Below are 55,409 nucleotides of genomic sequence, written 5' to 3' on the forward strand. Positions count from 1 at the left end.
TAACGGCGCTGGATTTCAAACCGTACCAACTGCATGACCAGAACGAACGCACGCCGATTGGCGGCAAAATCGTTTTCCAGCGTTGGCATGACAGCAAAGCCAACCGCGACCTGATGAAAATCGAGTATGTGTACCAGAGTTCGGAACAGTTGCGTAATGCCGACGCGTTAACGTTGCAGGCTCCGGCTCAACGAGTGACGCTTGAACTTACCGGCTGCCCGATAGATGCCAACGGTTTTTGCCCGATGGATAAGTTTGATAGCGTGTTGAATGAAGCGGTGAAATAACAGAAAGCTCCCCCGCGAGAAGCGGGGAATATGAGACTGATGACAAACGTGAGATTGCCTGATGCGCTACGCTTATCAGGCCTACCCGAGAATTGCACTATATCGAATTTGCACGATCGCGTAGGCCGGATAAGGCGTTCACGCCGCATCCGGCATGAACAAAGCGCACGTTGTCAACAATTTGAAAGCTCCCCCGCGAGACGCGGGGGAGTTACTGATTAAACGTTTTTACGTTCGATGGTCTGTTCGCCCCAAAAAAGCGAATCTTTATCGGTCTTAGCAAAGGCTTTGACTAACACTTCATCGCTACCTTCTTCCCAAATCTTTTCCGCCATTTTTTCGTCATACCCGGCGACTTCAAAAATGGCCTCGGCTATTTCCGGCGACGTATTGCGCAGAGATGCCCATTCACCCACGTGATGAGCTTTCGCTTCTTGAGTTGGCATGCGTATCCTCCTGTTGAAGATTAGCCGTTAAGTTTAACTGCCAGACCAGCGACATATTCCCCCTGATAACGTGCGATAGACAACTCTTCCTGGCTGGGTTGGCGTGAACCGTCACCGCCTGCAATGGTGGTTGCGCCGTACGGCGTTCCGCCGCGAACCTGCGAGACGTCAAAAAGTTCCTGCGCTGCGTAGCCAATAGGGACAATCACCATGCCGTGGTGCGCAAGTGTCGTCCAGGTGGATGTGATGGTTTGTTCCTGACCGCCGCCGGTGCCGGTAGAGCTAAAGACGCTCGCCAGTTTTCCGTACAATGCGCCAGAAGCCCACAGGCCGCCAGTCTGGTCGAGGAAGGTACGCATTTGCCCGGACATATTGCCAAAGCGGGTTGGCGTACCAAAAATAATGGCGTCGTAATCGGCCAGTTCTTGCGGAGTTGCAACGGGTGCAGTTTGCGTTTTACCGCCTGCTTTTTCGAATAATTGCGGCTGCATGGTTTCCGGTACACGCTTAACAACAACTTCTGCGCCATCGACTTTGCTTGCGCCTTCAGCGACTGCGCGCGCCATCGTTTCGATATGTCCGTACATGGAATAATAAAGCACCAGAACTTTAGCCATTTCTAACCACTCCTCGTGTTATCTCTATTCCGTAGCGATTCGCTACCACTCTTTTAAAGATAAGACGTCCTTTTCAGAGTGCAAATTTCACAACCACTTATTTGATTTATAACAACTTTCACAAGCGCGTAAAATTGTCGCAAAATGATACATTTTTATCCCATAGCGTTTTTTTAATCATAAGAGAGGCTTATGGATAATTATTGGAAATGATATCTATTCTCGCTCAGAACCTGTTGCAGGATATTACCAAAAGCGGGTCCACCCGCGTCAGTTCACTAAGCTTAGTCCCACGTAGCGAAAATATGGCACCGCCATACGCCGCGTTAATCTTATGCAATGCAATATGATGTCTACATCAAGACGGAGGTCAGTAATGGCAAACCATCGAGGCGGTTCAGGTAATTTTGCAGAAGACCGCGAAAGAGCATCAGAAGCAGGTAAAAAAGGTGGACAGCACAGCGGGGGTAATTTCAAAAATGACCCGCAGCGCGCATCTGAAGCAGGTAAAAAAGGTGGCAAGAGCAGTCACGGCAAAAGCGACAACTAGCCGGGCTAATCAATGACGAATGCATTTTTGTCTGTAACTCGTCAAAAAGCCATCACCGCCGGTTACCCGGCGGTTGATACTGATGACAAATGCACGATTGCCTGATGCTTATCAGGCCTACCAGAAGATTGCAATATATTGAATTTGCACTGTTTTGTAGGCCGGATAAGGCGTTTACGTCGCATCCGGCATGAACAATGCGTACGTTGTCAACAATCTGCACCGCCGGGTAATCCCGGCGGTTTTCTGTTTATGGCTCCTGATGAACAACTTCTGGCGGTGGAACGTCAACCAACTTTCTGCTTAACAACGCATTGAGTAAAATCGCGCCAAAAGTTGCTGTACCGATCCCTCCCAACGTAAAACCGCCCAGCGCGATGCTGATATTCGGGTTAATCCCCTGACCGTTAAAGCCCGTTGCGGCAATCACCACGCCAACAAAAGCCGCGCTGGAACCGAGATAACTGGGGACGTGTCCGCCGGTAATAAAGAAAAACAATAACGTGAAAGTCAGACGGGGCGCTGCATCCTGCATATCCTTTTCAGCCGCGTAATGGCTTGTTTGCAAAGCGGATGCCAGTTTTTAAAAATTCAATGTTATTAATGTGTTAATATTTGGTTGTTGAAAATGACTGGTAAAAAGTGGACTAAACGGTCAAAACAGTTGCACATAAAACATGCGTTCGTGCGCGATGAGAGTGCAGAAGGTCGAGGCCAGACGGGGGTTTTGCTATCCTGTTGCTAATCTACAAGAGGGGAGAGCGCATGACGCAAGGCGCAGTGAAAACAACGGGTAAACGTTCGCGTGCAGTGAGCGCGAAGAAAAAAGCGATTCTTAGCGCGGCACTGGACACTTTTTCGCAATTCGGTTTTCACGGCACAAGGCTGGAGCAAATTGCAGAGTTGGCGGGCGTTTCTAAAACCAATCTGCTGTATTACTTCCCGTCGAAAGAGGCACTGTATATTGCCGTGCTGCGGCAAATTCTCGATATCTGGTTGGCGCCGTTAAAGGCGTTTCGTGAAGATTTCGCCCCGCTGGCGGCGATCAAAGAGTACATTCGTCTGAAGCTGGAAGTCTCCCGCGATTATCCGCAGGCTTCGCGCCTGTTCTGTATGGAGATGCTGGCAGGTGCGCCGCTGTTAATGGATGAACTGACGGGCGATTTGAAGGCGTTAATTGATGAGAAATCAGCGCTGATTGCAGGCTGGGTCAAGAGTGGCAAACTCGCGCCGATTGACCCGCAGCATTTGATTTTTATGATCTGGGCTTCCACTCAACATTACGCCGATTTTGCCCCTCAGGTGGAGGCGGTGACAGGCGCGACGTTGCGCGATGAGGTATTTTTCAATCAAACGGTTGAAAACGTGCAGCGGATTATTATTGAGGGGATTCGACCACGTTAAAGATGCCGGAGGAGGTTGTAACATCCTCCGGCTACCTGTTTAACCTATAGTCATTAAGCTGGCGTTACCGCCAGCGGCAGCGGTATTCACACTCAGCGAACGTTCGATATACAGCCGTTCCAGCAGGATATTGCTTTCGCCACGGGCAAAACCCTGCACCGAAACAATTGCGCCATCCCGCGCGGCAACCGCTTCACACAATGCGCGAAGCTGATCCGAATCACCGTGGAAGATCACCGCATCAAACGGTTGAGCGGTTATATTTTCCGCTTTCGCCAGTTGAATACGTTCGCTGACTGCCGATGGCAATGCCTTCACTAACTGACGATGCAGCGCGTCATCCGGCCACAGCACCTGGCTGCCCACCGCCAGCACGGCGGCAAGCTGAGTCAGCGCATCCTGTTCATCATCCGCGATACACAATACGCGCTCACGGGGCAGCAGCGTCCAGGTGTTGCGTTCACCCGTCGGCCCTGGCAGCAATCGTTGTGTTCCTGCCTGCGCCAGCTCGCCATATTGTGTACATAACGCCTGTAATTCTGGACGATTTGCTGCCCATTCCCGCAGTGCATTCAGCGGTTGAGTCAATGCGGCTTTCAACTGCGCATCGACAGGATACTCCGCATCCTGACGGGCGAGCGTCACCGCCAGCGCGCTTTCCGGGCGATTCGCCAGCAGACGGTAGAGATAGAGCGGACCGCCAGCTTTCGGCCCGGTGCCGGACAACCCTTCGCCGCCGAACGGTTGCACCCCAACCACCGCGCCCACCATATTACGGTTAACGTACAGGTTGCCGACATGGGCCGAGCCAGTGACCTGGGCGATGGTTTCATCAATACGCGTATGGACGCCAAGCGTCAGGCCATAGCCGGAAGCGTTAATCTGCTCGATCAGTTCCGGCAGCTGGTTACGGTTATAACGCACCACATGCAGCACCGGACCAAAGACCTCTTTTTGCAATTCGGCAAAGTCATCCAGTTCGATAAGCGTCGGGGCGACAAAGGTGCCGCTTTGCCATTCTCGGGCATCTTCACTGTTTTCCCGCACCGCCTGGAACACCGGACGGCCTTTGCTACGCATGGTCTGAATATGACGCTCGATATTGGCTTTCGCTTCGCTATCAATCACCGGACCGATATCCGTGGTCAGGCGACCCGGATTACCCATTCGACACTCGGCCATTGCGCCGCGCAGCATTTTCAACGTGTGGTCGGCAATCTCATCTTGCAGGCACAGCACGCGCAGTGCCGAACAACGCTGACCCGCACTGTCGAACGCCGAGGCCAGCACATCTATTACTACTTGTTCGGTCAGGGCGGAGGAATCGACAATCATCGCGTTCATGCCGCCGGTTTCAGCGATGAGCGGAATAGGGCGCCCCTGAGCGTCCAGGCGGCTGGCGATATTGCGTTGCAGTAACGTAGCGACTTCGGTTGAACCGGTAAACATCACCCCGCGCACGCGATCATCACCCGTCAGTTGCGCGCCCACGGTTTCACCCTGACCTGGCAGCAATTGCACCACGCCTGGCGGTACACCCGCTTCCAGCAAAATGGCGATCCCTTGCGCGGCAATCAGCGGAGTTTGTTCTGCCGGTTTTGCCAGTACGCTGTTACCTGCAGCCAGTGCGGCAGCGATCTGCCCGGTGAAAATAGCCAGTGGGAAGTTCCACGGACTGATACACACCACAGGCCCTAATGGACGGTGGGTTTCGTTAGCGAAATCATCCCGCACCTGTCCGGCGTAGTAGTGGAGAAAATCGACCGCTTCGCGCACTTCGGCAATGGCGTTGCTGAAGGTTTTTCCGGCTTCACGCACCAGAATACCAACCAGTTGCTGCATCTGGCTTTCCATTAGCACGGCAGCGCGATGCAAAATCGCCGCGCGTTCAGCCGGAGGAGTGGCAAACCAGATTGGCGCGTTATTAACCGCACTTTCAAGCGCCAGTTCTACTTCACGCGGTGTGGCTTCACGCACATAGCCCACAATATCTTTCGGTTCCGCAGGGTTAATAACGGGCGACATCTCACCAGCCGTGGCCGGTTGTTCCAGCATTGGCAAGGCCTGCCATTTTTGCAGTGCACTATTGAGCAGGGCAGAAGAGAGCGAGGCCAGACGGTGTTCGTTAGCGAGATCCAGCCCTGCCGAGTTGTCGCGTCCGTGACCGTAAAGATCGCGCGGCAGGGGAATTTTCGGATGCGGTAATCCAGTTTGTCCTTCTTGTTGCGCCAGTTTTTCTACCGCAGTGACCGGATCGGCGACCAGTTCATCCAGTGGCAAAGAGGTGTCGGCAATACGGTTAACAAACGAGGTGTTAGCACCGTTTTCCAGCAGGCGGCGCACCAGATACGCCAACAGCGTTTCATGTGTGCCAACCGGAGCATAAATACGACACGGACGGTTAAGTTTGCCGTCGGCAACTTTCCCGGTGACCTGCTCATACAGTGGCTCGCCCATACCGTGCAGGCACTGGAACTCGTACTGACCCGGGTAGTAGTTTTGACCCGCCAGTTGATAAATTGCCGCCAGCGTATGGGCGTTGTGCGTCGCGAACTGCGGGTAGATTAAATTCGGCACCGCCAGCAGCTTTTTCGCACAGGCGAGATAAGAAACGTCGGTATACACCTTGCGGGTATAAACCGGATAGCCTTCAAGGCCGTCCATCTGCGCACGCTTGATTTCACTATCCCAGTACGCGCCTTTCACCAGGCGAATCATCAGACGGCGACGGCTGCGGGTTGCGAGATCAATCAGGTAATCAATCACCAGCGGGCAGCGTTTTTGATAAGCTTGAATAACAAAACCGATACCGTTCCAGCCTGCCAGTTCTGGCTCGAAACAGAGTTTTTCCAGCAGATCGAGGGAGATCTCCAGACGGTCGGCCTCTTCGGCATCGATGTTAATACCAATATCGTACTGACGCGCCAGCAGGGTGAGTGATTTCAGACGCGGGTAAAGCTCTTCCATTACGCGGTCATACTGGGCGCGGCTGTAGCGCGGATGCAGCGCCGACAGCTTGATTGAAATGCCCGGACCTTCATAGATGCCACGACCATTGGATGCTTTACCAATGGCGTGAATCGCCTGCTGATAGGAAACCATATACGCTTGCGCGTCCGCGGCAGTCAGCGCGGCTTCGCCCAGCATATCGTAAGAGTAACGGAAACCTTTCTCTTCCAGCTTGCGGGCATTGGCTAACGCTTCCGCAATAGTCTCTCCAGTGACGAACTGCTCGCCCATCAGGCGCATCGCCATATCCACACCTTTGCGGATCAGCGGTTCACCGCTTTTACCGATAATGCGATTCAGCGAGCGGGAGAGGCTGGCTTCGTTATGGGTGGAAACCAGTTTGCCAGTAAACAACAGCCCCCAGGTAGCGGCATTAACAAACAGTGACGGGCTACGACCAATGTGGGATTGCCAGTTACCGTTGCTGATTTTGTCGCGAATTAACGCATCACGGGTGGCTTTGTCGGGAATACGCAACAACGCTTCTGCCAGACACATCAGCGCCACGCCTTCCTGCGATGACAGCGAAAACTCCTGCAATAACCCCTGGACCATACCTGCGCGACCACTGGCATTTTTTTGATTACGCAGTTTATCGGCCAGCTGATACGCCAGTTTATGCGCCTGTTCGGCAACTGACTGCGGCAGGCGGGCTTGTTCCAGCAACATAGAAACCGCTTCGGTTTCCGGGCGGCGATAGGCCGCGGTGATAGCGGCGCGGGAAACCGACTGGGGCAAAATTTGCTCGGCAAAGTCGAGGAATGGCTGGTGTGGTTCCTCTGCCGGAGTCGGCGCTTCATCGCTCTCATTGGCAGCGCCAGAAAGCAGCACAGGCAGTTCCGGCAGAGTATCGCTGTTTTCCAGTTGTTCAAGATAAGAAAAAATCGCCTGCTTAATTAACCAGTGTGGCGTGCGATCGATACGTGTCGCGGCAGACTTAATACGCTCACGCGTCGCGTCGTCCAGCTTAACCCCCATGGTGGTGGTTCCCATGCCATTACTCCTGTTGTTCTGAAAGGTGCAACTTAACGTTATCGTGAAATATCCATGATGTTGCAACTTTGTGCAACCATGTTAAATGTGACCTGCGTAGCAAGCTTAAAAATGAATGAAATGTTAATAAAAGAAATCGATATGACAGGGATTAAAAAAATAACTCAGACTTTTTCTCTGCGGCAGTTAACACTTTTGAAAGGTGCAACCGCGAAAAATGTGAGGAAGTGCAACCTGATGAAAAATAGTATCGCTGGGTAACAAAATTTGATGTAAATGATGTGTTAAATCGATTGTGAATAACCAGCACTTCCGGCAGGATACGGTCGCCCTGGTAAAACATAAACTCTGTTACCCCGTTCCGGTGGCAGATATAACGGCAAGTTTCGACATTGCCGATAATAATTTTTGGAGACTTTAGATGGCTATTAGCACACCGATGTTGGTGACATTTTGTGTCTATATCTTTGGCATGATATTGATTGGATTTATCGCCTGGCGATCAACCAAAAACTTTGACGACTATATTCTGGGCGGTCGTAGCCTTGGGCCATTCGTGACGGCATTATCGGCGGGTGCGTCGGATATGAGCGGCTGGCTGTTAATGGGGTTGCCGGGCGCAGTCTTTCTTTCCGGGATTTCCGAAAGCTGGATCGCCATCGGCCTGACATTAGGCGCGTGGATCAACTGGAAGCTGGTGGCCGGGCGGTTGCGTGTTCATACCGAATACAATAATAACGCCTTAACTCTGCCGGATTATTTCACCGGGCGCTTTGAAGATAAAAGCCGCATTTTGCGCATTATCTCCGCGCTGGTTATTTTGCTGTTCTTCACCATTTATTGCGCTTCGGGCATTGTGGCAGGCGCGCGCCTGTTTGAAAGCACCTTCGGCATGAGCTACGAAACGGCTCTGTGGGCGGGAGCTGTGGCGACGATCCTTTACACCTTTATTGGCGGTTTCCTCGCGGTGAGCTGGACTGACACTGTACAGGCCAGCCTGATGATTTTTGCCCTGATCCTGACGCCTGTAATTGTCATTATCAGCGTTGGCGGCTTTGGCGACTCGCTGGAAGTGATCAAACAAAAGAGCATCGAAAACGTGGATATGCTCAAAGGGCTGAACTTTGTTGCCATTATCTCGCTGATGGGCTGGGGGCTGGGTTACTTCGGTCAGCCGCACATTCTGGCGCGTTTTATGGCAGCAGATTCTCACCACAGCATTGTCCATGCGCGTCGTATCAGTATGACCTGGATGATCCTCTGCCTGGCAGGGGCGGTGGCTGTTGGCTTCTTTGGGATTGCTTACTTTAACGAGCATCCGGCGTTGGCGGGTGCGGTAAATCAGAACGCCGAGCGCGTGTTTATCGAACTGGCGCAAATTCTGTTTAACCCGTGGATTGCCGGGATTTTGCTGTCAGCGATTCTGGCGGCGGTGATGTCAACCTTAAGCTGCCAGCTGCTGGTGTGCTCCAGTGCAATTACCGAAGATTTATACAAAGCGTTTCTGCGTAAACATGCCAGCCAGAAAGAGCTGGTGTGGGTAGGGCGTGTGATGGTGCTGGTGGTGGCGCTGGTGGCGATTGCGCTGGCGGCAAACCCGGAAAACCGCGTACTGGGCTTAGTGAGCTACGCGTGGGCAGGCTTTGGCGCGGCGTTTGGTCCGGTGGTGCTGTTCTCGGTGATGTGGTCACGCATGACGCGCAACGGTGCGCTGGCGGGGATGATCATCGGTGCGCTGACGGTTATCGTCTGGAAACAGTTCGGCTGGCTGGGTCTGTACGAAATTATTCCGGGCTTTATCTTTGGTAGCATTGGAATTGTGGTGTTCAGTTTGCTGGGTAAAGCGCCGTCAGCGGCGATGCAAAAACGCTTTGCCGAGGCCGATGCGCACTATCATTCAGCGCCGCCGTCACGGTTGCAGGAAAGCTAAGGGACTTAGCCTGCGGCGGTTTTGTTTGGCTTCAGCAGCGTGTTGCGCAGCATTAAAATAGTTGTGTGGTTCTTGCCGGATAAGGCGCTTACACGGCATCTGGCAAGAACACATGGCTCGTTGTAAACAATCCCATCTTTCTACCCTGGAATAATCGTTTATATCCCGGGCATTACCTCTCTTTGTTTACATTCCAACATCATTTTATAAACATTCCGCTTGTATTTTTCTTCACCGTAATGATAATCGCTATCACTGCGATTTACTTTTCTTTGCATAGATTGACTCAGAAAAACGTTTAAGGGTGGTGGCATGTTTGTTCCGTTTCTCATTATGTTGCGCGAAGGACTTGAAGCCGCGCTGATTGTCAGTTTGATTGCCAGCTATCTTAAGCGTACCCAGCGAGGCCGATGGATTGGTGTCATGTGGATTGGCGTGTTGCTTGCCGCTGCGTTGTGCCTAGGCTTGGGTATCTTCATTAACGAAACTACCGGCGAATTCCCGCAAAAAGAACAGGAACTGTTTGAAGGTATCGTGGCAGTGATCGCTGTGGTGATCCTCACCTGGATGGTTTTCTGGATGCGCAAAGTGTCGCGCAACGTCAAAGTGCAACTGGAACAGGCAGTCGATAGCGCATTGCAGCGTGGAAATCATCATGGCTGGGCGCTGGTGATGATGGTTTTTTTTGCCGTTGCAAGGGAAGGGCTGGAGTCGGTCTTTTTCCTGCTGGCGGCATTTCAACAAGATGTCGGGATTTGGCCGCCGCTGGGTGCAATGCTCGGTCTTGCTACTGCCGTGGTGCTCGGCTTCCTGCTCTACTGGGGCGGTATTCGTCTTAATCTCGGCGCATTTTTCAAATGGACCAGCCTGTTTATTCTCTTCGTCGCCGCAGGGCTGGCAGCTGGTGCCATTCGCGCATTTCATGAAGCTGGCCTGTGGAACCACTTTCAGGAAATCGCCTTCGATATGAGCGCGGTGCTCTCAACTCACTCGCTATTCGGCACGCTAATGGAAGGGATTTTTGGCTATCAGGAAGCGCCGAGCGTCAGCGAAGTCGCCGTCTGGTTTATTTATCTCATCCCGGCGCTGGTGGCATTTGCTCTGCCACCACGTGCAGGGGCGACAGCGTCTCGCTCCGCATAACGAATACGACGCAAACTCTTGCTTAGTTACAACATACTTTAAAGGGATAGTCTCGTCATGACCATTGACTTCCGCCGTAACGCATTGCAGTTGAGCGTGGCTGCGCTGTTTTCTTCTGCTTTTATGGCTAACGCCGCTGATGTGCCGCAGGTCAAAGTGACCGTGACGGATAAGCAGTGCGAACCGATGTCCATTACGGTTAACGCCGGGAAAACGCAATTTATCATTCAGAACCACAGCCAGAAGGCGCTGGAGTGGGAGATTCTTAAAGGCGTAATGGTAGTGGAAGAGCGGGAAAATATCGCCCCTGGCTTTAGCCAGAAAATGACGGCGAATTTACAGCCTGGCGAATACGATATGACCTGCGGTCTGCTCACTAACCCGAAAGGGAAGTTGATCGTCAAAGGCGAGGCAACGGCGGATGCGGCGCAAAGTGATGCGCTGTTAAGTCTTGGTGGTGCAATTACTGCATATAAAGCGTATGTCATGGCAGAAACCGCGCAGCTGGTGACCGACACTAAAGCCTTTACCGACGCCATCAAAGCAGGCGATATCGAAAAAGCGAAAGCACTGTATGCGCCGACGCGTCAGCACTATGAGCGCATCGAACCGATTGCTGAACTGTTCTCCGATCTGGATGGCAGCATTGACGCCCGTGAAGATGATTACGAGCAAAAAGCCGCCGATCCGAAATTCACCGGTTTCCACCGTCTGGAAAAAGCATTGTTTGGCGACAACACCACCAAAGGGATGGATACGTACGCTGACCAGCTTTATACCGATGTGGTCGATTTGCAAAAACGCATCAGTGAACTGGCTTTCCCACCTTCAAAAGTGGTCGGCGGCGCAGCCGGACTGATTGAGGAAGTGGCAGCCAGCAAAATTAGCGGTGAAGAAGATCGCTACAGCCACACCGATCTGTGGGACTTCCAGGCTAACGTTGAAGGCTCGCAGAAAATTGTCGATCTGCTGCGTCCACAACTGCAAAAAGCCAACCCGGAGCTGCTGGCAAAAGTCGATGCTAACTTCAAAAAGGTCGATACCATTCTGGCGAAATACCGTACCAAAGACGGTTTTGAAACCTACGACAAGCTGACCGACGCCGACCGTAACGCGCTGAAAGGGCCGATTACTGCGCTGGCGGAAGATCTGGCGCAACTTCGCGGTGTGCTGGGGCTGGACTAAGCGTTATGCAGTATGAAGATGAAAACGGCGTGAATGAACTGTCACGCCGGCGTTTATTGAAAGGGATTGGTGCGCTGGCGCTGGCGGGAAGTTGTCCGGTCGCTCATGCACAAAAAACGCAAAGTGTGCCGGGTACGCTTTCACCGGATGCACGTAATGAGAAACAGCCGTTTTACGGTGAGCATCAGGCAGGGATCCTGACGCCACAACAGGCCGCAATGATGCTGGTGGCGTTTGATGTGCTTGCCAGCGATAAAGCCGATCTTGAACGATTGTTTCGCTTGTTGACTCAGCGTTTTGCTTTTCTGACTCAGGGCGGAGCGGCACCAGAAACACCAAATCCGCGCCTGCCACCACTCGATTCCGGCATTCTTGGCGACTACATTGCGCCCGATAATCTCACCATCACGTTATCGGTGGGCCACTCATTGTTTGATGAACGGTTTGGGCTTGCGCCGCAGATGCCGAAAAAGTTGCAGAAGATGACGCGTTTCCCCAACGACTCGCTTGATGCGGCGTTATGTCATGGTGATGTGTTGCTACAAATTTGCGCCAACACCCAGGACACGGTGATCCATGCGCTGCGCGATATCATCAAACACACGCCGGATTTGCTCAGTGTGCGCTGGAAGCGGGAAGGGTTTATTTCCGATCACGCGGCGCGTAGTAAAGGCAAAGAGACGCCGATAAATTTGCTGGGCTTTAAAGACGGCACTGCCAATCCCGACAGCCAGAATGATAAGTTGATGCAAAAAGTGGTGTGGGTCACGGCAGATCAGCAGGAGCCTACGTGGGCTATCGGCGGCAGCTACCAGGCGGTGCGCTTGATTCAGTTTCGAGTGGAATTTTGGGACAGAACGCCGCTGAAAGAACAGCAGACGATTTTTGGTCGTGATAAGCGAACCGGTGCGCCGCTGGGGATGAAGCATGAGCACGATGTGCCGGATTACGCCAGCGATCCGGAAGGGAAGGTGATTGCGCTGGACAGCCATATTCGTCTGGCGAATCCCCGCACGGCGGAGAGTGAGTCCAGTCTGATGCTGCGTCGTGGCTACAGTTATTCGTTGGGCGTCACCAACTCCGGGCAACTGGATATGGGGTTATTGTTTGTCTGCTACCAACACGATCTGGAAAAGGGCTTCCTGACAGTACAAAAAAGGCTCAATGGCGAAGCGCTGGAGGAATACGTCAAACCTATCGGCGGCGGTTATTTTTATGCGTTGCCGGGGGTGAAGGACGCGAATGATTACCTGGGAAGGGCGCTATTGCAGGTTTAATGTTTTTAGGCGGATAAGGAGTTCGTCGCATCATGCCAGATGCGACGCTTGCGCGTCTTATCAGGCCTACAATCGGTGCTGGCTCGGTAGGCCGAATAAGGCGTTTACGCCGCATCCAGCAAACACAAGGTACATCTTACCAGTACTGCGAATCCTGCTGAAAGCACACAGCTTTTTTCATCACTGTCATCACTCTGTCATCTTTCCAGTAGAAAGTGATGTCACTGAAATGGTGTTTTATGGTTAGATGGAAGTAAAAATATTGTTGCAATGAATGCAAAAACTGTTGTACTTATTAAGTAACAGCGGTAGTTCCCGGCAGTGATAGTCAGTCACTATGGAGATCGCGGATGGTAACGTCCTGCACTGGACATGTTTTTGACAATCAACGCTCAACCAAACGCGGAGATTTCTCCTCCGGTAGCAACTTCGTCACTCTGTATTTTTACTCACTTCCTCCCTTTTCTCGTGTTACCGACGCCGTAAATGGTGCGCGTAGCCGTTATCGGTGTTATTTCCAAAAGCAAACTATGGCTTACAAGGAAGCCAACCCTCTGATGTTCGTGCGCATAATCGCGCTGCCAACGGCGCGTGTGATGAATACAAACAACTCAAGGTGCTCTCCATGGGAAGACAAAAAGCAGTGATCAAAGCTCGTCGCGAAGCAAAACGTGTGCTGAGACGGGATTCACGCAGCCATAAACAGCGTGAAGAAGAATCGGTCACCTCGCTTGTGCAGATGAGCGGCGTAGAAGCCATTGGTATGGCCCGCGACAGTCGCGATACTTCGCCAATCGTGGCGCGAAATGAAGCGCAATTGCACTATCTGAAGGCTATTGAGAGTAAGCAGCTGATATTCGCTACGGGCGAAGCCGGGTGCGGTAAAACCTGGATCAGTGCGGCAAAAGCGGCTGAGGCCCTGATACATAAGGATGTCGACAGGATCATCGTCACCCGTCCAGTTTTGCAAGCCGATGAAGACCTTGGCTTCTTACCTGGAGATATCGCAGAAAAGTTTGCTCCCTATTTTCGTCCGGTCTATGACGTGCTGGTCCGGCGCCTGGGGGCTTCCTTTATGCAGTATTGCCTGCGACCGGAAATAGGGAAGGTGGAAATCGCGCCGTTCGCCTATATGCGTGGACGTACCTTTGAAAATGCAGTTGTCATTCTTGACGAGGCGCAGAATGTGACTGCCGCGCAAATGAAAATGTTTTTAACCCGCCTCGGGGAAAACGTAACGGTTATCGTCAATGGTGATATCACGCAATGCGATCTGCCTCGCGGCGTGCGCTCCGGATTAAGTGATGCGCTGGAACGTTTCGAAGAAGATGAAATGGTCGGGATCGTCCGGTTCGGCAAAAATGATTGCGTACGTTCGGCACTTTGCCAACGTACGCTACATGCCTATAGTTAAGCGCATTACAAACGCAGAGCCCGGGCTAACCGGGCTTTGTTTTTGCTGTTTATGCCCGGAGTGCAAATTTATCTAAAACCACCTACAGCCGGTTTAGTTGCAATGCAGGATAGCTATTTTAAATAATAAAGTCTGTTCTCAATATATTCATTCAGTTTTGTCAGCTCTTCTGCGATTTTTTCCTTGTTCAATTCATTGTTGTCAGTCATGGTTAATAAAATCAATTCCTTTGATTTTTTTGATAAAATTCCAGGGTGGAAATTTATGCTGTTATACATTTCATGAAGAATGTTGAGCAATTCGCTATTAAAAAAGTCAATATTATCCATGTTGTCGATTTGAGGATTGTTGTCTTGAAAATTTTTTATGATTTTACATATTTTTATAATGAAATAAAACTCAATGTTTCTCTGGGTTTGTTCTTCTGGTGTGAAAATTGGAAAGTCATATTGTTCACATATTGTATCATAATCATCAAACTTATCATTTTCAATTGACCATAATTTTCTCTTTTCTATTTTATCCTTTGTTGATTTTATCTCTGAAAACATTCTTTTTATTATCAATAAAATGATGGCCGTGACAAATAAAATAATTACGCCAATATGTGTGGAGTAATAAAAAAGTAACATGATAAATGAAATTACTGGTAGTGCTAATGAAGTAATAATCAATAAATTACCGACTTTACTATATGAGTGTAGCTCAAAAATGAATTCCCTTTCGTCACTTGCGAATATGTAAAATAATGAGAAGCCTGTGTTCAGTAATGTTGATATTGCGAAACCTAACGTAGCCCACCATAGCGGAAAACTATTGGAGATATTAACAGGGGGTACACTAAAAAGCCCAATAAAAAAGGTAAAGCAGGCTCCAGTAAGAATTGAGTGAAAATATGAAAACCATTTTATACTCTCCCCTGTATGATACCCTTTTTTATATGCACGCCAGGCAATCCGCTTTGTATTATACATGGTTCTATCCTTAAATTTATTTATTATGAAAACTATACTTATTGATATTAATACATGCGCAAGATTATTATTAATATCGTATGTAATTTACTGCCTCATCGCCCGAATCAATGCCATATCAGTTTGTGCATTAGATTAGTTGATAAATAAATGATTATGAACAAAAGCATTTATCTGGTAATAGATTTAGCCTACTACCAGATAAACAATCAGTTATTGTGGCGAATAATTTGGTAAAACTCGGCAGGTATGTTGGGGCCAAAACTCAGCGCATATTGATAACAAACATCTGTCCACTGATGGTTTTTGTAAAAAGCAAGAATAACTTGTTTTACCATTTGGTATTCAATATCGAGTTCATCTTTTAAGTCGTTTTCAAATTCATACCATTTTAATTTTTCATTGTTGCTTAATTTTTCATCGTATTTTTCAAATATATCATGTGTACGATTAATGTTTTTTTCATTCCAATCCATTGAAATAGTTAATGACTCCACAGGATGATTATGGTAATCGATTATGTCACCAAGGATACTTATATGGTATTTCAATTTTTCAATTTCTTTTGAAATTTCAGTTAAGTTCATGCTTTATCCTCCATTTTAGAATTTGTAGAATTCATCGCAGATATGACATCTTGAGTCTTTATTTGTAGATCATGAACATATGCGAGTCTGGAGTGCCTGAATGCCAACCTGTTTCGTAAGAGTTAAGATTTATTTTGCTTCAACAAGAAGCAGGTGAGTATCAGCATCAGGATCTTTTGTATCAAGAGTTCCTAAAGCAATATCGGAAACTCTTTTGTCTTGTGCTCGCTTCAGAAAAGCATAGTCATGCTGTCTGTTATTAAAGGATACTCCCATCCATTTACCCGCAATAGTTAGAATTGAATCACTTTGTACATTTATATTCAGCTTTTGCCTTGGTAAATAATAAATATTATTTCGGTATTATCTAATGCAAAAATGATTTTGCAAAACAAGGTATCGCTTACCTCATCCTTTCTGAACGCAACAGGAGACTATGTTGGGAAATTCCTCGTCGCCCTGCGGGCAGCCTGCTCACTGCGTTCGCGGTCTGTCCAACTGGCTGCCGCCAGTTGTCGAACCCGGTCCGGGATTCTCATCCCCGCCAGGTTGTGCAATATGCGAAAAAAAAGCCCGTACTTTCGTACGAGCTCTTCTTTAAATATGGCGGTGAGGCGGGGATTGACTCGCTTCGCTCGCCCTGCGGGCAGCCCGCTCACTGCGTTCCGGTCTGTCCAACTGGCTGCCGCCAGTTGTCGAACCCGGTCCGGGATTCTCATCCCCGCCAGGTTGTGCAATATGCGAAAAAAAAGCCCGTACTTTCGTACGAGCTCTTCTTTAAATATGGCGGTGAGGCGGGGATTCGAACCCCGGATACGTTGCCGTATACACACTTTCCAGGCGTGCTCCTTCAGCCACTCGGACACCTCACCAAATTGTTGTTCCTGTCTTGCTGGAACGGGCGCTAATTTAGGGAAATAGTCGCCTCGGGTCAACAAACTTTTTTTAAAAAAAGTGCGTTTATTCAAACTTCAATCAATTTGCGGCTTAAATAAGCAAGTTTCGCTTTTTTTGCCACCGACAGCAGATTTGCTATTCTGATGTTCCTTGCAGATCATAACAATAAGCGCGAATAAATTCCGCTCAACTCTTTTCGGGAGCCAATATGGATATCATCTTTTATCACCCAACCTTTGACTCAAAATGGTGGATTGAGGCGCTGAGTAAAGCGATACCTCATGCCAGGGTCAGAGCCTGGAAAAACGGAGATAACCAGGGCGCGGATTATGCGTTAGTCTGGCATCCTCCAGTTGAAATGCTGGCAGGACGCGATCTTAAAGCTGTGTTTGCACTAGGCGCCGGTGTGGATTCTATATTGAGTAAACTACAGGCACACCCTGAAATGCTTAAACCCTCCATTCCGCTTTTCCGCCTGGAAGATACCGGTATGGGCGAGCAAATGCAGGAATATGCTGTCAGCCAGGTGCTACATTGGTTCCGACGTTTTGACGATTATCGAATCCAGCAAAATGCTTCACACTGGCAACCGCTGCCTGAATATCATCGGGAAGATTTTACAATTGGCATCCTGGGCGCTGGCGTGTTGGGCGGTAAAGTCGCACAAAGTCTACAAACATGGCGCTTTCCGCTGCGTTGCTGGAGTCGCAGTCGTAAATCCTGGCCAGATGTACAAAGCTTTGCTGGAGGCGAAGAGCTGAAGGCATTTCTGAGTCAATGCCGGGTACTGATTAATCTGTTGCCGAATACGCCCGAAACCGTCGGCATTATTAATCAACAATTATTCAATCAATTACCGGATGGCGCGTATCTTCTCAATCTGGCGCGTGGCGTCCATGTGGTGGAAGATGACCTGCTCGCGGCGCTGGAAAGTGGCAAGATTAAAGGAGCAATGCTGGATGTTTTTAATCGTGAACCTTTACCGCCGGAAAGCCCGCTCTGGCAACATCCACGCGTCACGATAACGCCACATGTGGCAGCTATTACTCGCCCCGTCGAAGCAGTGGAGTATATTTCACGCACCATTTCCCAGCTAGAAAGAGGTGAAGCCGTCAGCGGGCAAGTCGACCGAGTTCGAGGCTACTAATAAAGCGCCAGGATTCCTGCTATCCTTGGCAAGAATTGAATACAGGAGAGAGTTATGTATCCCGTCGACCTACATATGCATACCGTTGCCAGCACGCATGCATACAGCACATTAAGTGACTACATTGCCCAGGCTAAACAGAAGGGAATCAAGCTTTTTGCAATTACCGATCACGGCCCGGATATGGAAGATGCGCCGCATCACTGGCATTTCATTAATATGCGTATTTGGCCACGAGTGGTTGATGGGGTAGGGATCCTGCGCGGCATTGAAGCCAACATTAAAAATGTTGACGGTGAAATTGACTGTAGCGGCAAAATGTTTGAGTCGCTGGATTTAATCATTGCTGGTTTTCATGAACCGGTTTTTGCACCACATGATGAAGCGACCAATACGCAAGCGATGATCGCGACTATCGCCAGCGGCAATGTGCACATAATAAGCCATCCGGGCAATCCGAAATATTCCATTGATTTCAAAGCAGTTGCGGAAGCAGCCGCGAAACACCAGGTCGCGCTGGAAATCAATAATTCGTCCTTCCTACACTCGCGCAAAGGCAGTGAAGATAACTGCCGTGCAGTTGCCGCTGCGGTGCGCGATGCTGGCGGTTGGGTGGCATTAGGCTCGGATTCTCATACCGCGTTTACTATGGGTGATTTTGAAGAGTGTCGTAAAATTCTTGACGCGGTTGATTTTCCAGAAGAACGCATTTTGAATGTTTCACCGCGCCGTTTACTCAACTTCCTGGAATCCCGCGGTATGGCGCCGATTGCGGAATTTGCTGAACTTTAATTGCTTTTAATGGAAATAAATAAATGAACGAGTTTTCTATCCTGTGTCGTGTACTGGGGTCACTTTATTACCGCCAACCGCAGGACCCTTTACTGGTTCCGCTGTTTACCCTGATTCGTGAGGGAAAATTGGCAGCGAGCTGGCCTCTGGAGCAGGATGAGTTGCTGGCACGCTTGCAGAAAAGTTGTGATATGGCGCAAGTATCTGCCGATTACAATGCGCTGTTTATCGGCGATGAATGTGCAGTACCGCCTTACCGCAGTGCCTGGGTTGAGGGCGCGACGGAAGCGGAAGTGCGTGCTTTTCTTTCAGAACGCGGGATGCCGTTAGCAGATACGCCAGCCGATCACATCGGCACGTTACTGCTCGCGGCTTCCTGGCTGGAAGATCAGTCAACGGAAGATGAAAGCGAAGCACTGGAAACGTTGTTCAGCGAGTATCTGTTGCCGTGGTGTGGCGCATTTCTCGGTAAAATTGAGGCCCATGCAACCACGCCGTTCTGGCGCACTATGGCACCACTGACCCGCGATGCTATCGGCGCAATGTGGGATGAACTTGAGGAAGAAAAAGAAGAATAAGTGTGATCGTGGTCACTAATGAATGCAACATCAAACTCTACGTTGCATAAAATGTGTGCTCGATCTCATTCATGGCCGCGTTTTCTGCTATCATTCGCGGCATGAACATACTTCTCTCTATTGCAATCACAACAGGCATTCTCTCCGGTATCTGGGGATGGGTGGCTGTTTCCCTTGGTTTACTCAGCTGGGCGGGTTTCCTTGGCTGCACGGCCTACTTTGCCTGTCCGCAAGGCGGCCTGAAAGGGTTGGCGATCTCCGCTGCGACGCTGCTTAGCGGTGTGGTGTGGGCAATGGTCATTATTTACGGTAGTGCGCTGGCACCCCATCTGGAAATAGTTGGCTATGTCATGACTGGCATTGTCGCTTTCCTGATGTGTATTCAGGCCAAACAGCTATTGCTGTCATTTGTTCCGGGTACATTTATCGGTGCGTGTGCGACGTTTGCCGCGCAGGGAAACTGGAAACTGGTATTGCCATCTCTGGCGCTTGGGCTGGTGTTTGGTTACGCGATGAAAAACAGTGGGCTTTGGTTGGCGGCGCGCAGTGCTAAGACCGCTAACCATGAGCAACAAGTAAAAAATAAAGCGTGAGAGAATCACGCTTTATATTGAATACGTAAAGGCCGGATTAATACTCCGGCTTTTTTATGGATCAGGATTCCGGCGGTACTGACAGATGGCGGTATTTCACCAGAATGTCATTCTGCAGATCTGCTTTATTCTGCAAATCCCACAGACCGCGGTCGATACCATCATTAATCAGGAAGATAACACCGGTTTCAATCGCCGACATCAGGCATAGCATAACGGGTTCGTTTGAGGTATATCCTACTTCCCCTTCCAGTAACCGCTGGTAGTCGATAAAGCGGAAGACGCCGGCCTGGACTTCATAGGAAAGAATGGTCTTACTGGTGTTCACTGATGACAGGATTTCACCGGTGCTGACATTAACGACACGCAAGTTCACCGCGATTTGGTCAAGTTGGTACTGCGTATCGGCGCCAATACCGAAGTATCTCGCCCCGGCACCGCCCGATTTCACGTTACTTTCATAACCAATAATCGAACCTTCAACCATGATATTGGCTGCTGTCAGCGACTGTAGCGGGATCCGGTTATTGAGCGCAACGGTGCCATTTTCCTGTGCCGCACGAATAATCTTACGTTCGTTCAGTAAGTTTTGTAGGCCCTGACGCTCCAGCGGTACAAACCAACGCGAATCTTTCAATGCGGTGACCAACATAGCGGTCGCGCTTTGCGGAACTGCGGTGGAGAAGTTACTTGCCGGATAGGGTTTAAATTGTCCAGTTTCATCCTGGATGTTGTATACCGAGACAAAGATTTTGCCCGTTGGCGAAGGCAAATGGGTTAAATCTTTGTAGCTTTGAGCTCGAGGCATTAATGTCGGCTTGGCGGCTTCTTTTGGTGGTGCGGTTAAGCATCCACTCAGCAACATGACTGCAACCAAAACAAATAAGCGCTGCATATTATTTTCCTTACAAAGCTGGGGCTTAAAAATCGGTTGAGTTATTTTGTAATCCCGAAACCTGAATCGTGGACGTTTGACCCGTTTTACGATCGGTTACGTTCAGTTGCAGCTGACCATCCCGGTTGGCAATATCGACGATATATTCGTTAGTCACCATTCGTCCTGGCTGACCCGTATTAATATTTGTCAGCAGCCCACCTAATATTTGTGACTGAATGGCCTGGGTGAAGTTATCTAACGCCGAGGGTGTTTCAATACCAAAGTCATCATTATAGCTAGGGTCTTTATACGAGTTCTGTGCCTGGGCGCTGTTTAGTAAAAAAGCACCATTGTTGGGGTTGCCACCAAAATTAGGATTGCGGAACTGGAAGGTCATATTCCCGGCCCAACTTATTGGCGAAATTAGCATGAGTAGAATTACTGCATGTTTGACACGCATTGCAGCCTCCGGACAATTTAATTTAAAATTCATCAGGCGCTAAATCGCCCGTACTCAGTAAAGCCTGACTAATCTGTCGACGGTTCAGTGCTTCTTCAGTTTGTGCCAGTGCAAAGACAACAGTTTTCTCGAAGTCTCTTTTCAATGGGAATAAAAAAGTCTGGAAAATAACGTCCTGATTTACCGTTATGGTGATCCAGCTTCCCCATCGTGCACTGGGCCTTTCATTAATCGTCAAGTTCCCGGTATAGCTACTTTCCCATTTATCACTAAAGGCACGATAAAAATCATGTCCAATGGATGAAACAGTATGGTCAGTTAACAATCCCGGTACTTCTACCTCTACGGCGTGAACATTCCCCGCAGCGAAGAAAATATTCGCTGCTACAATCCAGCATAAATAACGTTTCATGGCTTTATCGCCTGAGGTTATCGTTTGCCCATGAGACTGCTTGAGTCCGGTTTTTGACTGCTATCTTCTTGAAAAGATTATAAAGATGCGTTTTAACCGTATTTTCGCTGATGAACAGCGAACGAGCAATCTCGTTATTGGAGGCGCCGATACGCAGTTTATTAAGGATCTCTTTTTCCCTATGAGTAAGGAGGGCAGATTCCGTGCTGTTATAACGATAGTTACCTGAATGTGTAATCAGATAGCTGGCAAGTTTTTGCGTAAAGTAGCATTCCCCGCGTAAGACGCCTTGCAACCCATTGATGACGCGTTCTTGATCCTCCAGGGCGTAAAAAACACCGTTGATATGAGGCCAGTTTTCAATGTCGCGGTACGGGTAATCGTCTGGAGTATTTAACAACAGTGTTTTGATGTTGTTGTGTTTTCTGCTTAATGTATCTTGCCAGTAATGGATGAGTTTTTTATCTGCTTCCATCATATCCAACAAAATAATGCAGCCAGAAGATATATCGTCCAGAGAACGTTGAATGTTATGTAGTTTTCCTGTGATTGCCAGCGATTGTTTTAAATGCTGCAATAACGCAGTCGCTTGCAAGGAAGGTTTAGTGATTAACAGTAATGTATGACCATGAATACTATGGACTTCATTAAACATGATGAAACCCCGCTCTTTTTATTAATCGCACACCTGACAGCTGCCTTTATTCAATAAAGGCACCAGAAGTACTGACAGATGTTGCACTGCTGTGTGTAGTAATAAATCAACCCTAAATGGGTAAAAAATAAAACTAATGGATTACATCTGATTTCAATCTAGCCATTACAAATCTTAAATCAAGTGTTAAACATGTAACAAAATGTAATCTGGTAATTAAATTTGTTAACATTAAGGGGTTGTTAAGTTTGGTAATGATAGAAAAGTTGTACATATGGCTTTTATTGCACAATTTTGAAAAGTCATACAAATACACGTAACTACATGATTATTTTAATAAATGTTATTTATCTCTGGTCCTTTTGTTGCGCTAAAATTGTCTGCATTTTCAGATTCTCTTCATGGACAATTTTTGGCTGCAAAAAAACGATGTTTGTGACGGCTTGTCAGGCAAACATATCGACAGAATCTTCGTGAATCATGAGGAGAGATAGTTTGTCGAATTTTCGCGGTCAAAAAACGACGGTTTAAAAGTAAACAAAATAATTTTTGCGTAAATAACAGCGTATTTACGCGAGTTTTAATACTTTGGCATGAGTAAAAAAAGAAAAATACAACGCGCGGGTGAGTTATTAAAAATATTTCCGCAGACATACTTTCCATCGTAACGCAGCGTTAACAAAAAACGGTTTGCGTTAACAACCAAGTTGAAATGATTTAAATTTCTTAAATGTACGACCAGGTCCAGGGTGACAACATGAAAAACAGATTGTTATTTATGATGTTAACAGTACTGGGTGCGCCTGGGATTGCAGCCGCGGCAGGTTATGATTTAGCTAATTCAGAGTATAACTTTGCGGTAAATGAATTGAGTAAGTCTTCATTTAATCAGGCAGCCATAATTGGTCAAGCTGGTGCTAATAATAGTGCACAGTTACGGCAGGGAGGCTCTAAACTTTTGTCGGTTGTTTCGCAAGATGGTAATAACAACCGGGCAAAGATTGACCAGACAGGAGATTATAACCTTGCGTATATTGATCAGGCGGGCAATGCCAACGATGCCAGTATTTCGCAGGGCGCATATGGTAATACTGCAATGATTATCCAGAAAGGTTCTGGTAATAAAGCAAATATTACGCAGTATGGTACTCAAAAAACGGCAATTGTAGTGCAGAGACAGTCGCAAATGGCTATTCGCGTAACACAGCGTTAATTTCCATTCGACTTTTAAATCAATCCGATGGGGGTTTTACATGAAACTTTTAAAAGTAGCAGCAATTGCAGCAATCGTATTCTCCGGTAGCGCTCTGGCAGGTTCTATTCCTCAGTACGGCGGTGGCGGCGGCAACCACGGTGGTGGCGGTAATAACAGCGGCCCGAATTCTGAACTGAATATTTACCAATACGGTGGCGGTAACTCTGCTGTTGCATTGCAGGCTGATGCCCGCAACTCTGATCTGACTATTACCCAGCACGGCGGCGGTAACGGCGCAGACGTGGGACAAGGTTCTGATGACAGCTCAATTGAACTGACCCAACGTGGCTTTGGTAACAGCGCGACACTGGATCAGTGGAACGGTAAAAACTCTGAAATGACTGTTAAACAGTTCGGTGGCGGCAACGGTGCAGCAGTTGACCAGACTGCATCTAACTCCAGCGTCAACGTAACTCAGGTTGGCTTTGGTAACAACGCGACCGCTCATCAGTACTAATATAGAATTTGTATTACAGAAACAGGGCGCAAGCCCTGTTTTTTTTCGGGAGAATAGTATGAACGCGTTATTACTTCTCGCGGCGCTTTCCAGCCAGATAACCTTTAATACAACCCAGCAAGGTGACATGTACACCATTATTCCTGAGGTTACTCTGACGCAATCATGCTTGTGCCGGGTGCAAATATTATCTCTGCGTGAAGGCAGTTCGGGACAAAGTCAGACGAAGCAAGAAAAGACCCTTTCATTACCCGCTAATCAACCCATTGCCTTGACGAAGTTGAGTTTAAATATTTCCCCGGACGATCGGGTGAAAATAGTTGTTACTGTTTCTGATGGACAGTCACTTCATTTATCACAACAATGGCCGCCCTCTTCAGGAAAGTCTTAATGTATTGATAGTTGAGCATAAAATGAGCCGGAAGAGAATGGTCTGATACGAATCGACCACCTGAAAGCATGGATAACACACCCTCAAGGATGATTAATCATTGAGGAAATAGAAGAGATGTTCAGACCGTTATTAAACTCCCTTATGCTTGGCAGCCTGGTTTTTCCTTTTTTTGCAACAGCGGAAAGCAATGTGCAAGGTGGCGTGATTCATTTTTATGGTCAAATTGTGGAACCGGCGTGTGACGTGAGCTCCCTACAAGCGCCAGTTGAAATGACCTGTATGCAAAATGGTCCTGTACAGAGCAAAACGTATTCCAGCAAAGAGCTAATGAGCGGCAAAGTTAAAAATGCGCAAATTGCCTCAGTAAAAGTGCAGTATCTTGATGAGCAGAAAAAGCTGGCTGTGATGAATATCGAATATAACTAAGTTTCTGAACCACTCACGTCGCCGACAAGAAAAATGCGATTTCTCTAAAAACCCTGCTGTACACTTAAGAAACAAGATGGTGTAAGGAGGCGTTATGAAATCGCGTATTCATGTTGTACAGGGCGATATTACCAAACTGGCTGTTGATGTGATTGTTAATGCGGCAAATCCATCGTTGATGGGGGGAGGCGGCGTCGATGGCGCTATACATCGCGCTGCCGGTCCGGCGCTGCTGGATGCCTGTTTAAAAGTCAGACAACAACAGGGCGATTGCCCTACGGGACACGCAGTAATTACCCTCGCAGGCGATCTCCCCGCCAAAGCTGTTGTACATACTGTTGGACCCGTGTGGCGCGGCGGAGAACAAAATGAAGATCAGCTATTGCAGGATGCCTATCTCAATAGTCTGCGACTGGTGGCGGCGAACAGTTATACATCGGTAGCTTTCCCTGCCATTAGTACTGGTGTTTATGGATACCCACGTGCAGCAGCAGCTGAAATAGCAGTAAAAACCGTTTGGGAATTTATTATCCGTCACGCTTTACCCGAGCAGGTATACTTTGTCTGTTATGATGAAGAAAACGCCCATCTCTACGAAAGACTCCTTACCCAACAAGGAGATGAATGATTTGCCTCGGCTGGCGAGCGCGGTGTTGCACTTGTGTTCGCAACATCCAGGACTGTGCGGCATTTTCCCCCTTGATAAAGGTCTGGATGCGTTTGCCGCACGTTATCGCCTGGCAGAAATGGCGGAACATACGCTGGATGTTCAGTATTACATCTGGCAGGACGATATGTCGGGGCGGTTACTGTTTTCCGCTCTGTTAGCCGCCGCGAAGCGTGGCGTTCGCGTTCGTTTGTTGCTTGATGACAACAATACCCCCGGACTTGATGACATTTTACGCTTGCTCGATAGCCACCCGCGGATTGAAGTTCGACTTTTCAATCCTTTCTCATTTCGCTTATTGCGTCCGCTTGGCTATATCACCGATTTTTCCCGTCTCAATCGACGTATGCACAATAAGAGTTTTACCGTCGATGGCGTGGTGACGCTGGTGGGGGGGAGAAACATTGGCGATGCATATTTTGGTGCAGGAGAAGAACCGCTTTTTTCAGATTTAGATGTGATGGCAATGGGGCCGGTTGTGGAGGACGTCGCTGATGATTTCGCCCGCTACTGGTATTGCAAATCAGTTTCACCCTTGCAGCATGTTCTGGATGTGCCAGAAGGTGAAATGGCTGATCGTATTGAACTACCCGCATCCTGGCATAATGACAGCATCACGCATCGCTATTTGCGTAAACTGGAATCAAGCCCTTTTATGAATCAAATCGTTGAGGGGGCGTTACCGCTTATTTGGGCAAAAACGCGTTTATTAAGTGATGATCCTGCGAAAGGGGAGGGCAAAGCAAAACGCCATTCCCTTCTGCCGCAGCGACTGTTCGATATCATGGGGTCACCCGGTGAGCGGATTGATATTATCTCTTCCTATTTTGTGCCGACGCGTGCAGGTGTAGCGCAACTGTTACGGATGGTAAGAAAAGGGGTAAAGATAGCAATCTTAACCAACTCACTTGCCGCCAATGATGTCGCTGTGGTGCATGCTGGCTACGCACGCTGGCGCAAAAAATTGCTCCGTTATGGCGTGGAACTCTATGAACTAAAGCCGACGCAGGAACAACCCGGTACACTGCACGACCGCGGAATAACCGGGAATTCCGGTGCCAGTCTGCATGCCAAGACCTTCAGTGTCGATGGCAAAACCGTATTTATTGGTTCATTCAATTTCGACCCGCGTTCAACATTACTCAACACTGAAATGGGCCTGGTAATAGAGAGCAAAATGCTGGCGCAACTGATCGATAAACGCTTTATTCAGAGTCAGTATGATGCGGCCTGGCAGCTGCGTCTGGATCGATGGGGGCGGATTAACTGGGTCGATCGTCGCGGGAAGGAAGAAATTATTCTCAAAAAAGAACCCGCAACCAGTTTCTGGAAGCGGGTTTTGGTCAGACTGGCGTCAATATTACCCGTTGAATGGTTATTGTAAGTGTGGCTCAGCGGGCTGGCGCTTTATCATTCTCGCGCTTAGTGGCCGGTTTTCCGGAGAACAAAAACTTCAACAACGGAATGCGTAAATGAATTTCATACAGAATTATCGCAATCCCTATCACAAATATCAGGCCGCAGAGAAAACCAAGCCAATTTGAGGTGATATGCGGGGTGATGTATGCGCCGAAAAACAGCGTTAACGGGTGGTGAACCAGGTAGATAAACAGCGATGCGTTTACAAAGTAGGTCACCCGTGCCGACTGAAAATTGAGCAAGCGGTGACCAAAGGAGAAAACCACATTCACCATCCACAAGCCGAGTACCATCGTGATCACCGACTCGGTTTCATACATCCAGGCATCACCGCTACCGTAACGTTGATTGAGCAAATATGCGACAAATGCCATTGCTGCAGCGAGTGTGCAACCACGAGAAGGTGTGGTAAACAAGGCTTTAAGATTAGGGAAAATAAAAGCTAATGCACCAAGGATAAAAAACGGCATATAAAACAGCGTCTGCATGAAAATAAAATTGAACATGCCATCGCTTAAAATAGGCGGATAAACGATAAAGAGCGTTCTTCTTATTGCCGCATAGCCGATGCCGAGGCATAAGAAGATCACCGATAGTTTAGCCATTGAGAATTTTTTATTTTTGTTATCGGAATTATCTAAATTATCTTTGATGCGCTTAAATATCCATATGCAAAGTGTCGTCATGACCACCAATACCAGTAAAAACCACAGGTGCGAAATTAATTCCCAGGCCAGTGTATTATATTTGTCATACAATGACAGGCCAGGCCAGCTTTCTGCTTTGCCTTTGACATACTGCAGCATAATGAATTGCGGCAAGGTCAGCAGGGGAATGGCCGTTAACATCGGGATCCCCACGCGTTCGACACGAACTTTCCACCATTTTTTCAATGGGTAGCGCAAAAAAAGCATGTAGGAAAAATAACCAGAAATAACGAAAAATACCTGCATGCGGAACGAGTGGATGAAATCGTTAAAAAGTGTCAGCCACCAGGACGGCTCTGCGCTATTCACATGCCAGGTGTGGCTTGAATAGATTAAAGAAATATGAAAAGGGATCCCTAACAACATCAACCAGGCGCGGATGGAGTCGAGGAAATATTCACGCTGCGCGGGTACTGGATTCATATATGGTTAACTAATCTCGGATTTTTCGTCTTATCCCTGCCGGGGAATGCCTTTAGGCTTTTGCCATAACAACATCGACCTGACCGCATCTGGCACAGGCTTCGCGGGTGTTTTTGCGCGGCATAGTCACTACCACTAACCAAAATGGAAGCGTCTGTAAGACTGTTGATAAATAAATTTGCTGGCAAACCCTACACGAACTCGCTGCTTCTGTCTTTAGGAGAAGCACGGAAAGTGAAAACGGCCGCAATCAAGTGCTTAATCCATGAGCCAGCATGCTGAATAACGCCGGGATTCTGTTGTCGTAATGGCTGGTTATCCATTAAAATAGATCGGATCGATATAAGCACACAAAGGGGGAAGTGCTTACTTATTATGAAACATAAACTACAAATGATGAAAATGCGTTGGTTGAGTGCTGCAGTAATGTTAACCCTGTATACCTCTTCAAGCTGGGCGTTCAGCATTGACGATGTTGCAAAGCAAGCTCAATCCTTAGCCGGAAAAGGCTATGAGGCGCCTAAAAGCAACTTGCCCTCCGTTTTCCGCGACATGAAATACGCGGACTATCAGCAGATCCAGTTTAATCATGACAAAGCCTACTGGAACAATCTGAAGACCCCATTCAAGCTCGAGTTCTACCATCAGGGTATGTACTTCGACACGCCGGTCAAAATCAATGAAGTTACTGCAACGGCAGTAAAAAGAATCAAATACAGTCCGGATTATTTTACATTCGGCGATGTTCAGCATGACAAAGACACGGTAAAAGACCTTGGTTTTGCCGGTTTTAAAGTGCTTTACCCGATCAACAGCAAAGATAAAAACGATGAAATCGTCAGCATGCTCGGGGCCAGCTATTTCCGCGTGATTGGTGCAGGTCAGGTTTATGGCCTTTCTGCCCGCGGCCTGGCAATTGATACCGCGTTGCCATCCGGTGAAGAATTTCCGCGCTTTAAAGAGTTTTGGATCGAGCGACCAAAACCGACTGATAAACGTTTAACCATTTATGCATTGCTTGACTCACCGCGAGCGACAGGCGCTTACAAGTTTGTGGTTATGCCAGGACGTGACACGGTTGTTGATGTGCAGTCTAAAATTTATCTGCGCGACAAAGTCGGCAAACTGGGTGTTGCGCCGCTAACCAGTATGTTCCTGTTCGGACCGAACCAGCCGTCTCCGGCGAATAACTATCGTCCGGAATTGCACGACTCAAACGGCTTGTCTATCCATGCCGGTAACGGCGAGTGGATCTGGCGTCCGCTGAATAACCCGAAACATCTGGCAGTTAGCAGCTTCTCTATGGAGAATCCGCAAGGGTTTGGTCTGTTACAGCGTGGCCGCAACTTCTCTCGTTTTGAAGATCTCGACGACCGTTACGATCTGCGTCCAAGCGCCTGGGTAACACCGAAAGGGGAGTGGGGCAAAGGTAGCGTTGAGTTGGTAGAAATCCCGACTAACGATGAAACTAACGATAACATCGTCGCTTACTGGACGCCGGACCAGCTGCCGGAACCGGGTAAAGAGATGAACTTTAAATACACCATCACCTTCAGCCGGGACGAAGACAAATTGCATGCGCCAGATAACGCCTGGGTACAGCAGACGCGTCGTTCAACGGGGGATGTGAAACAATCAAACCTGATTCGTCAACCTGACGGTACTATCGCCTTTGTGGTCGATTTTACTGGTGCAGAAATGAAAAAACTGCCAGCGGATACGCCAGTCACCGCACAAACCAGTATTGGCGATAATGGTGAGATTGTAGAGAGTACAGTGCGTTATAACCCGGTCACCAAAGGCTGGCGTCTGGTAATGCGCGTGAAAGTGAAAGATGCCAAGAAAACCACTGAAATGCGTGCTGCGCTGGTGAATGCCGATCAGACGTTGAGTGAAACCTGGAGCTACCAGTTACCTGCCAATGAATAAAACAACTGAGTACATTGACGCAATGCCCATCTCCGCCAGTGAGAAAGCGGCATTGCCGAAGACCGATATCCGCGCCGTTCATCAGGCGCTGGATGCCGAACACCGCATCTATGCGCGGGAGGATGACTCCCCACAAGGGTCGGTGAAGGCACGTCTTGAACAAGCCTGGCCGGATTCGCTGGCTGATGGGCAGTTAATTAAAGACGACGAAGGACGCGATCAGCTGCAGGCCATGCCGAAAGCAAAACGTTCCTCTATGTTTCCCGACCCGTGGCGAACTAACCCGGTAGGGCGATTCTGGGATCGTCTGCGCGGACGCGATGTGACACCGCGCTATCTGGCTCGGTTGACCAAAGAAGAACAGGAAAGCGAGCAAAAGTGGCGTACCGTCGGGACAATCCGTCGTTATATCCTGCTTATCCTGACACTGGCGCAAACCGTTGTCGCTACCTGGTACATGAAGACGATTCTGCCGTACCAGGGGTGGGCGTTTATTAATCCGGTTGATATGGTCGATCAGGATCTGTGGGTTTCCTTTATGCAGCTCCTGCCCTATATGCTGCAAACCGGCATTCTGATCCTCTTTGCTGTTCTTTTCTGCTGGGTGTCTGCCGGTTTCTGGACCGCGTTGATGGGGTTCCTGCAACTGCTCATTGGTCGCGATAAATACAGTATTTCTGCGTCGACCGTTGGCGATGAACCGCTAAATCCGGAGCATCGTACGGCATTGATCATGCCCATCTGTAATGAAGACGTGAATCGCGTCTTTGCAGGCTTGCGCGCAACGTGGGAATCGGTAAAAGCCACCGGCAATGCTAAACACTTTGATGTCTACATTCTGAGTGATAGTTACAACCCGGATATCTGCGTCGCAGAGCAAAAAGCCTGGATGGAGCTTATCGCTGAAGTCGGCGGCGAAGGGCAGATTTTCTATCGCCGCCGCCGCCGTCGTGTAAAGCGTAAAAGCGGTAATATCGATGACTTCTGCCGTCGCTGGGGCAGTCAGTACAGCTACATGGTAGTGCTGGATGCCGATTCAGTGATGACCGGTGATTGCTTGTGCGGCCTGGTGCGCCTGATGGAAGCCAACCCGAACGCCGGGATTATCCAGTCTTCGCCGAAAGCATCTGGTATGGATACGCTGTACGCGCGCTGCCAGCAGTTTGCGACCCGTGTTTATGGGCCATTGTTCACTGCCGGTCTGCACTTCTGGCAACTTGGCGAGTCGCACTATTGGGGGCATAACGCGATTATCCGCGTGAAACCCTTTATCGAGCACTGCGCGCTGGCGCCGTTGCCGGGTGAAGGCTCTTTTGCCGGTTCAATCCTGTCGCACGACTTTGTAGAAGCGGCACTGATGCGCCGTGCAGGTTGGGGAGTATGGATTGCGTACGATCTCCCGGGCTCTTATGAAGAGTTGCCACCAAACTTGCTGGACGAGCTAAAGCGTGACCGTCGCTGGTGTCACGGCAACCTGATGAACTTCCGCCTGTTCCTGGTCAAAGGGATGCACCCGGTACACCGTGCGGTGTTCCTGACGGGGGTAATGTCTTATCTCTCTGCGCCGCTGTGGTTTATGTTCCTCGCGCTCTCGACCGCATTGCAGGTAGTGCATGCGTTGACCGAACCGCAATACTTCCTGCAACCACGGCAGTTGTTTCCGGTGTGGCCGCAATGGCGTCCTGAACTGGCGATTGCACTGTTTGCCTCAACAATGGTGCTGCTGTTCCTGCCAAAATTGTTGAGTATTTTGCTCATCTGGTGCAAAGGGACTAAAGAGTATGGTGGCTTCTGGCGCGTCACCTTGTCGCTGCTACTGGAAGTGCTGTTCTCCGTACTGCTGGCGCCGGTGCGCATGCTGTTTCATACGGTATTTGTGGTCAGTGCCTTCCTCGGCTGGGAGGTAGTGTGGAATTCACCGCAACGTGATGATGACTCCACTTCCTGGGGAGAAGCGTTTAAACGTCACGGTTCGCAACTGTTACTGGGTCTTGTGTGGGCGGTTGGCATGGCATGGCTGGATCTGAGATTCCTGTTCTGGCTGGCGCCGATTGTCTTCTCGCTGATCCTGTCACCGTTTGTTTCGGTGATCTCCAGCCGTGCGACTGTGGGGCTGCGTGCTAAACGCTGGAAACTGTTCCTGATCCCGGAAGAGTATTCACCGCCGCAGGTGCTGGTAGATACCGATCGTTTCCTTGAGATGAACCGTCAACGTTCTCTCGACGATGGCTTTATGCACGCGGTATTTAACCCGTCGTTTAACGCCCTGGCAACGGCAATGGCGACCGCTCGTCACCGCGCCAGTAAGGTGCTGGAAATCGCCCGTGACCGCCACGTTGAACAGGCGCTGAACGAGACGCCAGCGAAGCTGAACCGCGATCGTCGTCTGGTGCTTTTGAGCGATCCGGTAACGATGGCACGTTTGCATTTCCGCGTATGGAACTCTCCGGAGAAATATTCTTCATGGGTGAGTTACTATGAAGGGATAAAGCTGAATCCACAGGCATTGCGTAACCCGGATGCGGCTTCGCAATAAAAACGTAGTTGCCTGATGCGCTACGCTTATCAGGCCTACATCGTTCCTGCAATATGTTGAGTTTGCAAGATTTTGTAGGTCGGATAAGGCGTTCACGCCGCATCCGGCAAAACAACGAGCCAATAAAAATACCGGCGTAATGCCGGTATTTTTTTAGGAAAGAGGTATCAAATGCGTTTCATTGTAGTAGGCATCATGGTTACCTTACTGAGTGGCTGTGGCAGCATCATTAGCCGCACTATACCGGGGCAGGGGCATGGCAACCAATATTATCCCGGGGTGCAATGGGATGTTCGTGACTCCGCATGGCGCTATGTTACGATCCTCGATCTGCCGTTCTCCCTCGTCTTTGATACCTTACTGCTGCCTATTGATATTCAACATGGGCCATATGAGTAATTAACGCTCATCCCATTCATCGGCGGCAGCGCGTCCTTCTTCAGTATCCAGGGGCGGCTCAAGCTGAAATTCGCCTTCGTCCCATTCATGCAGCGTATTTTCATCCTGCCATTCCTGGCGGATTTCAATTTCATCATAATCGCCGTCAAAGACGCTTTGTGCAGCTTCACCGCTGAACATTGGCAGACATTCACCTTCTTCGCCTTCATCAGCAAAAAACTCAACCTGCCACATAATGTCGCCATCTTGCAGAATATATTTCTGGACATTGAACTGTTGCACATTTGCTTCATCTGCATCGATTCCGGGGTTGTCAGCAAGAAATTCTTCCCGTGCGGCATCAATGGCTTCTTCAAGCGTTGCGTACATAGTCATCACGATTCTCCCTTTGATTTGATGATGTATTCAGGGAAAGAATAGCTGATTATGCGCTTTTGCAAGTATGAAAGGCGAAAAATCAGCCTGTCACTTGGGGCAATCGGCGGCGACGCAAACTGTTCCAGGAATAAACCGCGTTAAACAACACAACTCCTGCGGTGACCAGAAACACTGCGCGGAAACCATAGTTTGCCGAGATAGCCGCGCCCATCAATGGTCCCGTAACATTGCCAATATCACGAAATGACTGGTTGTAGCTGAAAATTCGTCCGGCGATTTGGTTTGTTGAGTTATAGACCAGTAGCGTTTGTACTGCGGGGAGTAACGCACCATCGGCGGCCCCGAGTAAAAAGCGTAAAACCCCCAGTTGGAATGGTGTCTGGACGTAAGACATAGGGATTAACAGCAGCACAGAAAAGAGCAGCGCCGTTATCAGGATCTTCTCTGGCCCGATACGATCCCCCAGTTTGCCAAGTCGTGGCGCGCTAAGTAGCGCAGCCACGCCGGGGACCGAGGCAATCATGCCGCTGATAAAAGCAACATTACTGACATTCCCCGCCAGTTCGCGGACATAGAGTGTCAGGATTGGCGCGATTGAACCGGTGGCGACCTGGATGATTAATGTTGTGACAAACAGGCTAAGTACCAGCTTCGGGTTTTTAAGCGATGTCACGACATCCCGCATGTGCAGCATCTCTTTTTTGCTGACTGGCTGGAATTTCTCTTTGATACAAAATAGGGTGACGAAAAAGCAGAGTATTAGCACACTGGCGGTAATAAAAAATACCGGACGTAAGCCGTAGTTATCGGCGAGCAAGCCGCCAGCCATGGGGCCGAGCAGCGCGCCGCTAACCCCACCGGTAGAGAGCGTACCCAGCGCCCAGCCGCTTTTATTGCGTGGGACCTGAGTGGCGATAAGTGCGTTGGCATTAGGGACAAATCCACCGAGCAGACCCAGCAATGCTCGCAGGATCAGAAATTGCCAGATATTTTGCACTACCCCCATCAACACCATCACGATACCCATCCCGAGGGCAGAGCGCAGGAGCATAATTTTTCGACCTTTGCGGTCAGCTAATCCTCCCCAGAACGGAGAAGCAATGGCGGAAAATAGAAAGGTAATACTGAAGACAATCCCTGACCACATATTTAGTGCTGAGTGGCCCGTAACGCCAAGTTGCTCAACGTAGAGGGGTAAGAACGGCATTACCAGACTGAAGGCGGCGCCGGTAAGAAAACAGCCAAGCCAGGCAACGAGCAGGTTTCGTTTCCAGTTTATGGGAGTGTCATTTTCACAGGGTGACATAGCAATCCGCTGTTGGTGCGCCAGGGCGCGGTGAACAAGAGAATAAAAGATAAGCACACTAATTATGCGCCTGACTTATAAGTGACGCAATGCAGAGAGCTTTTATCGCTAAATCAGGGGATTTGATGCTGATGTGCCGGATGCGATGCTGCGCATCCGGCATAAAGAAGGTTAGTAACGTGAAGGTACGCCTTCCGGGCGCGTTTTGAAGCGGCGATGCAACCACATGTATTGTTCTGGCGCCATCATGATGCATTTTTCAACCACTTTGTTCATCCATGCGGCGGTGGTTTCAGCGTTATCCAGAGGCGGTGAACACTCTGGCGGTAGCATGATCAACTGATAACCTTTGCCGTCCGGCTTACGACGAGGGACAAATGGCACCAGACATGCGCCGGACATTCGTGCCAACATCCAGGTGCCGCTAGTGGTTGCCGCCTGCTCAACAGCGAACAATGGCACAAAAACGCTCGAGCGCGGACCGTAATCGTGATCCGGCGCATACCAGACGACTTCACCTTTTTTAAGTGCTTTAATCATCCCTTTTAAATCTTTGCGATCGAGCATCGATTTATTCGAACGCAGGCGGCCCCAGGTTTGCAGCCAGTCGATCAATGGATTGTCATTCGGGCGATAAACCCCGATCCCCGGCTCCTGCATTCCAAATTGTCGTGCACCGAGTTCCAGCGTCAGAAAATGGATGCCAACTAACAGGATGCCACGCTTTTGCGCCTGCACGTCACGGACATGCTCCATGCCGATAACTTCCGTCCAGCGGGCAACCCGACTTTCTGGCCAGAACCATGCCATGCCGGTTTCCATCAGTCCCATGCCAACGGATTCAAAATTCTTAATCACCATCTGCTGGCGCTCTTGTTCGCTCATTTCCGGGAAGCACAGTTCCAGGTTGCGATGCACAATTTTGGCGCGTCGTTTCATTAAACGTAACGCCAGTCGCCCCGTCGCAATGCCAAGGCGGTAGATGATTGGGTAGGGTAACTGAACGACTAACCAAAGTACGCCAATACCCAACCAGGTTAACCAATAACGCGGATGAAGCAGTGCGGTGGAGAACTTGGGTAGATTCGTCATATCAATCCTGTCTTTCAACCTATACGGGCAATTGTATGTATTGTCGCATTTTTTCGCCCTCAACCAAAATTTGAGGCTGAAGACTGGGCGAAAATGCCGCGCATGTAAACTATTAATAATTTTTAATGCGCAAATGTAGCGTAAAATGTGTGGATGTTAATTTGCGATTATTGCTATATCATGCGCCGGATTTTACTTTCCCACCTCGCAGGAACCGTACACCATGCCAGTGTTACACAACCGAATTTCCAACGACGCACTGAAAGCCAAAATGCTGGCCGAGAGTGAACCGCGCACCACCATTTCGTTTTATAAATATTTCCATATTGCCGATCCTAAAGTGACCCGCGATGCTTTATATCAGCTATTTGCTTCGTTGAATGTTTTTGGCCGGGTCTATCTGGCACATGAGGGGATCAACGCGCAAATTAGTGTACCAGCGAGCAACGTCGAGACATTTCGTGCACAGCTTTATGCTTTTGATCCTGCGTTAGATGGTTTACGCCTGAATATCGCGTTGGATGATGATGGGAAATCCTTCTGGGTGCTGCGCATGAAGGTCCGCGAGCGGATTGTCGCCGACGGGATTGACGATCCTCAATTTGATGCCACTAATGTCGGGGAATACCTGCAAGCGGCGGAAGTGAATGCCATGCTTGATGATCCCGATACGCTGTTTATCGACATGCGCAACCACTATGAATATGAAGTCGGCCATTTCGAAAATGCGTTGGAAATTCCGGCTGATACCTTTCGTGAACAACTGCCGAAAGCGGTTGAGATGATGCAGACGCATAAAGATAAAAAAATCGTCATGTACTGCACTGGTGGCATTCGTTGCGAAAAGGCCAGTGCCTGGATGAAGCATAACGGCTTTAATAAAGTCTGGCATATTGAAGGCGGCATTATTGAATACGCCCGTAAGGCGCGTGAACAAGGCTTACCAGTGCGTTTTGTTGGCAAAAATTTCGTTTTTGACGAACGGATGGGCGAGCGCATCTCTGATGAAATTATTGCACATTGCCATCAGTGCGGCACGCCATGCGACAGCCATACCAACTGTAAAAATGATGGCTGTCACTTGCTGTTTATCCAGTGTCCGACGTGTGCTGAGAAATTCAAGGGGTGTTGTAGTGAGATTTGCTGCGAAGAGAGCGCGTTACCGCCAGAAGAACAGCGACGCCGTCGAGCCGGGCGAGAAAATGGCAATAAAATCTTCAATAAGTCGCGGGGACGCCTGAATACGACACTGGGCATACCTGATCCTGCGGAATAAACATCATTGCCGGATGCGCGTCATCCGGCAACATTTCAGCATTATTTCTGCTGTACACCTTCCACCGAAATAATCAGATCAACTTCCTGAGAGGCCGGACCTAAATCTGACTTGATATTGAAGTCTTTCAGCTTAATTTTACCTTCAGCTTCGAAGCCTGCACGTTTACCACCCCATGGGTCGTCGCCCTGACCAATCAACTTCGCTTCCAGCGTTACTGGTTTAGTTACGCCATTCAGTGTCAGATCACCTGTGATATCCAGCTCGTCACCGTCTTTTTTTACGCTAGTGGACGTAAAGGTTGCCTGCGGATATTTTGCTGTGTTGAGGAAATCCGCGCTGCGCAGATGTTTATCGCGCTCGGCATGGTTGGTATCTACGCTGGTGGTGTTAATGGTGACATTGACTTTATCGGCAGCCGGATTCTTTTCATCAAACGTAAAAGTACCGTCGAAATCTTTAAAAGTGCCGTAAACCCAGCTGTAGCCCAGATGTTGAATGCGGAAATTGACAAAGGCGTGCTGGCCTTCTTTGTCAATTTTGTAATCGGCAGCGATAGCTGAACCGGCAGAGAACAACAGGGAAGCGAAGGTTAAACCAAGCAGGCTTTTTTTCATTTTTTATACTCCATAGTCAGATGACGACTTTCCCAGAATGCGCTTCAGGGTGTCGTCTTTATCGATGAAATGATGTTTCAGCGCCATAAATCCGTGCATAACTGACAGGACGACGACACTCCAGGCAAACCAGAAATGTAGAGCGCCTGCTAAGTCAGCTTGCGTGCCTGCGTCGGCAAGCGTTGCGGGGATTTCAAACCAACCAAAGATGCTGATGGGTTTGCCATCGGCGGTCGAAATAAGGTAGCCGCTCAAGCCAATAGCAAAGAGCAAAAGATAAAGTGCCAGATGGCCTGCTTTCGCTCCGTAACGTATACCGGGGGAATAGCTTTTCAGTGGGCCAGGCGGAGGAGAAATTAAACGCCAGAGAACGCGAATAACCAGCCCCATCATTAATAGAATACCGATGCTTTTATGCAACTCTGGCGCCTTATGATACCAACCGTCGTAATAACTTAACGTTACCATCCACAAACCTAAAGCAAACATGCCATAGACAATAATTGCCGTTAGCCAATGCAAAGCGGCAGAAATAACACCATAGCGTTGAGGGGAATTTATGAATTGCATAACTGCATCCAGAACATATTCACGAGGTAATGAAAATGGCCTGTCATGAGATGAATTGCAACTTAAAAACAACAATCCGAATGATATTTATTTTTATTTCAATAATTTTGATTTAATAATGAAAGAATCTTCATAAGTTTAGTGGTTCCAGGCTGAGGGATGTCTGGTGAATGCTGTTGCGACTGGAATAAGCTTATTCAAATTTTCACGCCAAATGAAAGGGAAATTAAATTTTTGTCAGTTTGTGTCAGCGCCTGGTGATTAAAAATAAAACACATAGATCAGATCCATAATCGCCAATACCCCCCAGAGAAAAAGATAAAGCATGAGATGTTCGCGAATATTATTGATGAGATAGTTCACCAGGCGACGCATTAAAAGCTCCTGTAAAAACGGCCTCAACTTAGAGGCCGTGATGATGATTATTGGAAGCGGGAAAGCCGGAATGGCGTTAAATCAAAATCGATTTTTTTGTCTTGCGCAAAATCAGCGGCTATTTCCCCTAATACCGAAGCAAATTTAAAGCCATGCCCACTCAGGCCGGTAATCAGTAGCGTATTAGCGTGTCCTGGTAGGGTATCGATAATAAAATCTTCGTCAGGCGAATTATCATAGGTGCAAGCAGCGCCATACAGGCAGCAGCCGATACCTGGCAACACACTACGTAAGAATGGGAAAGCTTCGGAACCGTCACTGTCGATTTCCGCAAACAGAACACGTTCATCCGCTGAATGAATGACCTGACCACCGTTATGTTTCCCAATCTTCAGAGCATCGTTTTCCGCCGGAAAACCGTAGTATTGATCGCCATTGGGCAATTCACCGGTAAAGGCCGGGAATTTATTCTTCACGCTATAGCGGCCATCGGCCTGATACCAGGCGAATACTTTACGTACGGGCTGGATGGGCAGTTCTGGTAGCAGCTCTTTTACCCGGGTACCTGCACAGACGATCGCTTTCTTCGCCTGGTACTCGCCGTCCGCCGTTTCAATAGTTACGCCGTTATCGTCATGACGAATTGCGGTGACCGGACAGTTAAACAGTTGTGCGCAGCCAGCTTCATTCGCCAGTTTGATCCAGGTTTTAATCGCCAGTTCGCTGCGTAAAAAACCGGAATCGGCCTCAAATAGCCCGATATAGTTGTCAGGGACGCGTATTTCCGGCCAGCGGGCCATAATTGTCTGTGCATCCAGTTTTTCGACGTTGAGTTGCCATTGTTCCGCGCTGTGGGCGACATTGGCGAGAAACTCGGAGTCAGCAGGGCCGAGGTTGATGACGCCGGAGCGCACAAAAACGGGGTCTTCTTCGTTGTGACGGGAGAGTTCTTCCCACAGGGTTTGCGCACGGAGTACTAGCGGGACATACTTTTCGCCTTCGCCATAAGCATGGCGAATTAATCGTGTATCTCCGTGGTGGCTGCCGTGTTGATGTGGCGGCATATGGCTGTCGGTCATCAGCACTTTCAAACCGGCCTGGGTGGCATAATACCCGGCTGCAGCGCCTACGGAACCGCTGCCAATAATGATGAGATCGTATTTCATTTTTTTCTCTCTGCTCTCATGGTTTAAGCAGAGTAAATAAGTAACAAACGATATACAACCCAGAAATAGTAAAGGCACCGTTAAGGTGCCTTTTGGGTGGATGGTCATGTCATGTTAATGACGCCGATACTCATTGACATGGAAATCACCAGATTCAATTTTGGCGATTCCTGCTTCTAATATCGAAATAAATTGTCTGGCAACATCAGTAGTTAACCAGAGTGTCTGACCAACTTCAGTCCCTTCCTGCTCGGACTTATTTGGGGTCTGGTAGTGCAAACGCAACATCAGCGCATCATAGCTATCAACGGTGCTGATGTCCCACCCTACGAGCGGATGAGTCTGAATGACTTCATTGTTTTTTTCCATCATGGCCCCCTAATTCGTGTTACTAGACAACGTTATTCGAGGTTCAATGCGTTTTTATCTGAAGCAACTTCAGTATATCAATAAATATGGGTATTCACCGAAATTTTAAAGGGGTAGTGAGATATTTTTTTGCTTTTAAGATTTATATGAACAATAAAACAGCATGTCGTTCATATTTTTTTAGCATATTGTGCAATTATTTTGAGGGAGTGTAAAATTTGTACGAACAATCTTAAAATATAAAAAAGCCGGGGCGACCCGGCAAAAACAAACATCACTGCATATTATTCGCTAACAAACCAGTCATCGGCGCTTTCCCACGTTTCTTGTAGAATTTCGCTAATGCGCTGTTTATCTTCTTTTGTTGCGCCAATAACCGATAAATTATTTGCCGCAGCATATCGTACCGATACGTGACCTTCATTGTCCGGAAACGCATACTGAATACGACGAGAAAGTTCACCCGCCAGAGCGTCAATGGCCCCAGTGGGTAGTGGAGAAGTTTTCGCTATGGTGACTTCAATTCGCATAATAGCCCCCTGTTGAATATACTGGTTATTTATACAGGCAAAATAAGCTAAAGACAACAGGTGGCTACGTTTTTTATTGCTTAAAAGACCAACGTACAGTTTCCCCTGCCAGGAAAGGAACAAGCGTGTCGTCTGTCAGAGCGATGCTATCAGCAATTTGCTGTTCTTCGCGTATCAGCTCAATAAACGATTCATTGACCGGTAATCCATAGAATTTCGGCCCGTTTAAAGAACAGAATGCTTCAAAATGCTGTAGTGCATTCATCTCTTCAAATACGGTTGCATAGCTACCCAGCGCCGATGGCGCATTAAAGCAACCTGCACAGCCGCAGCTACTCTCTTTACGATGACGGGCATGTGGCGCGGAATCGGTACCCAGAAAAACGCGATCAAAACCACTGGCGACCAGCTCACGCAGCGCCTGTTGGTGAATATTGCGTTTGAGGATCGGCAGACAGTAGAGATGCGGACGCACACCGCCAACCAGCATATGGTTACGGTTAAACATCAGATGCTGGGGAGTAATGGTGGCGGCCAATAGTTCATTTCCGTCACGAACATAGTCAGCAGCATCTTTGGTGGTGATGTGCTCGAAAACGACTTTCAGCGCGGTCAGGCGCTGGCGTAGTGGCTCCATGACCGTCTCAATAAAACGCGCTTCACGGTCAAAAATGTCGATGTCAGCATGGGTCACTTCACCATGCACCAGCAGCGGCATACCGATTTTTTCCATGCGCTCAAGTACTGGCATGATTGCGTCAACCGACGTCACGCCATGGCTGGAGTTGGTGGTGGCGTTCGCGGGGTAAAGTTTTGCGGCGGTGAACACGCCTTCGTTGAATCCACGCTCCAGCTCATTGGGGTCCAGCGAGTCTGTTAAATAACAGGTCATCAGCGGGGTGAAATCGTGTCCGTCCGGTACGGCGTCAAGGATACGTTGGCGATAAGCCACAGCAGCCTCAACTGTTGTTACAGGCGGTGCCAGATTGGGCATAACGATGGCCCGACCATAGGTTTCGCTGGTATACGGCACGACAGTTTTTAACATGTCGCCATCGCGGAGGTGAAGGTGCCAGTCGTCTGGGCGGCGGATCTTTAATACCTGGGATGGTGCAGTCATTAATTTCTATGCTCCGGCTGAAGGGATGTTTTTGCCGGACACAAAGGATAAGCGGAAACGTTTTCCTTTGCACGAAAAATAAAGGGCGCAAATACGCCCTCGTAATTAATCAGTGAACGGAATGACTATTTCACCTGGTTTCACTTCAATGCCTTTTGCCAGTTTTTTAGCCATTGCTTCGCCTTTGCTGCCATCTTCGCGCAGGATGTAAGCCGGCTGCTGGTTAAAGTAATTGCGTAATGCCTGATTCAAATAGGGAAGTAACGTTTGCATCACGGTTTGCATTTTTTCCGGCTGCACGGTCGCGTCGACCACTTCCATCTCTTTCAGGAAGATGGCGCCTTTCTCTTTATCAAACACAGGCAGCGCTTTCAGCTTCAGTTTCATGGTTGCTTTTTGGCTACCGAACAGAGAGTTCATATCCAGATTGGCGTCCCCGGTTAGGGTAACCTTATTAGGTTCTTCACGACCAATTTGGCTGGTCAGGTTTGTCAGAACTATATGGGCGTCAGCCACGCCGGGCAAACCGATATCTTTTGAGAAATTATTATGTTTCGCAAGCGACTGGTTAATCTCTTGTTCGGTGATGGTGTATTGGGTGAGTTGATTACAGCCAACGAGCAGGCCACTGACGATTAATGCAGCGGCAAATAAAAACTTGTTCATGGTAGTCCTCGACATGAAATCTGCGTCAATATCCTGACACAACGCAGCATGTGTCACCAGCGATAAACTCGCCAGCAGAAAAAACTGAAAACAGCGGCAACCCGCGAATACAGGCTGCCGCGGCAGGCCAGGATTAAATCGCCATTGATGATAGCAAATTGATTTGCGTCTGTTTGGCCATGTTATCGCGGTAATCAGCGACGCGGCTTGGCCAGTTTATTCCGGCAACCAGCGTCAGATTACGCAGCAGCGGAAAAAGTTGAATGTCATCTTCCGAAAGCTCGCCATTCACGGCGTTTGGCTTGACGATGAGTTTATCCAGTGCACGTAAATCATCGCTGATATTTTTAATTAACCCATCAGAATGTGAGAGAAGCTCGGCAAAATTACCCGCGCTGACCTCTTTCTTGTCGATGAAGTATTTGCGTGCGGCGGGAGTAGAAAACTCATCAAACGCCGATTTGGCAAAACGCGGCAACAGCAGTTTATTGGCATAGCCGTTGACCTTGCGCAGCCACTCTTCAATGGCAGGGGAGCGTTTACCCGTCAGTAACGGTTTGCCGTCGAGCTTATCCACATAGTGAACAATGTCCATGCTTTCTGGCATATAGCGGCTGTCATCTTTTTGCAGAATAGGAACCTGTTTTTGACCGACCATCCGGGTGGGTGTTTCTGCATCGTCGTTGAGCAGAACGTGTAATTCGACGGGGATATTTTTCAGGCCGAAAATCATGCGGGCTTTGAGGCAGTAAGGGCAGTGATCGTAAATATATAGCTTCACGTGACTCCTCCATTTGGCTGTCAGTTCACTTTCAGTATGGAGGAGTCAGGGGGGAGTATCAAATCAGGCGTCGTGTTCCAGCAACCGACGCGCGGCACGTTTATGGCTAAATTGCCAGCCCAATGCAAGGAAGGTGATGAGGCCAATAACGCCCAACATCATCCACGGCAACTCCGGTTGTTGCGTGGATTTACCCAGGTCAAACAGCCAGCCGCCGCCGATATAGCCAATAGCGCCGCCTATCGCCAGGCCCAGCCGACTAAACCCCATATAACTGCCACGCGCTCGTGCATCCGCTAACGAGGCGCTAAGAGTTTCACGCGCAGGTTCGGCAATGATCGAGCCAATATAAAACAGACAAATCAGGGTGAAAAGTTGTTGCAGGCCACTGACCATGCCCACGGGTATCATGCTTAATGACATCACCAGTAGCCCCGCCATCAACCGGTGTTCCAGACGAAAACGCTTTTCGCTCCAGCGGGCGATAGGGTAGAGCAACGTTAACGACAGACACGCTTCGATGGCATACATCCATTTAACGGCAGAGGGCGCTCCGGCTACGTCGTTGACCATAATCGGCAGCATCAACATCACCTGCACCGCCAGCATGTAGTAGCCCGCGAGTGTCAGGACATAGGTGACAAAACGTTTATCGCGCATCACGCGGGTCATGCCTTCGCGGACTGGCGTGCGAACGGTAGAGAGTTTCCACGCAGGCAACAACCAGGCGTTAAACGCTGCACACAATACAAACAGAATTGCCCCCGTGGCGCAGACCAGGCGAAAATCGTATTGCAATAACCAACTCCCCAACAGCGCGCCAATGACCGCACCGGCACTGTCCTGCATCATCAACAGGGAGAAAAAACGGCCCCGTTGTTCCGGACGAATTAATTTCACCACCAGCGCCGAACGCGGCGGATCAAATAACGTACCGCCGAGGCCCGAGAGCAAACAAGAAAACCACAGCATCCAGGGCTCATGGGCGATGCCCATGGTGGCGAATCCGGCGGCGCGCATCAGCATACCGGTAACGATCATCGGTTTAGCGCCAAAACGGTCGGCAATAGCACCGCCGAAAATGCCTAATCCTTGCTGAATGAACTGACGCAGACCGAGGGCAATACCGACCATTACGGCGGCCCAGCCCATTTGATCAACGAAGCGGATAGAGATCAGCGGGAAGACAACAAAGAACCCCAGCACGACCAGCATATTATCGACGAGAAGGAAATATTTACCCAGGTTCCTCGCCTGCGATACGCGCGACATTTCCCCTCCCGGGAAATAAAAGATGAGCACTTTCTATTCTGCATTGCTGCTAAGATTTTTCCCATCATATCGGGGACAATATTTTTTTATCAAAACGTCGCTTTGATAGAGAGTTTTTATCAAATATGTGAATAATGCAGAAAATGGTATTTTGGACTTTTCACAGGCTCTGGTTGCGCAGGTATAGTAATACTTACAGCGTATTAAAGACGTTACGGGAAGGAGTAGGTATAGAATGTTTGGCTATCGCAGTAACGTGCCAAAAGTGCGCTTAACCACCGACCGACTGGTCGTGCGTCTGGTGCATGAACGTGATGCCTGGCGACTGGCGGATTATTACGCAGAGAATCGCCATTTCCTGAAGCCCTGGGAGCCGGTGCGCGATGAAAGCCACTGCTATCCTTCAGGCTGGCAGTCCAGGTTAAGCATGATTAACGAATTTCATAAACAGGGCTCAGCCTTTTACTTTGGATTATTTGATCCAGATGAGAAAGAGATTATTGGCGTAGCCAATTTTTCCAATGTGGTACGCGGCTCTTTTCACGCCTGTTATCTCGGTTATTCGATCGGACAAAAATGGCAGGGTAAAGGACTGATGTTTGAAGCTCTGACCGCCGCCATTCGCTATATGCAACGTACCCAACATATTCATCGCATTATGGCCAACTATATGCCGCACAATAAACGCAGCGGTGATTTGCTGGCGCGGTTGGGGTTTGAAAAAGAAGGCTATGCGAAAGATTATTTGTTGATTGATGGAAAATGGCGCGATCACGTACTGACGGCATTAACCACCCCGGACTGGACGCCCGGCCGCTAAGGAGAATTTCATGAAGTATCAACTTACCGCACTGGAAGCCCGTGTGATTGGCTGTTTGCTGGAAAAACAGGTGACGACGCCAGAGCAATACCCGCTTTCCGTGAATGGCGTGGTAACGGCCTGTAACCAGAAAACAAACCGTGAACCGGTAATGAATCTGAGCGAATCCGAGGTACAGGAGCAACTGGATAATCTGGTAAAACGCCATTATCTGCGCACGGTGAGTGGCTTTGGTAATCGAGTCACCAAATATGAACAGCGTTTCTGCAACTCTGAGTTTGGTGACCTGAAACTTAGCGCCGCGGAAGTCGCATTAATTACCACCTTGTTGTTGCGAGGCGCTCAGACGCCGGGTGAACTGCGCAGTCGCGCGGCGCGGATGTATGAATTCAGCGATATGACGGAAGTAGAAACAACGCTGGAACAACTGGCTAATCGCGAAGATGGGCCTTTTGTTGTTCGTCTGGCTCGCGAACCGGGTAAACGCGAAAGCCGCTATATGCATCTTTTCAGTGGCGAGGTGGATGATCAGCCTGTGCTTACAGAAACGTCGGACGCGGTTGGTGGTGATTTACAATCCCGCGTCGAAGCCCTGGAAATCGAGGTGGCAGAACTGAAACAGCGTCTTGATTCGTTGCTGGCCCATCTGGGAGATTAACGTGAAAAAATTACGTATCGGCGTAGTGGGTTTAGGCGGCATCGCGCAAAAAGCATGGCTGCCAGTGCTGACAGCGGCGTCTGACTGGACGCTACAGGGGGCGTGGTCGCCAACGCGTGAGAAAGCCATCTCAATTTGTGAAAGCTGGCGCACTCCTTACGCCGATTCGTTATCTAACCTTGCCGCCAGTTGCGATGCGGTATTTGTCCACTCCAGCACCGCCAGTCATTTTGAGGTGGTCAGTGCGTTATTAAATGCAGGTGTACATGTCTGTGTCGATAAACCGCTGGCGGAAAATCTGCGCGATGCCGAGCGACTGGTTGAACTTGCAGCGCGCAAAAAACTGACACTGATGGTCGGCTTTAACCGTCGTTTCGCGCCGCTGTACTGTGAGTTAAAAACGCAGCTTGCCAGCGCAGCCTCGCTAAGAATGGATAAACATCGTACCAATAGCGTCGGGCCACACGATCTTTATTTCACCTTGCTGGATGATTATCTGCATGTGGTTGATACCGCGTTGTGGTTGTCTGGCGGCAATGCAACTCTCGAAAGCGGTACGTTGCTGACCAATGAGTCTGGCGAAATGCTGTTTGCCGAGCACCATTTTTCGGCAGGTCAGTTACAAATCACCACCTGTATGCATCGTCGTGCCGGAAGTCAGCGTGAAGCGGTGCTGGCAGTGACTGAAGGGGCATTAATCGACATCACCGATATGCGTGAATGGCGTGAGGAGCGTGGGCAGGGCGTGGTGCATAAACCGATTCCTGGCTGGCAAAGTACCCTCGAGCAGCGTGGATTTGTCGGTTGTGCGCGCCATTTCATTGAATGCGTGCAAAATCAGACAGTTCCGCAAACCGCGGGTGAACAGGCGGTGCTGGCGCAGCGCATCGTTGATAAGATCTGGCGCGATGCGATGAGTGAATAAACCCTGTAACATCTGGCGGTAGCAATTCACCATAATCCAGGTAGACTATTCGCCTCTTTCAGCGCCTGCCTTGCAGGCGTTTTGCCGTGGGTCTGGATTAGAACACCGATGAATTTATTAAAATCGCTGGCCGCCGTCAGCTCGATGACCATGTTTTCGCGTGTGCTTGGCTTCGCACGCGACGCTATTGTCGCCAGAATCTTTGGCGCAGGGATGGCAACCGACGCCTTTTTTGTCGCGTTCAAACTTCCTAACTTGTTACGCCGTATCTTTGCTGAAGGGGCATTCTCCCAGGCTTTCGTGCCGATTCTGGCGGAATATAAAAGCAAGCAGGGCGAAGACGCCACGCGGGTCTTTGTCTCTTATGTCTCTGGTCTGCTGACACTGGCGCTGGCGGTTGTGACGGTCGCCGGCATGCTCGCCGCGCCGTGGGTGATCATGGTAACCGCGCCGGGCTTTGCGGATACTGCCGACAAATTCGCACTTACCAGCCAGTTATTACAGATTACTTTTCCTTATATCTTATTGATTTCACTGGCATCGCTGGTGGGGGCAATTCTGAATACCTGGAACCGTTTCTCGATTCCGGCATTTGCCCCAACATTGCTCAACATCAGCATGATTGGCTTTGCGCTGTTTGCAGCGCCGTACTTTAATCCACCCGTGCTGGCGCTGGCGTGGGCAGTTACGGTGGGCGGCATCCTGCAACTGGTTTATCAGCTACCGCATCTGAAGAAGATTGGCATGTTGGTATTGCCGCGCATTAACTTCCACGATGCCGGGGCGATGCGCGTAGTGAAACAGATGGGGCCGGCGATTCTTGGCGTCTCTGTTAGCCAGATTTCCTTAATCATCAACACTATTTTTGCCTCATTTCTTGCCTCCGGCTCGGTGTCATGGATGTATTATGCCGACCGTTTGATGGAGTTTCCGTCCGGTGTACTGGGCGTGGCGCTGGGGACCATTTTGCTGCCGTCGTTGTCGAAAAGTTTTGCCAGCGGTAATCACGATGAATACAACCGTCTGATGGACTGGGGGCTGCGTCTTTGTTTCCTGCTGGCGCTGCCAAGCGCGGTGGCGCTGGGCATCCTCTCCGGTCCGTTAACTGTTTCGCTGTTCCAGTACGGTAAATTTACCGCCTTTGATGCGTTGATGACCCAGCGGGCGTTAATTGCCTACTCGGTAGGTTTGATTGGCCTGATTGTGGTGAAAGTGCTGGCTCCGGGCTTTTATTCACGGCAGGACATTAAAACGCCGGTGAAAATTGCCATCGTCACGCTGATTTTGACGCAATTGATGAACCTTGCATTTATCGGCCCGTTGAAACATGCCGGACTGTCGCTTTCCATTGGTCTGGCGGCGTGTCTGAATGCTTCGCTGCTTTACTGGCAGTTGCGTAAGCAGAAAATCTTTACCCCACAACCCGGCTGGACTGCGTTTCTGCTGCGTTTACTCGTGGCGGTTCTGGTGATGTCTGGTGTGCTTTTAGGCATGTTGCATATTATGCCGGACTGGTCGTTGGGCACTATGCCCTGGCGTTTACTGCGTTTGATGGCGGTCGTTGTCGCGGGAATTGCAGCATACTTTGCCGCACTGGCCGTGTTGGGCTTCAAAGTAAAAGAATTTGCTCGTCGTACTGCTTAACGTAGAATTCCGGCCTGCATCGCAGGCCGGAGAAAATCTTCAAATAGAAATCTTTTTACCACCGCGCCAGGGTGTTGAGGTCTGACCGTTCGCCCCGTACAGTGTCGGCTCCTGATGCGGTTTCAGCATTTCCAGTGCCTGTTGATTGCGCTCAATCTGCCCTTCCAGTAGCCAGCCGTTATGCTGATTTAACTGGCGCAATTGCTGCGTTTTCTCGGTGATTTCCTGCCAGCATTGCGCAATATCTTCACTTATTTCTGTATCCGGTGCCTGTCGACGCAGCTGTTCCAGGTAATCCAGAGTCGCCAGCATTGAGCTTTTTTGTTCTGTAATATGTTGCAACTGGCTACCGGTGAACTGCCCCATAGAGAGATGTTGCTGCTCCTGGACCATCACTATATTAAGCTCGTTAAGCACCACAGACATCTGGTTGAGAATCTCAGCAAGACGCGGCATCTGATTATTTACTCATTAAATCTTGTTGCACTTCGTTGATCAGCGCATCGGCAATTTTGCCGACATCCATTTTTAGTTCACCATTACGAATCGCCAATTTTAATGCTTCAACGCGTTCAAGATTGATATCACTGCTGCCCGGTTGCATCAGTGTTGCCTGCGCATCGCTTAACTTGACGTTAGTACTGGCGGTAGCCGTCGTTTTTGCTGCGCGGGTATTGGCTACCGGAGCGTCACTGGTTTCACGTGGCTGAACGGTGCTTACAGGCTTCAGGGGGGAAGTGCGGTCAATACTCATGGTTTATTCCTCATTGAGGGCGCTTTATCATTTGTTGCTTATTTATCGGCAATGGACGGGCAATCTTTAATAGCTTACAGGTTTATAAGAATATTCCCATCGGCATCCACTACGCCACTGACTACTTGACCCGATATCATTCTCACGCGGGCCTTTTGCGCGACAGAAGCGTTATTCAGCGCCAGACCTTCAGCATTTGCACTGAACCCATCGCCACTGGCAATCACGTTAACACGTTGTCCTGCTTTTACCCGCCAGGCCTGACGCAGCATAGTCAGCTGTATAGGTTGTTCGGGGACCAAATCGCGCAGGCTAACCGCATCAACCAGTTGATTAGCATCCAGAACGGTACGCGGCGGTAGTGTATCCAGTCTGCCACGTTTAAGTTTTACACTGCCTGCGTCAAGCTTTCCCCCACGCACAACTGGCATTGCTGCAACAACATAATTCCCTGTCGCCTGTACATTCACTTGCACGTAATGCTTATCGTTGCCACAACGTGCCAGCACATTCACATTGCCCCACAGGCGGGCGTTATTAGTCATGGAAAGCAGCGGCTGTTCGCATGGCGGCAATAAATTGGGTGCAGTACGAATAGAAACGTGGACCTCATCACTTAGCCCTGCAAGTTGTGCAACGAAAAAGGTTTGCAATTGTGAGGGGAAATCGCCAGCCGCACTAAGTGGACTGAACAACATCGTGATGATCGCCACACAGCGCATTATTGTCAGCATTTTTGCCCCCGGCCATTTTCACAGCCTGAATTGTACCCGTACGCAATGACCATCAACGGCATAAATAGCAACCCATTTTGCTTTTATTCCGCCGATAACGCGCGCGTAAAGTCTTTAAGCTGACGGCAGAATTTTGATATCTGCGGAGGAGATATGCTCGATAAGCTCGACGCCGCCTTACGTTTTCAAAAAGAGGCACTCAATCTGCGCGCCCAGCGTCAGGAAGTGCTGGCGGCAAATATCGCCAATGCCGATACCCCTGGTTATCAGGCGCGCGATATGGATTTTGCCAGTGAACTTAAAAAAGTGATGCAGCGCGGGAGAGATGAAACCAGCGTGGTCGCGCTGACGTTGACCTCGTCGCAGCATATTCCAGCACAGGCGTTGTCACCTCCTGCCACAGAATTGCAATACCGTATTCCGGACCAGCCTTCATTGGACGGCAATACCGTGGATATGGATCGCGAACGCACCCAGTTTGCCGATAACAGCCTGCAATACCAGATGAGCCTTAGCGCGTTGAGCGGACAAATCAAAGGCATGATGAACGTATTACAAAGCGGAAATTAACGGATGGCACTGCTGAATATTTTTGACATCGCCGGATCGGCGTTAACCGCTCAGTCTCAGCGTCTGAACGTGGCTGCCAGCAACCTGGCCAACGCCGACAGCGTGACGGGGCCAGATGGTCAGCCCTATCGGGCAAAACAGGTGGTGTTCCAGGTGAACGCCGCGCCAGGGGCAGCGACGGGCGGAGTCAAAGTGGCTGACGTGATTGAAAGCCAGGCCCCGGACAAACTGGTCTATGAACCGGGTAATCCGCTGGCGGACGCGAAGGGCTACGTGAAAATGCCAAACGTCGATGTGGTAGGCGAGATGGTTAACACCATGTCGGCGTCGCGCAGCTATCAGGCCAACGTTGAAGTACTCAATACGGTGAAAAGCATGATGCTGAAAACCCTCACGCTCGGTCAATAAAGGAGAAAGTCATGTCCATTGCGGTAACCACCACCGATCCGACAAATACCGGCGTCAGCACTACCAGCAGTAGTTCGATTACGGGCAGTAACGCCGCCGATTTACAGAGCAGCTTTCTGACGTTGCTGGTGGCGCAACTGAAAAACCAGGATCCGACCAATCCAATGGAAAACAACGAGCTGACGTCACAACTGGCGCAAATCAGCACGGTCAGCGGGATTGAAAAGCTCAACACCACACTCGGTTCGATTTCCGGGCAGATTGATAACAGCCAGTCGCTACAGGCCAGCAACCTGATTGGTCACGGCGTGATGATCCCCGGCACCACCATTCTTGCCGGTACTGGCAGTGAAGAAGGGGCGGTGACCACCACCACGCCGTTTGGTGTTGAACTGCAACAGGCCGCAGACAAAGTGACCGCAACCATAACCGATAAAAATGGCGCAGTTGTGCGCACCATTGATATTGGTGAGCTCAGCGCCGGAGTCCACAGTTTCACCTGGGACGGCACGTTGACTGATGGTACGACCGCGCCGAACGGTTCTTATAACGTGGCAATTAGTGCCAGCAACGGCGGTACGCAGTTGGTTGCCCAGCCATTGCAGTTTGCGCTGGTACAGGGCGTGATTCGCGGCAATAACGGTAACACGCTGGATCTCGGCACTTACGGCACCACCACCCTCGACGAAGTACGGCAGATAATTTAAGCCTTCACATTTCAGGAGTCAGTCATGGCCTTTTCTCAAGCGGTTAGCGGATTAAACGCTGCCGCCACCAATCTCGATGTCATTGGCAACAATATCGCCAACTCCGCCACCTATGGCTTTAAATCCGGCACGGCTTCTTTTGCTGATATGTTTGCTGGTTCGAAAGTGGGACTGGGGGTAAAAGTTGCTGGCATCACTCAGGATTTTACCGATGGCACGACCACAAATACTGGCCGTGGCCTGGACGTCGCTATCAGCCAGAACGGTTTTTTCCGTCTGGTAGACAGCAACGGTTCGGTGTTTTACAGCCGTAACGGGCAATTCAAACTGGATGAAAACCGTAACCTTGTGAATATGCAAGGTTTACAGTTGACCGGGTATCCGGCAACCGGTACGCCTCCGACCATTCAGCAAGGGGCGAATCCAGGCAGTATTTCGATTCCAAATACCTTGATGGCGGCGAAGTCCACGACCACGGCGTCTATGCAGATTAACCTTAACTCCAGTGATACGCTTCCTACCGTTACGCCATTCAGCGCCAGTGATGCCGATAGCTATAACAAAAAAGGTTCGGTAACGGTGTATGACAGTCAGGGTAATGCCCATGACATGAGCGTCTACTTTGTGAAGACGCAAGATAATACCTGGGATGTCTACACCCAGGATAGTAGTGCTCCAAACAGCATTGCAACGATAGCGACAACACTGGAATTTGATGCCAATGGTGTTCTGACGTCGGATCCAACAAAGGATATTACCACTGGCGCGATTAACGGCGCGGAACCTGCGACATTCTCCCTCAGCTTCCTCAACTCTATGCAGCAAAACACCGGCGCTAACAATATTGTGGCAACCACCCAGAACGGTTACAAACCGGGCGATCTGGTGAGTTATCAAATCAACGATGACGGCACGGTAGTCGGGAACTATTCGAACGAACAAACCCAATTGCTGGGTCAGATTGTGCTGGCCAACTTTGCCAACAACGAAGGGCTGGCATCAGAGGGGGACAACGTCTGGTCTGCAACGCAATCTTCTGGTGTAGCGCTGCTGGGAATCGCCGGGACCGGCAATTTTGGCGCACTGACCAACGGCGCCCTGGAAGCGTCTAACGTCGATCTCAGCAAAGAACTGGTCAATATGATTGTCGCCCAGCGTAACTATCAGTCTAACGCCCAGACCATCAAAACTCAGGACCAGATCCTCAACACGCTGGTTAACTTACGCTAATTGCTGACGGGATAGCTCGATGGATCACGCAATCTATACCGCGATGGGCGCCGCCAGCCAGACGCTGAATCAACAGGCGGTGACCGCCAGCAATCTGGCGAATGCCTCCACTCCCGGTTTTCGCGCGCAGTTAAACGCCTTACGTGCGGTGCCGGTGGAAGGGCTTTCTCTGCCCACACGCACTCTGGTGACGGCATCTACGCCAGGTGCAGATATGACGTCCGGCAAGATGGATTACACCTCGCGTCCCCTGGATGTTGCGTTGCAGCAGGATGGCTGGCTGGCCGTGCAGACCGCTGACGGCAGCGAGGGGTATACGCGTAATGGCAGCATTCAGGTTGATCCCGGTGGACAACTGACGATTCAGGGGTATCCGGTGATTGGCGAAGCGGGGCCGATTGCCGTGCCGGAAGGGGCGGAAATTACTATCGCCGCCGATGGCACCATTTCGGCGCTCAATCCGGGCGATCCGGCAAATACCATTGCGCCAGTAGGACGGTTGAAACTGGTGAAAGCCATGGGCAGTGAAGTGCAGCGTGGTGATGATGGGATCTTTCGTTTGAGTGCGGAAAGTCAGGCCTCGCGTGGTCCGGTGTTACAGGCTGACCCAACGTTACGGGTGATGTCGGGCGTGCTGGAAGGTAGCAACGTCAATGCCATTTCGGCAATGAGCGACATGATTGCCAGTGCGCGGCGTTTTGAAATGCAGATGAAGGTAATAAGCAGCGTCGATGATAACGCTGGTCGCGCCAACCAACTGCTGTCGATGAGTTAATTGAAAGGATAAATGACAAGCATAAGTTGCCCGAAGCGCAAGCTTATCGGGCCTACGGGATAAATCGCAATTTATTGATTTTGCGAGCTCTTGTAGGCCGGATAAAGCGTTTACGCCGCATCCGGCAAGAAGACAGATGCGATTTGTCAGCAATCCACTACAGGACATTTTATGATCAGTTCATTATGGATCGCCAAAACGGGCCTCGATGCCCAGCAAACCAATATGGACGTCATTGCCAACAACCTGGCAAACGTCAGTACCAATGGTTTCAAGCGCCAGCGGGCGGTGTTTGAAGATCTGCTTTATCAAACCATTCGCCAGCCTGGCGCACAGTCTTCCGAACAAACTACCTTGCCATCCGGGTTACAAATCGGTACGGGAGTACGTCCGGTCGCCACTGAACGCTTACACAGCCAGGGCAACCTGTCGCAAACCAATAACAGCAAAGATGTGGCGATTAAAGGGCAGGGCTTTTTCCAGGTCATGCTGCCGGATGGCTCATCAGCGTATACCCGCGACGGCTCTTTCCAGGTGGATCAGAACGGGCAACTGGTGACGGCGGGCGGTTTTCAGGTGCAGCCAGCAATCACCATTCCGGCGAATGCGTTAAGCATTACCATTGGTCGTGATGGCGTGGTCAGCGTTACCCAGCAAGGACAGGCCGCTCCGGTTCAGGTTGGACAACTCAATCTGACCACGTTTATGAACGACACTGGCCTGGAGAGCATTGGCGAAAACCTCTACACCGAAACACAATCCTCCGGCGCACCGAACGAAAGCACGCCAGGTCTGAACGGCGCTGGGCTGTTGTATCAAGGATATGTTGAAACGTCTAACGTCAACGTGGCGGAGGAACTGGTCAACATGATTCAGGTACAGCGCGCCTACGAAATCAACAGTAAAGCGGTATCCACCACCGACCAGATGCTGCAAAAACTGACGCAACTCTAAAGCATACCGGTAGGGCAACTTACCGGTTTATTGATTTTTGAAGATGATAGCCATGCGAAAAAAATACGGTATTTCCACCTTGTTGGTGCTTTCACTGACCGGCTGCGCCTGGATCCCGTCTACCCCGCTGGTGCAGGGGGTGACCACGGCACAACCTGTACCCGGCCCGACGCCCGTCGCCAATGGTTCCATTTTTCAGTCTGCACAGCCGATTAATTATGGCTATCAGCCGTTATTTGAAGATCGCCGACCACGCAATATCGGCGATACGCTGACTATTGTGTTGCAGGAAAATGTCAGCGCCAGCAAGAGTTCGTCTGCTAATGCCAGCCGCGACGGAAAAACCAACTTCGGGTTTGATACTGTGCCGCGCTATTTGCAAGGGCTGTTTGGTAATGCCCGTGCCGATGTCGATGCCTCTGGCGGTAATAGCTTCAATGGTAAAGGCGGGGCGAATGCCAGCAATACCTTTAGCGGTACCTTGACCGTGACGGTTGATCAGGTGCTGGTCAACGGCAACCTGCATGTGGTGGGCGAAAAACAGATAGCCATTAATCAGGGTACGGAATTTATTCGTTTCTCCGGCGTGGTCAATCCACGCACTATCAGTGGCAGCAACACTGTACCGTCAACCCAGGTGGCAGACGCGCGTATTGAGTACGTTGGCAATGGCTACATTAACGAAGCACAAAACATGGGCTGGTTACAGCGTTTCTTCCTTAACCTGTCTCCAATGTAAGTGAGGCTGTGGTGATTAAATTTCTCTCTGTATTCATTCTTCTGCTGGTAGCGACCGTTGCACAGGCTGACCGCATCCGCGATCTCACCAGCGTACAGGGCGTACGGCAAAACTCGCTGATTGGTTATGGTCTT

Annotated in this window: 61 protein-coding genes, 1 tRNA gene and 1 pseudogene (2 of these 63 cut by a window edge); 35 read left to right on the plus strand and 28 right to left on the minus strand. The window is 49.6% G+C overall.

Features of this window, described 5'->3' with window-relative positions; all coding sequences use genetic code 11:
* Positions 1–287 carry the final stretch of a bifunctional glucose-1-phosphatase/inositol phosphatase gene (agp, locus tag FEK66_RS16255; RefSeq protein WP_138211503.1) on the plus strand. The gene continues 955 nt to the left of window position 1, outside the view, so only the last 287 of its 1,242 coding nucleotides appear in the window; the start codon falls outside the window, past its left edge; its stop codon occupies positions 285–287.
* Between the two features lie 218 nt (positions 288–505).
* Here agp and FEK66_RS16260 read toward each other — a convergent pair whose 3' ends face one another.
* Both FEK66_RS16260 and wrbA read right to left on the minus strand, forming a co-directional pair.
* Entirely contained in the window at positions 506–733 is a 228-nt protein-coding gene (locus FEK66_RS16260) for a YccJ family protein (protein ID WP_001143120.1), read from the minus strand.
* Positions 734–753: 20 nt separating this feature from the next.
* A complete protein-coding gene (gene wrbA, locus FEK66_RS16265) occupies positions 754–1,350 on the minus strand; it encodes an NAD(P)H:quinone oxidoreductase (RefSeq protein ID WP_001151442.1) in 597 nt (198 codons plus the stop codon).
* 376 nt (positions 1,351–1,726) lie between these two features.
* Here wrbA and FEK66_RS16270 point away from each other — a divergent pair, with 376 nt between their 5' ends.
* Positions 1,727–1,900 (plus strand): general stress protein, encoded by a 174-nt coding sequence (locus tag FEK66_RS16270; protein WP_001273658.1) that lies wholly within the window; start codon positions 1,727–1,729, stop codon positions 1,898–1,900.
* A gap of 250 nt (positions 1,901–2,150) precedes the next feature.
* Here the strand turns inward: FEK66_RS16270 and FEK66_RS26015 are convergent.
* Positions 2,151–2,405 (minus strand): annotated as a pseudogene (locus FEK66_RS26015) (solute carrier family 23 protein); the annotation flags it as partial.
* A 260-nt stretch (positions 2,406–2,665) separates the two neighbouring features.
* On the opposite strand from FEK66_RS26015, the gene rutR reads away from it, so the two are divergent.
* Entirely contained in the window at positions 2,666–3,304 is a 639-nt protein-coding gene (gene rutR, locus FEK66_RS16280) for an HTH-type transcriptional regulator RutR (RefSeq protein ID WP_000191701.1), read from the plus strand.
* 39 nt (positions 3,305–3,343) lie between these two features.
* Here rutR and putA read toward each other — a convergent pair whose 3' ends face one another.
* Positions 3,344–7,306: a trifunctional transcriptional regulator/proline dehydrogenase/L-glutamate gamma-semialdehyde dehydrogenase gene (gene putA, locus FEK66_RS16285; protein WP_135493708.1), complete on the minus strand. Its 3,963-nt coding sequence runs from the start codon at positions 7,304–7,306 to the stop codon at positions 3,344–3,346.
* A 54-nt stretch (positions 7,307–7,360) separates the two neighbouring features.
* Between putA and FEK66_RS16290 the strand changes: the two genes are divergently transcribed.
* The 6 genes from FEK66_RS16290 to phoH all read left to right on the plus strand — a co-directional run bounded on the left by FEK66_RS16290 (position 7,361) and on the right by phoH (position 14,255).
* Positions 7,361–7,567, plus strand: a complete 207-nt coding sequence (locus FEK66_RS16290) for a hypothetical protein (protein ID WP_135493710.1) — start codon at positions 7,361–7,363, stop codon at positions 7,565–7,567.
* A gap of 160 nt (positions 7,568–7,727) precedes the next feature.
* On the plus strand, positions 7,728–9,236 hold the full coding sequence (gene putP, locus FEK66_RS16295) for a sodium/proline symporter PutP (protein ID WP_135493712.1): 1,509 nt from the start codon (positions 7,728–7,730) through the stop codon (positions 9,234–9,236).
* Between the two features lie 312 nt (positions 9,237–9,548).
* A complete protein-coding gene (gene efeU / locus FEK66_RS16300; RefSeq protein WP_000497942.1) occupies positions 9,549–10,379 on the plus strand; it encodes an iron uptake transporter permease EfeU in 831 nt (276 codons plus the stop codon).
* Between the two features lie 57 nt (positions 10,380–10,436).
* Positions 10,437–11,564 carry an iron uptake system protein EfeO gene (efeO, locus tag FEK66_RS16305; RefSeq protein ID WP_135493714.1) on the plus strand — a complete coding sequence of 376 codons (1,128 nt, stop codon included), beginning with the start codon at positions 10,437–10,439 and terminating at the stop codon, positions 11,562–11,564.
* Between the two features lie 5 nt (positions 11,565–11,569).
* Positions 11,570–12,841, plus strand: a complete 1,272-nt coding sequence (gene efeB / locus FEK66_RS16310) for an iron uptake transporter deferrochelatase/peroxidase subunit (protein WP_135493716.1) — start codon at positions 11,570–11,572, stop codon at positions 12,839–12,841.
* A gap of 625 nt (positions 12,842–13,466) precedes the next feature.
* Complete coding sequence (gene phoH / locus FEK66_RS16315; RefSeq protein ID WP_167850467.1) at positions 13,467–14,255, plus strand: phosphate starvation-inducible protein PhoH; 789 nt, start codon at positions 13,467–13,469, stop codon at positions 14,253–14,255.
* A 113-nt stretch (positions 14,256–14,368) separates the two neighbouring features.
* Here phoH and FEK66_RS16320 read toward each other — a convergent pair whose 3' ends face one another.
* The 3 genes from FEK66_RS16320 to FEK66_RS16330 all read right to left on the minus strand — a co-directional run bounded on the left by FEK66_RS16320 (position 14,369) and on the right by FEK66_RS16330 (position 16,688).
* Entirely contained in the window at positions 14,369–15,229 is an 861-nt protein-coding gene (locus tag FEK66_RS16320) for a hypothetical protein (protein WP_138211504.1), read from the minus strand.
* Between the two features lie 209 nt (positions 15,230–15,438).
* On the minus strand, positions 15,439–15,816 hold the full coding sequence (locus FEK66_RS16325; RefSeq protein WP_130205450.1) for a DUF1878 family protein: 378 nt from the start codon (positions 15,814–15,816) through the stop codon (positions 15,439–15,441).
* Positions 15,817–16,600: 784 nt separating this feature from the next.
* Positions 16,601–16,688, minus strand: a tRNA-Ser gene (locus tag FEK66_RS16330).
* Between the two features lie 233 nt (positions 16,689–16,921).
* On the opposite strand from FEK66_RS16330, the gene ghrA reads away from it, so the two are divergent.
* The 4 genes from ghrA (at position 16,922) to FEK66_RS16350 (ending at position 19,823) form a co-directional block, all read left to right on the plus strand.
* Positions 16,922–17,860, plus strand: coding sequence for a glyoxylate/hydroxypyruvate reductase GhrA (ghrA, locus tag FEK66_RS16335; RefSeq protein WP_135493720.1), 939 nt, complete (start codon positions 16,922–16,924; stop codon positions 17,858–17,860).
* Between the two features lie 54 nt (positions 17,861–17,914).
* On the plus strand, positions 17,915–18,652 hold the full coding sequence (ycdX, locus tag FEK66_RS16340) for a zinc-binding phosphatase (protein ID WP_130205456.1): 738 nt from the start codon (positions 17,915–17,917) through the stop codon (positions 18,650–18,652).
* 23 nt (positions 18,653–18,675) lie between these two features.
* The gene (gene ycdY / locus FEK66_RS16345) at positions 18,676–19,230 is read left to right on the plus strand and encodes a molecular chaperone YcdY (protein ID WP_130205458.1); all 555 of its coding nucleotides are present in this window, start codon (positions 18,676–18,678) and stop codon (positions 19,228–19,230) included.
* 101 nt (positions 19,231–19,331) lie between these two features.
* The gene (locus FEK66_RS16350) at positions 19,332–19,823 is read left to right on the plus strand and encodes a DUF1097 domain-containing protein (RefSeq protein WP_130205460.1); all 492 of its coding nucleotides are present in this window, start codon (positions 19,332–19,334) and stop codon (positions 19,821–19,823) included.
* A gap of 61 nt (positions 19,824–19,884) precedes the next feature.
* On the opposite strand, the gene csgG is transcribed toward FEK66_RS16350, so the two are convergent.
* The 4 genes from csgG to csgD are packed head-to-tail and all read right to left on the minus strand — an operon-like array spanning position 19,885 to position 22,227.
* Positions 19,885–20,718 carry a curli production assembly/transport protein CsgG gene (gene csgG / locus FEK66_RS16355; RefSeq protein WP_130205462.1) on the minus strand — a complete coding sequence of 278 codons (834 nt, stop codon included), beginning with the start codon at positions 20,716–20,718 and terminating at the stop codon, positions 19,885–19,887.
* Between the two features lie 25 nt (positions 20,719–20,743).
* The gene (gene csgF, locus FEK66_RS16360; RefSeq protein ID WP_130205464.1) at positions 20,744–21,160 is read right to left on the minus strand and encodes a curli production assembly/transport protein CsgF; all 417 of its coding nucleotides are present in this window, start codon (positions 21,158–21,160) and stop codon (positions 20,744–20,746) included.
* A 22-nt stretch (positions 21,161–21,182) separates the two neighbouring features.
* Positions 21,183–21,572 (minus strand): curli production assembly/transport protein CsgE, encoded by a 390-nt coding sequence (csgE, locus tag FEK66_RS16365; protein WP_130205465.1) that lies wholly within the window; start codon positions 21,570–21,572, stop codon positions 21,183–21,185.
* A gap of 4 nt (positions 21,573–21,576) precedes the next feature.
* Entirely contained in the window at positions 21,577–22,227 is a 651-nt protein-coding gene (csgD, locus tag FEK66_RS16370; protein WP_064528493.1) for a biofilm master transcriptional regulator CsgD, read from the minus strand.
* Between the two features lie 757 nt (positions 22,228–22,984).
* Here csgD and csgB point away from each other — a divergent pair.
* The 6 genes from csgB (at position 22,985) to clsC (ending at position 26,810) form a co-directional block, all read left to right on the plus strand.
* Positions 22,985–23,440: a curli minor subunit CsgB gene (gene csgB, locus FEK66_RS16375; RefSeq protein ID WP_130205467.1), complete on the plus strand. Its 456-nt coding sequence runs from the start codon at positions 22,985–22,987 to the stop codon at positions 23,438–23,440.
* 40 nt (positions 23,441–23,480) lie between these two features.
* On the plus strand, positions 23,481–23,939 hold the full coding sequence (gene csgA, locus FEK66_RS16380; RefSeq protein ID WP_000771421.1) for a curli major subunit CsgA: 459 nt from the start codon (positions 23,481–23,483) through the stop codon (positions 23,937–23,939).
* Positions 23,940–23,997: 58 nt separating this feature from the next.
* Positions 23,998–24,330: a curli assembly chaperone CsgC gene (csgC, locus tag FEK66_RS16385; RefSeq protein WP_000992819.1), complete on the plus strand. Its 333-nt coding sequence runs from the start codon at positions 23,998–24,000 to the stop codon at positions 24,328–24,330.
* Between the two features lie 117 nt (positions 24,331–24,447).
* Entirely contained in the window at positions 24,448–24,759 is a 312-nt protein-coding gene (locus tag FEK66_RS16390; protein ID WP_135493722.1) for a type 1 fimbrial protein, read from the plus strand.
* Positions 24,760–24,853: 94 nt separating this feature from the next.
* Entirely contained in the window at positions 24,854–25,387 is a 534-nt protein-coding gene (ymdB, locus tag FEK66_RS16395; protein WP_130205473.1) for an O-acetyl-ADP-ribose deacetylase, read from the plus strand.
* A complete protein-coding gene (clsC, locus tag FEK66_RS16400) occupies positions 25,329–26,810 on the plus strand; it encodes a cardiolipin synthase ClsC (protein WP_135493724.1) in 1,482 nt (493 codons plus the stop codon). The genes ymdB and clsC overlap by 59 nt, the downstream gene beginning before the upstream one ends.
* A gap of 7 nt (positions 26,811–26,817) precedes the next feature.
* On the opposite strand, the gene mdoC is transcribed toward clsC, so the two are convergent.
* Positions 26,818–27,975, minus strand: coding sequence for a glucans biosynthesis protein MdoC (gene mdoC / locus FEK66_RS16405; protein WP_131162257.1), 1,158 nt, complete (start codon positions 27,973–27,975; stop codon positions 26,818–26,820).
* Positions 27,976–28,368: 393 nt separating this feature from the next.
* Between mdoC and mdoG the strand changes: the two genes are divergently transcribed.
* The 3 genes from mdoG to FEK66_RS16420 all read left to right on the plus strand — a co-directional run bounded on the left by mdoG (position 28,369) and on the right by FEK66_RS16420 (position 32,839).
* Positions 28,369–29,904, plus strand: a complete 1,536-nt coding sequence (gene mdoG, locus FEK66_RS16410; RefSeq protein WP_130258319.1) for a glucans biosynthesis protein MdoG — start codon at positions 28,369–28,371, stop codon at positions 29,902–29,904.
* Positions 29,897–32,440: a glucans biosynthesis glucosyltransferase MdoH gene (gene mdoH, locus FEK66_RS16415; RefSeq protein ID WP_138211505.1), complete on the plus strand. Its 2,544-nt coding sequence runs from the start codon at positions 29,897–29,899 to the stop codon at positions 32,438–32,440. The genes mdoG and mdoH overlap by 8 nt, the downstream gene beginning before the upstream one ends.
* A 171-nt stretch (positions 32,441–32,611) precedes the next feature.
* Positions 32,612–32,839, plus strand: a complete 228-nt coding sequence (locus tag FEK66_RS16420; RefSeq protein WP_064528511.1) for a YceK/YidQ family lipoprotein — start codon at positions 32,612–32,614, stop codon at positions 32,837–32,839.
* Here the strand turns inward: FEK66_RS16420 and FEK66_RS16425 are convergent, their stop codons facing one another.
* The 3 genes from FEK66_RS16425 to lpxL form a co-directional block, all read right to left on the minus strand.
* Positions 32,840–33,214, minus strand: coding sequence for a MysB family protein (locus FEK66_RS16425; RefSeq protein WP_130205483.1), 375 nt, complete (start codon positions 33,212–33,214; stop codon positions 32,840–32,842).
* A gap of 82 nt (positions 33,215–33,296) precedes the next feature.
* Entirely contained in the window at positions 33,297–34,523 is a 1,227-nt protein-coding gene (gene mdtG, locus FEK66_RS16430) for a multidrug efflux MFS transporter MdtG (protein ID WP_130215860.1), read from the minus strand.
* A 171-nt stretch (positions 34,524–34,694) separates the two neighbouring features.
* On the minus strand, positions 34,695–35,615 hold the full coding sequence (lpxL, locus tag FEK66_RS16435) for a kdo(2)-lipid IV(A) lauroyltransferase (RefSeq protein ID WP_130205487.1): 921 nt from the start codon (positions 35,613–35,615) through the stop codon (positions 34,695–34,697).
* A gap of 223 nt (positions 35,616–35,838) precedes the next feature.
* Between lpxL and FEK66_RS16440 the strand changes: the two genes are divergently transcribed.
* Positions 35,839–36,891 carry a rhodanese-related sulfurtransferase gene (locus FEK66_RS16440; protein WP_130205489.1) on the plus strand — a complete coding sequence of 351 codons (1,053 nt, stop codon included), beginning with the start codon at positions 35,839–35,841 and terminating at the stop codon, positions 36,889–36,891.
* A gap of 41 nt (positions 36,892–36,932) precedes the next feature.
* Here FEK66_RS16440 and FEK66_RS16445 read toward each other — a convergent pair whose 3' ends face one another.
* From FEK66_RS16445 to mdtH, 10 genes are all read right to left on the minus strand, one after another.
* On the minus strand, positions 36,933–37,508 hold the full coding sequence (locus FEK66_RS16445; protein WP_064528519.1) for a YceI family protein: 576 nt from the start codon (positions 37,506–37,508) through the stop codon (positions 36,933–36,935).
* A gap of 3 nt (positions 37,509–37,511) precedes the next feature.
* Positions 37,512–38,078, minus strand: a complete 567-nt coding sequence (locus tag FEK66_RS16450; protein ID WP_130205491.1) for a cytochrome b — start codon at positions 38,076–38,078, stop codon at positions 37,512–37,514.
* Positions 38,079–38,339: 261 nt separating this feature from the next.
* Positions 38,340–38,453, minus strand: a complete 114-nt coding sequence (locus FEK66_RS16455) for a YceO family protein (RefSeq protein ID WP_001253741.1) — start codon at positions 38,451–38,453, stop codon at positions 38,340–38,342.
* A 47-nt stretch (positions 38,454–38,500) separates the two neighbouring features.
* Positions 38,501–39,619, minus strand: coding sequence for an N-methyl-L-tryptophan oxidase (solA, locus tag FEK66_RS16460; RefSeq protein ID WP_135493726.1), 1,119 nt, complete (start codon positions 39,617–39,619; stop codon positions 38,501–38,503).
* Between the two features lie 114 nt (positions 39,620–39,733).
* Positions 39,734–39,988 (minus strand): biofilm formation regulator BssS, encoded by a 255-nt coding sequence (bssS, locus tag FEK66_RS16465; protein ID WP_000414435.1) that lies wholly within the window; start codon positions 39,986–39,988, stop codon positions 39,734–39,736.
* Between the two features lie 284 nt (positions 39,989–40,272).
* On the minus strand, positions 40,273–40,518 hold the full coding sequence (gene dinI / locus FEK66_RS16470; RefSeq protein ID WP_001217771.1) for a DNA damage-inducible protein I: 246 nt from the start codon (positions 40,516–40,518) through the stop codon (positions 40,273–40,275).
* A gap of 73 nt (positions 40,519–40,591) precedes the next feature.
* Positions 40,592–41,638, minus strand: a complete 1,047-nt coding sequence (gene pyrC / locus FEK66_RS16475) for a dihydroorotase (protein ID WP_130205495.1) — start codon at positions 41,636–41,638, stop codon at positions 40,592–40,594.
* Between the two features lie 105 nt (positions 41,639–41,743).
* On the minus strand, positions 41,744–42,304 hold the full coding sequence (locus tag FEK66_RS16480) for a lipoprotein (protein ID WP_064528527.1): 561 nt from the start codon (positions 42,302–42,304) through the stop codon (positions 41,744–41,746).
* Between the two features lie 133 nt (positions 42,305–42,437).
* Positions 42,438–43,085 (minus strand): glutaredoxin 2, encoded by a 648-nt coding sequence (gene grxB, locus FEK66_RS16485; protein ID WP_130259666.1) that lies wholly within the window; start codon positions 43,083–43,085, stop codon positions 42,438–42,440.
* Positions 43,086–43,148: 63 nt separating this feature from the next.
* Positions 43,149–44,357, minus strand: coding sequence for a multidrug efflux MFS transporter MdtH (gene mdtH / locus FEK66_RS16490; RefSeq protein WP_131162252.1), 1,209 nt, complete (start codon positions 44,355–44,357; stop codon positions 43,149–43,151).
* 235 nt (positions 44,358–44,592) lie between these two features.
* Here mdtH and rimJ point away from each other — a divergent pair, with 235 nt between their 5' ends.
* The 4 genes from rimJ (at position 44,593) to murJ (ending at position 48,404) form a co-directional block, all read left to right on the plus strand.
* Complete coding sequence (gene rimJ, locus FEK66_RS16495; RefSeq protein ID WP_135493728.1) at positions 44,593–45,177, plus strand: ribosomal protein S5-alanine N-acetyltransferase; 585 nt, start codon at positions 44,593–44,595, stop codon at positions 45,175–45,177.
* Between the two features lie 10 nt (positions 45,178–45,187).
* Positions 45,188–45,835, plus strand: coding sequence for a YceH family protein (locus FEK66_RS16500; protein WP_064528533.1), 648 nt, complete (start codon positions 45,188–45,190; stop codon positions 45,833–45,835).
* 1 nt (position 45,836) lies between these two features.
* A complete protein-coding gene (locus tag FEK66_RS16505; protein ID WP_135493730.1) occupies positions 45,837–46,760 on the plus strand; it encodes a Gfo/Idh/MocA family oxidoreductase in 924 nt (307 codons plus the stop codon).
* A 108-nt stretch (positions 46,761–46,868) separates the two neighbouring features.
* A complete protein-coding gene (gene murJ, locus FEK66_RS16510) occupies positions 46,869–48,404 on the plus strand; it encodes a murein biosynthesis integral membrane protein MurJ (RefSeq protein WP_130205507.1) in 1,536 nt (511 codons plus the stop codon).
* Between the two features lie 39 nt (positions 48,405–48,443).
* On the opposite strand, the gene flgN is transcribed toward murJ, so the two are convergent.
* From flgN to flgA, 3 genes are all read right to left on the minus strand, one after another.
* Complete coding sequence (gene flgN / locus FEK66_RS16515) at positions 48,444–48,860, minus strand: flagella biosynthesis chaperone FlgN (RefSeq protein ID WP_130205509.1); 417 nt, start codon at positions 48,858–48,860, stop codon at positions 48,444–48,446.
* 4 nt (positions 48,861–48,864) lie between these two features.
* The gene (flgM, locus tag FEK66_RS16520) at positions 48,865–49,158 is read right to left on the minus strand and encodes a flagellar biosynthesis anti-sigma factor FlgM (RefSeq protein ID WP_130205511.1); all 294 of its coding nucleotides are present in this window, start codon (positions 49,156–49,158) and stop codon (positions 48,865–48,867) included.
* 74 nt (positions 49,159–49,232) lie between these two features.
* Positions 49,233–49,892, minus strand: coding sequence for a flagellar basal body P-ring formation chaperone FlgA (flgA, locus tag FEK66_RS16525; protein WP_135486303.1), 660 nt, complete (start codon positions 49,890–49,892; stop codon positions 49,233–49,235).
* 153 nt (positions 49,893–50,045) lie between these two features.
* Between flgA and flgB the strand changes: the two genes are divergently transcribed.
* The 8 genes from flgB to flgI all read left to right on the plus strand — a co-directional run.
* Complete coding sequence (flgB, locus tag FEK66_RS16530; protein ID WP_135493732.1) at positions 50,046–50,462, plus strand: flagellar basal body rod protein FlgB; 417 nt, start codon at positions 50,046–50,048, stop codon at positions 50,460–50,462.
* A 3-nt stretch (positions 50,463–50,465) separates the two neighbouring features.
* Positions 50,466–50,870, plus strand: coding sequence for a flagellar basal body rod protein FlgC (gene flgC / locus FEK66_RS16535; RefSeq protein WP_001196460.1), 405 nt, complete (start codon positions 50,466–50,468; stop codon positions 50,868–50,870).
* Between the two features lie 11 nt (positions 50,871–50,881).
* Positions 50,882–51,577: a flagellar hook assembly protein FlgD gene (flgD, locus tag FEK66_RS16540; RefSeq protein WP_064528545.1), complete on the plus strand. Its 696-nt coding sequence runs from the start codon at positions 50,882–50,884 to the stop codon at positions 51,575–51,577.
* 24 nt (positions 51,578–51,601) lie between these two features.
* Positions 51,602–52,807: a flagellar hook protein FlgE gene (flgE, locus tag FEK66_RS16545; RefSeq protein ID WP_135406384.1), complete on the plus strand. Its 1,206-nt coding sequence runs from the start codon at positions 51,602–51,604 to the stop codon at positions 52,805–52,807.
* A gap of 19 nt (positions 52,808–52,826) precedes the next feature.
* A complete protein-coding gene (flgF, locus tag FEK66_RS16550) occupies positions 52,827–53,582 on the plus strand; it encodes a flagellar basal-body rod protein FlgF (protein ID WP_130205519.1) in 756 nt (251 codons plus the stop codon).
* A gap of 171 nt (positions 53,583–53,753) precedes the next feature.
* Positions 53,754–54,536 carry a flagellar basal-body rod protein FlgG gene (gene flgG / locus FEK66_RS16555; protein ID WP_000625837.1) on the plus strand — a complete coding sequence of 261 codons (783 nt, stop codon included), beginning with the start codon at positions 53,754–53,756 and terminating at the stop codon, positions 54,534–54,536.
* 43 nt (positions 54,537–54,579) lie between these two features.
* The gene (gene flgH / locus FEK66_RS16560) at positions 54,580–55,275 is read left to right on the plus strand and encodes a flagellar basal body L-ring protein FlgH (RefSeq protein ID WP_130222889.1); all 696 of its coding nucleotides are present in this window, start codon (positions 54,580–54,582) and stop codon (positions 55,273–55,275) included.
* 11 nt (positions 55,276–55,286) lie between these two features.
* A protein-coding gene (flgI, locus tag FEK66_RS16565; protein WP_130205525.1) for a flagellar basal body P-ring protein FlgI crosses the window boundary here: on the plus strand, positions 55,287–55,409 show its start. It continues 975 nt past the right edge of the window; 123 of the gene's 1,098 nt are visible here — the first part of the coding sequence; its start codon is at positions 55,287–55,289; its stop codon lies beyond the right edge, outside the window.

This window comes from Escherichia sp. E1130 (assembly GCF_005781065.1).
Lineage (GTDB): Bacteria > Pseudomonadota > Gammaproteobacteria > Enterobacterales > Enterobacteriaceae > Escherichia.

Excerpts from the sequence above, each read along its gene's own strand:
- FEK66_RS16260 (WP_001143120.1), bottom strand. The coding sequence starts at position 733 with ATGCCAACTCAAGAAGCGAAAGCTCATCACGTGGGTGAATGGGCATCT.
- wrbA (WP_001151442.1), bottom strand. The coding sequence starts at position 1,350 with ATGGCTAAAGTTCTGGTGCTTTATTATTCCATGTACGGACATATCGAA.
- FEK66_RS16270 (WP_001273658.1), top strand. The coding sequence starts at position 1,727 with ATGGCAAACCATCGAGGCGGTTCAGGTAATTTTGCAGAAGACCGCGAA.
- rutR (WP_000191701.1), top strand. The coding sequence starts at position 2,666 with ATGACGCAAGGCGCAGTGAAAACAACGGGTAAACGTTCGCGTGCAGTG.
- putA (WP_135493708.1), bottom strand. The coding sequence starts at position 7,306 with ATGGGAACCACCACCATGGGGGTTAAGCTGGACGACGCGACGCGTGAG.
- FEK66_RS16290 (WP_135493710.1), top strand. The coding sequence starts at position 7,361 with ATGATGTTGCAACTTTGTGCAACCATGTTAAATGTGACCTGCGTAGCA.
- putP (WP_135493712.1), top strand. The coding sequence starts at position 7,728 with ATGGCTATTAGCACACCGATGTTGGTGACATTTTGTGTCTATATCTTT.
- efeU (WP_000497942.1), top strand. The coding sequence starts at position 9,549 with ATGTTTGTTCCGTTTCTCATTATGTTGCGCGAAGGACTTGAAGCCGCG.
- efeO (WP_135493714.1), top strand. The coding sequence starts at position 10,437 with ATGACCATTGACTTCCGCCGTAACGCATTGCAGTTGAGCGTGGCTGCG.
- efeB (WP_135493716.1), top strand. The coding sequence starts at position 11,570 with ATGCAGTATGAAGATGAAAACGGCGTGAATGAACTGTCACGCCGGCGT.
- phoH (WP_167850467.1), top strand. The coding sequence starts at position 13,467 with ATGGGAAGACAAAAAGCAGTGATCAAAGCTCGTCGCGAAGCAAAACGT.
- FEK66_RS16320 (WP_138211504.1), bottom strand. The coding sequence starts at position 15,229 with ATGTATAATACAAAGCGGATTGCCTGGCGTGCATATAAAAAAGGGTAT.
- FEK66_RS16325 (WP_130205450.1), bottom strand. The coding sequence starts at position 15,816 with ATGAACTTAACTGAAATTTCAAAAGAAATTGAAAAATTGAAATACCAT.
- ghrA (WP_135493720.1), top strand. The coding sequence starts at position 16,922 with ATGGATATCATCTTTTATCACCCAACCTTTGACTCAAAATGGTGGATT.
- ycdX (WP_130205456.1), top strand. The coding sequence starts at position 17,915 with ATGTATCCCGTCGACCTACATATGCATACCGTTGCCAGCACGCATGCA.
- ycdY (WP_130205458.1), top strand. The coding sequence starts at position 18,676 with ATGAACGAGTTTTCTATCCTGTGTCGTGTACTGGGGTCACTTTATTAC.
- FEK66_RS16350 (WP_130205460.1), top strand. The coding sequence starts at position 19,332 with ATGAACATACTTCTCTCTATTGCAATCACAACAGGCATTCTCTCCGGT.
- csgG (WP_130205462.1), bottom strand. The coding sequence starts at position 20,718 with ATGCAGCGCTTATTTGTTTTGGTTGCAGTCATGTTGCTGAGTGGATGC.
- csgF (WP_130205464.1), bottom strand. The coding sequence starts at position 21,160 with ATGCGTGTCAAACATGCAGTAATTCTACTCATGCTAATTTCGCCAATA.
- csgE (WP_130205465.1), bottom strand. The coding sequence starts at position 21,572 with ATGAAACGTTATTTATGCTGGATTGTAGCAGCGAATATTTTCTTCGCT.
- csgD (WP_064528493.1), bottom strand. The coding sequence starts at position 22,227 with ATGTTTAATGAAGTCCATAGTATTCATGGTCATACATTACTGTTAATC.
- csgB (WP_130205467.1), top strand. The coding sequence starts at position 22,985 with ATGAAAAACAGATTGTTATTTATGATGTTAACAGTACTGGGTGCGCCT.
- csgA (WP_000771421.1), top strand. The coding sequence starts at position 23,481 with ATGAAACTTTTAAAAGTAGCAGCAATTGCAGCAATCGTATTCTCCGGT.
- csgC (WP_000992819.1), top strand. The coding sequence starts at position 23,998 with ATGAACGCGTTATTACTTCTCGCGGCGCTTTCCAGCCAGATAACCTTT.
- FEK66_RS16390 (WP_135493722.1), top strand. The coding sequence starts at position 24,448 with ATGTTCAGACCGTTATTAAACTCCCTTATGCTTGGCAGCCTGGTTTTT.
- ymdB (WP_130205473.1), top strand. The coding sequence starts at position 24,854 with ATGAAATCGCGTATTCATGTTGTACAGGGCGATATTACCAAACTGGCT.
- clsC (WP_135493724.1), top strand. The coding sequence starts at position 25,329 with ATGATGAAGAAAACGCCCATCTCTACGAAAGACTCCTTACCCAACAAG.
- mdoC (WP_131162257.1), bottom strand. The coding sequence starts at position 27,975 with ATGAATCCAGTACCCGCGCAGCGTGAATATTTCCTCGACTCCATCCGC.
- mdoG (WP_130258319.1), top strand. The coding sequence starts at position 28,369 with ATGATGAAAATGCGTTGGTTGAGTGCTGCAGTAATGTTAACCCTGTAT.
- mdoH (WP_138211505.1), top strand. The coding sequence starts at position 29,897 with ATGAATAAAACAACTGAGTACATTGACGCAATGCCCATCTCCGCCAGT.
- FEK66_RS16420 (WP_064528511.1), top strand. The coding sequence starts at position 32,612 with ATGCGTTTCATTGTAGTAGGCATCATGGTTACCTTACTGAGTGGCTGT.
- FEK66_RS16425 (WP_130205483.1), bottom strand. The coding sequence starts at position 33,214 with ATGACTATGTACGCAACGCTTGAAGAAGCCATTGATGCCGCACGGGAA.
- mdtG (WP_130215860.1), bottom strand. The coding sequence starts at position 34,523 with ATGTCACCCTGTGAAAATGACACTCCCATAAACTGGAAACGAAACCTG.
- lpxL (WP_130205487.1), bottom strand. The coding sequence starts at position 35,615 with ATGACGAATCTACCCAAGTTCTCCACCGCACTGCTTCATCCGCGTTAT.
- FEK66_RS16440 (WP_130205489.1), top strand. The coding sequence starts at position 35,839 with ATGCCAGTGTTACACAACCGAATTTCCAACGACGCACTGAAAGCCAAA.
- FEK66_RS16445 (WP_064528519.1), bottom strand. The coding sequence starts at position 37,508 with ATGAAAAAAAGCCTGCTTGGTTTAACCTTCGCTTCCCTGTTGTTCTCT.
- FEK66_RS16450 (WP_130205491.1), bottom strand. The coding sequence starts at position 38,078 with ATGCAATTCATAAATTCCCCTCAACGCTATGGTGTTATTTCTGCCGCT.
- FEK66_RS16455 (WP_001253741.1), bottom strand. The coding sequence starts at position 38,453 with ATGCGTCGCCTGGTGAACTATCTCATCAATAATATTCGCGAACATCTC.
- solA (WP_135493726.1), bottom strand. The coding sequence starts at position 39,619 with ATGAAATACGATCTCATCATTATTGGCAGCGGTTCCGTAGGCGCTGCA.
- bssS (WP_000414435.1), bottom strand. The coding sequence starts at position 39,988 with ATGGAAAAAAACAATGAAGTCATTCAGACTCATCCGCTCGTAGGGTGG.
- dinI (WP_001217771.1), bottom strand. The coding sequence starts at position 40,518 with ATGCGAATTGAAGTCACCATAGCGAAAACTTCTCCACTACCCACTGGG.
- pyrC (WP_130205495.1), bottom strand. The coding sequence starts at position 41,638 with ATGACTGCACCATCCCAGGTATTAAAGATCCGCCGCCCAGACGACTGG.
- FEK66_RS16480 (WP_064528527.1), bottom strand. The coding sequence starts at position 42,304 with ATGAACAAGTTTTTATTTGCCGCTGCATTAATCGTCAGTGGCCTGCTC.
- mdtH (WP_131162252.1), bottom strand. The coding sequence starts at position 44,357 with ATGTCGCGCGTATCGCAGGCGAGGAACCTGGGTAAATATTTCCTTCTC.
- rimJ (WP_135493728.1), top strand. The coding sequence starts at position 44,593 with ATGTTTGGCTATCGCAGTAACGTGCCAAAAGTGCGCTTAACCACCGAC.
- FEK66_RS16500 (WP_064528533.1), top strand. The coding sequence starts at position 45,188 with ATGAAGTATCAACTTACCGCACTGGAAGCCCGTGTGATTGGCTGTTTG.
- murJ (WP_130205507.1), top strand. The coding sequence starts at position 46,869 with ATGAATTTATTAAAATCGCTGGCCGCCGTCAGCTCGATGACCATGTTT.
- flgN (WP_130205509.1), bottom strand. The coding sequence starts at position 48,860 with ATGCCGCGTCTTGCTGAGATTCTCAACCAGATGTCTGTGGTGCTTAAC.
- flgM (WP_130205511.1), bottom strand. The coding sequence starts at position 49,158 with ATGAGTATTGACCGCACTTCCCCCCTGAAGCCTGTAAGCACCGTTCAG.
- flgA (WP_135486303.1), bottom strand. The coding sequence starts at position 49,892 with ATGCTGACAATAATGCGCTGTGTGGCGATCATCACGATGTTGTTCAGT.
- flgB (WP_135493732.1), top strand. The coding sequence starts at position 50,046 with ATGCTCGATAAGCTCGACGCCGCCTTACGTTTTCAAAAAGAGGCACTC.
- flgC (WP_001196460.1), top strand. The coding sequence starts at position 50,466 with ATGGCACTGCTGAATATTTTTGACATCGCCGGATCGGCGTTAACCGCT.
- flgD (WP_064528545.1), top strand. The coding sequence starts at position 50,882 with ATGTCCATTGCGGTAACCACCACCGATCCGACAAATACCGGCGTCAGC.
- flgE (WP_135406384.1), top strand. The coding sequence starts at position 51,602 with ATGGCCTTTTCTCAAGCGGTTAGCGGATTAAACGCTGCCGCCACCAAT.
- flgF (WP_130205519.1), top strand. The coding sequence starts at position 52,827 with ATGGATCACGCAATCTATACCGCGATGGGCGCCGCCAGCCAGACGCTG.
- flgG (WP_000625837.1), top strand. The coding sequence starts at position 53,754 with ATGATCAGTTCATTATGGATCGCCAAAACGGGCCTCGATGCCCAGCAA.
- flgH (WP_130222889.1), top strand. The coding sequence starts at position 54,580 with ATGATAGCCATGCGAAAAAAATACGGTATTTCCACCTTGTTGGTGCTT.